Source organism: Chitinophagales bacterium (genome assembly GCA_013816805.1).
Lineage (GTDB): Bacteria > Bacteroidota > Bacteroidia > Chitinophagales > UBA10324 > MGR-bin340.
In genome coordinates, this window is sequence record JACDDS010000021.1 from 1 (window position 1) to 49594 (window position 49594).

The 49594-nt window shown below is 38.3% G+C and carries 36 protein-coding genes and 1 tRNA gene; 19 read left to right on the plus strand and 18 right to left on the minus strand.

Annotated elements, in window-relative coordinates; genetic code table 11:
* Positions 1 to 89 precede the first annotated feature (89 nt).
* The 7 genes from H0W62_14525 to H0W62_14555 form a co-directional block, all read right to left on the minus strand.
* A complete protein-coding gene (locus tag H0W62_14525; protein MBA3649734.1) occupies positions 90 to 407 on the minus strand; it encodes a hypothetical protein in 318 nt (105 codons plus the stop codon).
* A gap of 103 nt (positions 408 to 510) precedes the next feature.
* Complete coding sequence (locus H0W62_14530) at positions 511 to 2001, minus strand: T9SS type A sorting domain-containing protein (GenBank protein MBA3649735.1); 1491 nt, start codon at positions 1999 to 2001, stop codon at positions 511 to 513.
* A 2-nt stretch (positions 2002 to 2003) separates the two neighbouring features.
* Positions 2004 to 7637, minus strand: coding sequence for a hypothetical protein (locus H0W62_14535; protein MBA3649736.1), 5634 nt, complete (start codon positions 7635 to 7637; stop codon positions 2004 to 2006).
* The gene (locus tag H0W62_14540) at positions 7610 to 8527 is read right to left on the minus strand and encodes a hypothetical protein (GenBank protein ID MBA3649737.1); all 918 of its coding nucleotides are present in this window, start codon (positions 8525 to 8527) and stop codon (positions 7610 to 7612) included. The genes H0W62_14535 and H0W62_14540 overlap by 28 nt, the downstream gene beginning before the upstream one ends.
* A gap of 107 nt (positions 8528 to 8634) precedes the next feature.
* The gene (locus H0W62_14545; protein MBA3649738.1) at positions 8635 to 8979 is read right to left on the minus strand and encodes a hypothetical protein; all 345 of its coding nucleotides are present in this window, start codon (positions 8977 to 8979) and stop codon (positions 8635 to 8637) included.
* Between the two features lie 190 nt (positions 8980 to 9169).
* Positions 9170 to 9242: transfer RNA gene (locus tag H0W62_14550), tRNA-Phe, on the minus strand.
* A 48-nt stretch (positions 9243 to 9290) separates the two neighbouring features.
* Complete coding sequence (locus H0W62_14555; GenBank protein MBA3649739.1) at positions 9291 to 9797, minus strand: hypothetical protein; 507 nt, start codon at positions 9795 to 9797, stop codon at positions 9291 to 9293.
* A gap of 123 nt (positions 9798 to 9920) precedes the next feature.
* Between H0W62_14555 and H0W62_14560 the strand changes: the two genes are divergently transcribed.
* A complete protein-coding gene (locus tag H0W62_14560; protein MBA3649740.1) occupies positions 9921 to 11111 on the plus strand; it encodes an aspartate aminotransferase family protein in 1191 nt (396 codons plus the stop codon).
* A gap of 17 nt (positions 11112 to 11128) precedes the next feature.
* Here H0W62_14560 and H0W62_14565 read toward each other — a convergent pair whose 3' ends face one another.
* The 3 genes from H0W62_14565 to H0W62_14575 form a co-directional block, all read right to left on the minus strand.
* On the minus strand, positions 11129 to 14353 hold the full coding sequence (locus tag H0W62_14565) for a glycosyl hydrolase (GenBank protein MBA3649741.1): 3225 nt from the start codon (positions 14351 to 14353) through the stop codon (positions 11129 to 11131).
* A gap of 27 nt (positions 14354 to 14380) precedes the next feature.
* Positions 14381 to 15430, minus strand: coding sequence for a hypothetical protein (locus tag H0W62_14570; protein MBA3649742.1), 1050 nt, complete (start codon positions 15428 to 15430; stop codon positions 14381 to 14383).
* Positions 15431 to 15542: 112 nt separating this feature from the next.
* Positions 15543 to 16091 carry a DUF308 domain-containing protein gene (locus H0W62_14575; protein ID MBA3649743.1) on the minus strand — a complete coding sequence of 183 codons (549 nt, stop codon included), beginning with the start codon at positions 16089 to 16091 and terminating at the stop codon, positions 15543 to 15545.
* A 171-nt stretch (positions 16092 to 16262) separates the two neighbouring features.
* On the opposite strand from H0W62_14575, the gene H0W62_14580 reads away from it, so the two are divergent.
* The 15 genes from H0W62_14580 (at position 16263) to H0W62_14650 (ending at position 36560) form a co-directional block, all read left to right on the plus strand.
* Entirely contained in the window at positions 16263 to 16988 is a 726-nt protein-coding gene (locus H0W62_14580; GenBank protein MBA3649744.1) for a glycosyltransferase family 2 protein, read from the plus strand.
* A 64-nt stretch (positions 16989 to 17052) separates the two neighbouring features.
* Entirely contained in the window at positions 17053 to 18684 is a 1632-nt protein-coding gene (locus tag H0W62_14585; GenBank protein ID MBA3649745.1) for a glycosyltransferase family 39 protein, read from the plus strand.
* A 97-nt stretch (positions 18685 to 18781) separates the two neighbouring features.
* Positions 18782 to 20254 (plus strand): hypothetical protein, encoded by a 1473-nt coding sequence (locus tag H0W62_14590; protein MBA3649746.1) that lies wholly within the window; start codon positions 18782 to 18784, stop codon positions 20252 to 20254.
* Positions 20255 to 20266: 12 nt separating this feature from the next.
* Positions 20267 to 21268 (plus strand): hypothetical protein, encoded by a 1002-nt coding sequence (locus tag H0W62_14595; protein MBA3649747.1) that lies wholly within the window; start codon positions 20267 to 20269, stop codon positions 21266 to 21268.
* A gap of 66 nt (positions 21269 to 21334) precedes the next feature.
* The gene (gene purQ / locus H0W62_14600; protein MBA3649748.1) at positions 21335 to 22066 is read left to right on the plus strand and encodes a phosphoribosylformylglycinamidine synthase subunit PurQ; all 732 of its coding nucleotides are present in this window, start codon (positions 21335 to 21337) and stop codon (positions 22064 to 22066) included.
* A gap of 57 nt (positions 22067 to 22123) precedes the next feature.
* On the plus strand, positions 22124 to 24223 hold the full coding sequence (locus tag H0W62_14605) for a thioredoxin family protein (GenBank protein MBA3649749.1): 2100 nt from the start codon (positions 22124 to 22126) through the stop codon (positions 24221 to 24223).
* A 140-nt stretch (positions 24224 to 24363) separates the two neighbouring features.
* Entirely contained in the window at positions 24364 to 27732 is a 3369-nt protein-coding gene (locus tag H0W62_14610) for a SusC/RagA family TonB-linked outer membrane protein (protein MBA3649750.1), read from the plus strand.
* A 24-nt stretch (positions 27733 to 27756) separates the two neighbouring features.
* Positions 27757 to 29115 carry a SusD/RagB family nutrient-binding outer membrane lipoprotein gene (locus H0W62_14615; GenBank protein ID MBA3649751.1) on the plus strand — a complete coding sequence of 453 codons (1359 nt, stop codon included), beginning with the start codon at positions 27757 to 27759 and terminating at the stop codon, positions 29113 to 29115.
* A gap of 73 nt (positions 29116 to 29188) precedes the next feature.
* Positions 29189 to 29914, plus strand: coding sequence for a type III pantothenate kinase (locus H0W62_14620; protein MBA3649752.1), 726 nt, complete (start codon positions 29189 to 29191; stop codon positions 29912 to 29914).
* Entirely contained in the window at positions 29901 to 31169 is a 1269-nt protein-coding gene (locus tag H0W62_14625; GenBank protein ID MBA3649753.1) for a hypothetical protein, read from the plus strand. Before H0W62_14620 ends, H0W62_14625 begins: the two co-directional genes overlap by 14 nt.
* Positions 31170 to 31272: 103 nt before the next feature.
* The gene (gene lptC / locus H0W62_14630) at positions 31273 to 31803 is read left to right on the plus strand and encodes an LPS export ABC transporter periplasmic protein LptC (GenBank protein MBA3649754.1); all 531 of its coding nucleotides are present in this window, start codon (positions 31273 to 31275) and stop codon (positions 31801 to 31803) included.
* 174 nt (positions 31804 to 31977) lie between these two features.
* The gene (locus tag H0W62_14635; protein MBA3649755.1) at positions 31978 to 34107 is read left to right on the plus strand and encodes a SurA N-terminal domain-containing protein; all 2130 of its coding nucleotides are present in this window, start codon (positions 31978 to 31980) and stop codon (positions 34105 to 34107) included.
* Between the two features lie 124 nt (positions 34108 to 34231).
* Entirely contained in the window at positions 34232 to 34750 is a 519-nt protein-coding gene (locus tag H0W62_14640; protein ID MBA3649756.1) for a DUF2480 family protein, read from the plus strand.
* 16 nt (positions 34751 to 34766) lie between these two features.
* Entirely contained in the window at positions 34767 to 35705 is a 939-nt protein-coding gene (locus H0W62_14645; GenBank protein MBA3649757.1) for a lytic transglycosylase domain-containing protein, read from the plus strand.
* Between the two features lie 216 nt (positions 35706 to 35921).
* Positions 35922 to 36560: a ribonuclease HII gene (locus H0W62_14650; protein MBA3649758.1), complete on the plus strand. Its 639-nt coding sequence runs from the start codon at positions 35922 to 35924 to the stop codon at positions 36558 to 36560.
* 9 nt (positions 36561 to 36569) lie between these two features.
* On the opposite strand, the gene H0W62_14655 is transcribed toward H0W62_14650, so the two are convergent.
* Positions 36570 to 36761 carry a response regulator transcription factor gene (locus H0W62_14655; protein MBA3649759.1) on the minus strand — a complete coding sequence of 64 codons (192 nt, stop codon included), beginning with the start codon at positions 36759 to 36761 and terminating at the stop codon, positions 36570 to 36572.
* Positions 36736 to 37212 (minus strand): response regulator transcription factor, encoded by a 477-nt coding sequence (locus H0W62_14660; protein MBA3649760.1) that lies wholly within the window; start codon positions 37210 to 37212, stop codon positions 36736 to 36738. The genes H0W62_14655 and H0W62_14660 overlap by 26 nt, the downstream gene beginning before the upstream one ends.
* A 313-nt stretch (positions 37213 to 37525) precedes the next feature.
* Here H0W62_14660 and H0W62_14665 point away from each other — a divergent pair, with 313 nt between their 5' ends.
* Positions 37526 to 39277 (plus strand): sulfatase-like hydrolase/transferase, encoded by a 1752-nt coding sequence (locus H0W62_14665; GenBank protein ID MBA3649761.1) that lies wholly within the window; start codon positions 37526 to 37528, stop codon positions 39275 to 39277.
* 9 nt (positions 39278 to 39286) lie between these two features.
* Here H0W62_14665 and H0W62_14670 read toward each other — a convergent pair whose 3' ends face one another.
* The 6 genes from H0W62_14670 to H0W62_14695 all read right to left on the minus strand — a co-directional run bounded on the left by H0W62_14670 (position 39287) and on the right by H0W62_14695 (position 45831).
* Positions 39287 to 40240 carry a nitronate monooxygenase gene (locus tag H0W62_14670; GenBank protein ID MBA3649762.1) on the minus strand — a complete coding sequence of 318 codons (954 nt, stop codon included), beginning with the start codon at positions 40238 to 40240 and terminating at the stop codon, positions 39287 to 39289.
* Positions 40241 to 40341: 101 nt separating this feature from the next.
* Positions 40342 to 41340 (minus strand): NTP transferase domain-containing protein, encoded by a 999-nt coding sequence (locus H0W62_14675; protein MBA3649763.1) that lies wholly within the window; start codon positions 41338 to 41340, stop codon positions 40342 to 40344.
* Between the two features lie 136 nt (positions 41341 to 41476).
* Complete coding sequence (locus H0W62_14680; protein MBA3649764.1) at positions 41477 to 42586, minus strand: endonuclease/exonuclease/phosphatase family protein; 1110 nt, start codon at positions 42584 to 42586, stop codon at positions 41477 to 41479.
* A 92-nt stretch (positions 42587 to 42678) separates the two neighbouring features.
* A complete protein-coding gene (locus tag H0W62_14685) occupies positions 42679 to 43590 on the minus strand; it encodes a rhomboid family intramembrane serine protease (protein ID MBA3649765.1) in 912 nt (303 codons plus the stop codon).
* Entirely contained in the window at positions 43590 to 44414 is an 825-nt protein-coding gene (locus tag H0W62_14690) for a rhomboid family intramembrane serine protease (protein MBA3649766.1), read from the minus strand. Before H0W62_14690 ends, H0W62_14685 begins: the two co-directional genes overlap by 1 nt.
* Positions 44415 to 44556: 142 nt before the next feature.
* On the minus strand, positions 44557 to 45831 hold the full coding sequence (locus tag H0W62_14695) for a sodium:proton antiporter (protein MBA3649767.1): 1275 nt from the start codon (positions 45829 to 45831) through the stop codon (positions 44557 to 44559).
* 266 nt (positions 45832 to 46097) lie between these two features.
* Here H0W62_14695 and H0W62_14700 point away from each other — a divergent pair, with 266 nt between their 5' ends.
* Complete coding sequence (locus H0W62_14700; GenBank protein MBA3649768.1) at positions 46098 to 48044, plus strand: KUP/HAK/KT family potassium transporter; 1947 nt, start codon at positions 46098 to 46100, stop codon at positions 48042 to 48044.
* 138 nt (positions 48045 to 48182) lie between these two features.
* Positions 48183 to 49594, plus strand: a 1412-nt coding sequence (locus H0W62_14705; GenBank protein ID MBA3649769.1) for a KUP/HAK/KT family potassium transporter, incomplete at its 3' end; no start/stop codon positions are given.

Consider the following 49594-nt stretch of genomic DNA (forward strand, 5'->3'; position numbering starts at 1 on the left):
AACAAAATGAGCGTACTCAATGCAGTCAAAAACAAATTACTGGCGCGCGTTCTTGCTGTGGTTAAACGCGGAGAACCTTATGAAAAAAATTACTCATTAAAATGTTTGGCCGTGTCATAGAAATCAATGGCTGAAAAGGAGAAATCCCCTAAATTGAGATTCTTCCCATTTTTCATTAGCTGGAAATCCCGGTTATAGATATCCAGGCCGTTCGTATAAAACATCAATTTCCCATCTTTGTCACAGATGCTGGCATTGCATCTCCAGATTGGCATATCACTTGGAAATGCAACTGCAATGGTGCTGTCACCATTAAAATCAAGGCCGCTGCCTTCAAATGATATCCATTGATTCGCTTCTTTCTGGGCAAACCCCTTTTGTGTGAGCAGAATAAAAATAATTATCAAAAATCGGTTTATCAATGGATAATAAGCAGTTTTTTCGAATCGATGAACTGTGAGATATTGGTGCAATTATCTAGTGTTAAGTGGTTGTCTTTATAAACTTAAATCATTCATTTAAAATCTTTTCCGTTACCTCTCTACGGTCTGTTTTCGCTTTAAGTAAGTAAACTCCTGGCGGCTGATCATATAGATTGATAAAAGCATGCACAAAACCATTTATTGGTTGCAGCGTAGCGTTGTAGATTAAATTTCCTATAGTGTTATAGATGCTGATAAGCACTTCATGATTAACTCCTGTTATGCTCAGTTGTGTTTTCTGATAGCAGGGATTGGGATAGACGCCATGTGTAAAAACAACATCTTTAACTATAGGCAATGAAGTAAAGACAGTATCACATAGGCTGCCTTCTAAAGCGCCCAAATTGTAATTTGGAATGTTGGGTGCACAACCGAACCACGTAGTGCTATCAATTAAAGGGAAACCCCATTCCACAAAATGACATGCGGTATCTGGTAAATCGGGATTATTAATTACATGTAAGGCATAATCGGCATCGTATGGGGTTATATATATTTTTCCATCTGGACCTAATTGATGTAAATAATAATTAGCAGGAAAGGGATCTTCGATTCCGTTATCTCTGCCAACTATCTGTCTAGTGTTAAAAATATCAGCTTTGGTAATATCAAATTGAAGAATTTCATTAAAATTTGAACTTACATATACAAATTGATTATTAGGTGAAATGCTTACACCTCTTGCCGGCACCCATACACTATCAATTTGAAATGAACGATAATTATACAAATTGCCTGTGCACCTATCGAAATTCATCAGCTCCACGATATTTGAATCACGCGATTGATGTACAAATAAGCTTCCATCGGCAGAGAACTTCATCGGGCTGCTTATTTGTGCATTTACCAGCTTATAAACTATCCCAATATCCTGGATATAAGGCCCTTCAATTCCAGAAGAATCAATCAGGAATTTGTAGTACCTGTTACTTCCATATTCGTGACAAACAAGCCACCAATCTCTTCCATTACCGTGCTTAACAGCTTGTATTCCAGAATCAGTAAGTGTATCTGTCAACACTACAATTTGTTTTTCTCCATTCAATATTGTTCCTAAACCATAGTTTTTACCAAATGAGATTTTTGCATAATAAAGATGGGTTGGATAAAGAATATTGCCAAGTTCTGTATTAATGTAATTCAAGTCATTATAAAACAGATAATAGTTAGAATCATTTGAAGGAAGAGGTAGTATTACTGCACCATCCGGAGTGGCATTGAATCCGTATCCATAAGAAATATAATCGCCTAATGCAAGACTGTCACCATTCTGCATTATTTCACCTAACTGATTAAATACTCGAAAACCATTCGTGTAAAAGAGTAGTTTGCCCTCACTGTCGCAGATACTAGCACTTGTACGCCAAAATAGTTGGCTGTCTGCCCTTGATGAACTCTCAGCAGTATTCAAAAAAGTTATTTCCCCTTTGAAACCACCAACCCATATATTTCCCTGCTTTTGCGACGTAGCATTCATACTTAAGAAAAATAACACGCAGAGGGTAAGATAACACTTCATACTCATCTGATTTTAGCAATCTTCGCCCAAAAAATTTTTCCATCCTGAGTTACCAGCTTAAAGAAGTATAATGCAGATGGTAAATAAGTCAATGAAATATTATACTCATCTACACCTGCTGAAATGATATGAGAATCAATAAGGGTTCCCCAACTGTCGAATAATTGTCCTTTAGATGTATTATCTAAACCCTGTTTAAAAAGGATGGTACAATCTGTTTTTGTAGGATTGGGTATAACACTCATTAAATTTAATGGTGAAGGTTGCAGCGAATCAATTTCATTTTCTTTAGAGGGTGGTGTGCATATTGGGTTATTAACGGGACTAACATTACCCATGGGGTCAAATCCGCTCGCAGCCCCATTTTCGCTATTTAAATAACCTGAACTCGTAGTTGTGAAAAAAATTGTAAAAGCCCCATTAGCACTTTGATTATATGTATGCCATCTACCGTGAGAAGTACCATCATACCATCCAGAAGTAGGTGTCCAATAATTATTTGAAGCCTTATTGCTTGCTCCAATATTTCCTGCATTCGCATCATCTATTAAATAAAACCCTCTTTTGTTATGATTGAACGTATTGCAGTAAATAGAACTTTGATTCAGGGATAATGAAGAAAGTGTCATTCCTTTTTCTACGCCATCCATCTCATTCTGCTCCACATCAAATTGTGTTGCGTTCTCTATATAAAGTCCTGTGGTACCTGAGGTATAGTTGGTTACAGAGCTTCCAAAACCAATTGTGTTGTTATTAACTTTTGATCCATCACCTCCAGTAATTTTGATTCCATAAGTGCTCGCAGGGTTGCTACTGCTCATGTTAATGGTGGTGCCGTAGCTTTGCACATTGCTGTTGATCGCTTCTATACCAATGGTGGATGAACTTATAGTATTGGCCAAACCCAAGTCAGACGCATCCCCAAATATGAATGTAGAAATGCCATTAACATATATGGCGCTTCCGGCAGTGCTGCTTCCGGAAAAAGTGTTATCAGTCACCGTTGCATCGAAGCCGAAGCGATAATCTTCAAGATGGAGATGCTGGTTGTTATTTTGAAAAATGGCGGATTTAATCGACATTCGGGAATCCCTCGAAGCAAAGATGGCTGTGGTGGCATCCTTAATGACGGGGCTCGTTCCAGTTGTATTTATAATAAGCCCGTCATTATTCACCAGGTTGCCTTCGATATCTATACCATCCCACGTGCCGCTACAGCCTTTTAATTGTGTACCGTTAGAAATAGTTAGCTGGCAATTAGGCTCAATTATAATTTTTGCCTTCGGTCCGAAATTAATATTTGTACAATTATTCAGTGTTAGGTTCAGGTTAATTAAGAAAAGCCCGTTGATAGTAATATTGCTGCTGTAATTTTTAATTTCTGCTGCATCATCCAGTGATATACCATTTGGAGTAAAGTAAGTATATGTTCCATTTAAAAATTCAACAAGGTCAAAAGCCGTCAAGTAATTACTTCCACTCTGACCTGATTGTAAATATTCATCTGAGAACGGGTAATAGGTCCCGCTGCCGGTGCAGCAATTCAATACATGGACGGTTGTTTGGTCAGTAGTAGCAGGGCAGGAGGGAGGTGTTGCCGTAAAAGTATAGGTATAGTCCCCTGCATTGTTGGTGTTGCTTGGAGGTGTAAACACGGGATTAGCGGCAGTGGTTGGACTTAAATATGATATATGGCCTCCAGACCACGCCAGGGTTTGGTTAGGATAGCTTACAGTTCCGCCTAGTTCAGGATGGTTATCATCTTTTCCGCTGGTGCATACATACACATCCGGCCCTGCATCGGCCTTAGGGTAAACGTTAGCGGTGACCGTTTGCTCATTGCAATAGCACTTGCCATCAGTTGCAGTTACTGTATAGGTAGTTGTTACATCGGGAGATACTACGACTGAAGTTCCTTCATTGTTCTGTTCAGAGGGATACCAATCGAAAAGTGCACCGGAGGCACCGGATTTTGATAATGTTAGCTCATCCCCAGGACAGATATTTGAGGAACTTGTGCTTACAGAATAGTTGAGGAAGCTTCCGACATTGATTTGAACGGTAACAGAACCACTGATTGCATTGGGAGCAATTGCCTGAATAGTATAAGTCGTTGTTACGCTAGGATTTACTATCGCGGTTGCAGTCGGTCTACTGTAATTGATGGAAGTTGCAGAAGGAGAAATTAAATATTCAGTTCCTCCGCTAAGATACAATGTAACACTGCCACCAGGGCATACGGAGGAATTCGAAACCTGCACATTGGGAAGTAGGGTATACTGTGGCATGTTAACTAAGGAATTTTTTATTACCGTTATACTAAAGGCCGGTAAAATAATATATGAATACAACGTACCCAGAGTTCCGGATATTTCCTTTATTTCTCCAGAATGACCGGTAATGTATCCAAGCGGATTGATAGAAGAAGTATAATTTGGATCTTGCGTTGCCTGAATATATGTTCCGCCATAAGGGAATAATTCATTTGTATACATAAATGTGGTGGAAGAATTAAGATTTAAGACCACTGCTATATTGCTATCACTAGAAGAGTATGGCTGATATTGATCTGCAGCACTGCTAAACATCCAACCATAGACACCTGGATTTTCAGAGTTATCTGCACCCTTATTTTGAAGCGCCTGAGGTAAAGTTATTTCCCTTGCTGTGCGTGCATTTTTGGCAGCTAAGGCTATGTATCTTATCCCTGCACCACTAGCAGCCAATGCATATTTTATGGTAGCGGGACCGCCGCTGCCGAATCCATTTTCATCTTCGAATAAGCCGCCCTTTTCTGCATCAGCAATCATTGTGTGAAAGGTAATATGGGTGATTTTACTATCTTTTAAAAAATTAAGTGCCATCGCACCAACAAACAAGCTGTGTGCCCACCTGCCACCGAGATCGTAGGTATCATCATCTAAATTAAACTCAGTGATCCATCCGTCTTTATCATAAGTACCCAGCAATGAAAGCTGTGGCTGCGGATCATTATCTGTTTCTAAACTATTGTAAGTTACAAAGGGCTGGCTGAACACGATTGGAAGCACCTTAGTCCACAGAGTGGTCAGGTCATAGTTATCGAGGTCTGGATCACTAAAACCATCAGTAGACTTCAGTCCAGAGGATGGATAGACATGAAAGGTCAGTGCATCAATATTATTCATATAGTTGCTTTCAAACAGATGAGTATTCCATTCATTTCTTCTATCGGGGGAACCATTTTTTGTAGTAGCGGCGACAGCGGAAGTTTTAATATCCGGAAAATATTTTTTTATTTCTGCATCCCAATCATGAGCTGCTTGTGCATAATCTCCAGCAGTTTCAAATAATGCATTTGTTTCATCACCGTCTAAATAAAATTCATTACCGAGTTCAGCATACTTAATAGGCAGATTAAGGCAATGGGCTTTAAATAATTCTCCAATCTGTGTGCCCATGTCCGAAGTAATTAAATTGAGTGCGAATATTGGCATGGCAGCAGTTCCGTCTGTTAAATACTTTAAGTCCTGAAGGGTATTCGGTAGGGGTGATGCAGCTCTGTTATCCCATGGAAGATCATCTTTAGCGTAGTCAGGCAGTGGATAGGGATCGAAAAAATTTCTAGCGTCTGCACTTGATGAATTAGCAGTAAAAGTATAGGGATCGTAATTAGTATTATAAAGTGGGTTATCATATCCTCGAAACCATCCTGATTGCCAATTCCACCAGTTTGAAATACTGCCACCCGGATAGCGGATCAAATCAGGATGCATTGCAGGCGCCTTAGTTGGAGGGCCGGGATCTACGCGTTGGCCTGTGCCTATTCCTATACCATTTTTGACTATGTTTTCACCGTTATTACCTATATAGTCCTCACATTTTCGCGCAGTGAGAGATAAATTGGGCTGTAAAATCACCGTGAAATGAGCGCCGCACCCCGTAATGGCAATGTATCCTATTGTTGCCAAAGTGAATTGACCATTTAATGAGGCAAGATTGGCATTGCTTCCTGATAAAAATATGCCATTTAATTCTGCCGTCCCTAATGTTTTAAGACTATCACGAACTCTAAAAAATACCTGATTAAAATTTACTCCCTTCAATTTAATAGTTCCCGAATTTACCGTCAGAGACCCATTTATATCGAAGGCAAAGTAGGAATCTGAATTGCCATTCAGGGTTAAGGTGTCAGTTAGAGTAACATTTCCGGTTATTCTATAAATACCAGGAGACTGAGTTACATTATTTAAATTGGATGATATTGCTGTAGCAGTCAGTTGAGAAATTTTAGTTTTTGCAGTGTCAGCATGCCGCAATGCTAAATTAACTGAAGATGTATTCACAAGTACTGAGTCACTTGCAAAAATGCTATCAATTGAAAAGCCGGATCCAACAGCACCTTCAACGGTTATAGTACAATTTAAACTCCAAATGCTACCCTGAGCGAGTAGTGGAAATCTTTTGACTGATTTAATATCAAAGCCATTCACCGTTACATTCACCGAATCGAAGCCAATTGAGCCATCTGCATCTGATACGCGCAAATAATATTTATTCGTCGTAAAGGGTGTTGCATATGGATTAGCTGAGGTTGCATTGTCCAAAGCGTAAGAGGTAATCCACTGATAAGAATAGGGTGAAACCCCACCTGTTGCAGATGGCGAGCCTCCAAGTGTAGCAGTAGAACCTAGGGAAATACTTGTATTACTGCCGGCATGAGAATAAACCTGACTTGATCGTTTACCAATGGTAAAATAGCTCAAGGCATTTACTGTGCTATTTGATTGCATGCTTCCACTGCTTACCGTACCACTTATGGTAACAGGACCAACGTTGTTCCATTTTCCACCATCCCATCTTGCAATTTTTAATGATTGAGTTGTTACAATATCACAGGTACTATTATCCCAATAGAGAGTAACCTTTACCAGGCTTGTACCTAGAGTCCTCTTTAAGATCCAGTACTCGCATTTGCTGATATATGTCAGGGAATCCCGATTTATGCTAACACTTTGACCAGTATTAAAATATTCTGCGCGAAACGCATCAGTTGCTACCGAAGGCGCTGTGATAGCAATAGGTTTATACGTTGTTCCCTTTCCTACTGGAAAGGTAAAGGCACTGTTTCCAACCTTAATTATTGGTCCTTTCACGAAGCTGCTGCCAGAAGCACTCGTGGCGGTTGCACCGCTTCTTAAGGTTAGCACATTCACCGTATCGGTAATTAGATAACCATTTACCAAGTCTATATTGTTCGATACAGAAAGGTTCTTCTGCAACGTCACTTGTCCACCGTTTTTATCAATTACCACCTTATACAACTGCGGCGAAACCGCACCATAGATGGTTTGAGCATTGGTCCCGGTAAATTTAAAGGTTGTGGTACCTATGGAATTGAACGAAGTGTTATTCCACTTTATGTTTTTCAGTATTTTTAATATGCCACCATTGATAATGCAATCTGCAGTTTGAGAAGTAAGGAATGTATCAGCTACCTGGACTGTACCGGAGACCGTGTGAACACCACCCATGCCAAACATCTCAAGATCATAAAACTTCATGGTGCCACTGGAGCTATTCTTCAGCGTGTTATTGTAGTAACAGATCACCCGTGAACTTCCTTCATTTACTGTTCCGGCGATATATTCCCACATGGTGCTTCCACCATACCTATTCTTCCCATTAAGGTTACCGTTCCTCCTGTTTTATTAAATTGAATATTTGGCATCTTACCAGAGATACTACTGCCCTGGTTATCATTAATGGTTTGCGTACCGGTGCCGTTAACGATGATGGTAACCGTTCCACCTCCAACGGATGCTGTATTGGAACTTAGAATATTACCAGGTACTTCAATGGTAGAGCTGGTAGTGGTATTCAGGAAGAGTTGATTACTACCTGACAACGTCAGCTTATGATCTACCTCAAGTGTTATGTTTTTAATAGTGAACTGAGTTGTTTGAGATGGAGCAGTAAATTCAGCATCGTAGAAGATATAGCGGCTGGTATTACCTGATGAATTAACAATGGTAGTGGTACTAGAGGCTCTTTTGAAAACAACTTTACCACTGTTATGTGTGAAGCTTCCTGTCTTTAGGGTTACATCACCTGCTAAGGTCATGGTGCCTGAAGTGCTGGTGAAAGCAGTTCCATCAATGGTAAAGGAGCTATTGCAGTTGATGGTAGCACTGCCGCCACTAAAGATGCCGCCTTTGAAGCTACCGATATCAAAGGTGAGTGTCTTGCCGGTATTAAGCGAAACGGTGCCGGTATATAGTGAAGTCATGGTCACCTTAGCAACGGTAAGGTTTGAATCCAAGGTCGCACTGGTTACCGAACAGTTATTGAAGATGATGGTATCAACTAAGGTCGGTGGTGTAGTTGCTATTCCACCACTGCAGCTTCCAACCTGATAGTTCCCTTTAACCTTCATACTGGTGGAAGCACCTTGCGGCTTCCAGTAGAGGTTCCGCTGTGAGTAAATATTTGATGAAATCGAAAAGAATAGGGAAAAGAGTAGTGAGGTGAGTAATAGTTTTTTCATGGAGGTGAATCAGGTTGAGAATAGTGGTAGGAGAAATGATTAAGTGCATTGAGGTGTGGACGTATCTATGCCACACTACATTAAGATGATGGTGCGATATGGTTTGCTTAGAAGTACGATGCTTTGTACTCCATCTCTTCCACGGTAGTTGCTTCAGTGGTTAGAAGAAGGTCGAGGTAGTAGTCACCATGAGAAAAGCTTCCAAGTGGCAGAACAAGCATGTTATCTGCTTCGGTCAAGTTGGTTCCTAAAGTGAACGTTTGATTCGATAGGTCACTGCTGTCAGGAGCTGAGCCGATGAGTACCTGTACCGATTGCACTGGAAGGCTGTCAGAGAGGAATACGGTGAGGTTACCGGAAAACCAGTCGATTGAAGAATCGAGGATCTTCGTTTGGGCTTTTGAAAAAAGCACGCTTAAAAAAAGCACACCAAGTGTGGAGAAAAGTTTCATAGAGAGAATAGGGTTTATTGTAAAAAGGGTGAGAAGTGAAGTTTCAAATTAACCTAGAGACATATAAAACTATCAAGGTTTAATTTGAGATTATACAAACTCATCAACTTTTGTTACTAAAAGAATATTGGAACGCAAAGGAGGTTTGTCGCACCAAGGAAAAAGCCGAATGAATATTCGGCTTTGAGAGTGGTGAGGGCCAGAATTGAACTGGCGACGCAAGGATTTTCAGTCCTTCGCTCTACCAACTGAGCTACCCCACCCTGGTAAAGGAATGCAAAAGTAAAAGATTTGAATAAAAGTGGAAAGGATTAATCCAGTTGCAATGGAATTTTTAAAAAGGAGCTCATTTCTCTACCGGTTAATAATAAGTGTTCCTTGTTTTTTGAATAGGCAACTGTAACATTTTTTCCGTTATCGCTTAATAAGCCCAAAAGGAATTTTTGATTCCCTTTCGCAGTCAGTAAAACCTTATCAAAAGAAGTGAGCGGATAAGTATAAATCTTTTGAAAATATCCTAAGTGTTTGTATATAAAATAACATTTAGATTCATTATTATCTAATACTATTTTTCCATTTGCAGAAAGTATCCAAACACCGGAAAACAAAATGAGTGTAGAAAGTGCTAAAGGAAATACAGCAAGCTCACTGTTAAAAAAGCCGCGGAAAAGCATGGATAAAACAAACGTGATTACCCCTGCAGTAAAGACCGGATTCCAGACCTTATTAGGAATGCTTTCAAGGACGAGGAATTGATCTTGTTTTTCTGCCAGCAAAGGAATATTTACATAATTTACCAGGTATAAAATTTTTTTCAATCCGTAAAAGTTATCTAAACGAAAAAGTAGATTTATCCGGCAATATTTTTATTTAGTTTAATCAGCGTATTTATTGTGCAGAATTAAAAATCCGGTTAAAATCACAGCAGAAATACCATTAAGATGGGAGATAACAGACAGCTTTTTTTAAATCGTATTGCGCAAACTTCAGGCATTCCCTTACTGCTTGAAATCGAAAAGGCTGAAGGCATTTTTCTATATGATTTTTCGGGAGAAAAATACTTGGATCTGATTTCCGGTATCAGTGTAAGCAATATTGGCCATCGGAATCTTAATGTGATCAAAGCAATTAATTACCAGTTGGAAAAGTACCTGCATGTAATGGTGTATGGTGAATTTGTTTTATCGCCTCAAGTGCAATTTGCTCAAATGCTCACTGATCACCTTCCCATCGACTTGAATTGCGTTTACTTTACAAATTCCGGCACGGAAGCTACCGAAGGAGCATTAAAGCTTGCCAAGCGGCTGACTAATAGGGCAGAAGTAGTTTCCTTTCGCAATTCCTATCATGGCAGCTCACAGGGTGCCTTAAGCGTAATGGGTGATGAATATTGGCGCAATGCCTTTCGTCCGCTGATTCCCGGGAACCGGATACTACATTTCAACAATGAGGACGACCTTCTTTACATAAGTAATGAAACAGCAGCTGTAATTCTTGAGCCGGTACAGGCCGAGGCAGGAGTGATAGTTCCTGAAAATGATTTTCTGAAAAAGGTAAGAAACCGATGTAATGAAACCGGTTCAATAATGATTCTGGACGAATGTCAAACCGCATTTGGCCGAACAGGATCATTATTCTGCTTCGAACAATATGAATTTATTCCTGATATAATATTATTAGCAAAAGCACTTGGCGGCGGAATGCCTTTAGGAGCTTTTATCTCTTCGAAAGAAAAGATGATTGCCTTAACTGACAATCCTGTTTTAGGCCACATCACCACCTTTGGAGGGCATCCTGTTTGCTGTGCCGCGGGAAAAGCCGCTATGGAAGTATTAATAGAAGAAAAATTGATAGATAGTGTTCAGGAAAAAAAAATTCTTTTCCAAAACAATCTGCAGCATCCTGCTATTAAGAGCTTCAGAAGTGCAGGACTTCTGATTAGTTTAGAATTTGAAAATGAAATGATAAACCAGAAGATTGTTCAGGCATGTATTAAAAAAGGGGTATTGACGGATTGGTTTTTATTTGCTCCACAATGCATGCGTATTGCTCCTCCATTGATTATTTCTTTAGAGCAAATAACAGAGATATGTAAAATTATTTTAAGCTCTATTGATGAAGTGCTGAAATAATAATAACAACAATAATCTCATTCTTTTATAACCCGTTCCGGATCTGCAACCTTAAGTTGCAGTTGTTGTGCCGCATTATTAAATGCAGGTACTTGTAAACTATAAATATTCTGGAGACGAGTCATTATTGGAGCTATCCTGCTGTTAAGTTCTGTGAGTACTGCAAATTGCTGTTGCGTAGGTCGGGTATCTGAATTCCGAATAAAATCCTGTAAAGCGTTATAGCGCTCTATAAGCTGCATAGGATAGCGAAGATCATCTTCTCCGGCTTTAATCTTTGAGTTTATCAGCGTGTCCTGTATTTTCTGCAACGAATCAATTAAAGGATCAGCAATTTTTTTGAGCGTTAATATTTTAGTGGTGTCACTGAAGCTATTGACAAAATTATTAACCTGATCCTGCACACCGCGAATCTGTAAAATGGTTTTAATGATTTCATTTTGTTTCTTATTGATCTGCATCATTAAATCCTGCTGCGAATTGAGGTCTTCAACAGAAGATTTTACTTTTGGATTTAACATAACGGAAAAGCTTCTTTGCATCAGCAACGTATCACCTTTCATGAGTTTCACAATGTAATTTCCGGGAATTACTTTCGGGCCTTTAAGTGATTCATTTCCCCAATACTCGTCCTCAATATGCCGGGAATCCGGATACCTCAGATCCCATGCAAAACGATTCATGCCACTGTCAGCCGGAAGAATATCCTTTTTATGTTTTGGGTCTTCATAGAAATCCGGTTTGTTTTTCAATGGTTCTCCGTACTTATCAATTTTATTGGAAAAAGCAATAATACTATCGCCACCTGAAGTATAGAAAGCCAGTTTAATTTCTCCTTTTGGTTTTCGTTTTAAATAATAGTCAATTATTACTCCGTTTGGTGCATTTGTTCCTTCCTGCCGCTGAACGACTTCATCACTTTCCGCCTCAAGTTGCTTTCCGTCCATGCGAATGGCAGGATTGGGCTGGTAAAGCCAATAGGCAGAATGGGATATAGAATCGTTAATCTGGTAGAGCGGGCTTAAATCATCGAGCACCCAGAATGCTCTTCCGTGTGTAGCTATAACCAGGTCTTTTAAATCTTTCTTTACCTGGATATCATGAACAGGAGTTACAGGAAGATTGAGCTGAAGCGACTGCCAGTGATCACCATTATCGAATGAAGTATATACACCCGTTTCAGTTCCTGCATAAAGCAACTTTTTTCTATTGGGGTCTTCCCGCACACATCGCGTATATACATCAGCAGGTAATCCCCTGGTGATCATTTCCCAGGATTTTCCATAGTTGGTAGTTCGATAAATATAAGGATGGGTATCATCAAGGCGATAACGATGCGCTGCAAAGAAACAGGTGCCTGCATCATAATGGGAGGGTTCAATGATGCTTACTGTTGACCATGCAGGTAAAACTTTTGGAGTAACATCTGTCCAGTTCTTGCCATCATCGGTGCTTAAATGTATAAGGCCGTCATCACTTCCAGCCCAAAGTTCACCCTGTTTGGCCGGAGATTCTGCAAAAGCATATACAGTGCAATAAATTTCAGCGCCTGTATTATCGGGTGTAATAGGTCCTCCACTTTGCAATTGCTTTGAGGGATCATTACGGGTAAGATCTGGTGATATAGTTTCCCAGCTCATGCCGCCGTTTACAGACCGATGGATATATTGTGAAGTGCAAAACAGCTCTTTAGGATTCCATGGTGAAAAAGCAATTGGATAAGTCCATGCAAAGCGGTTTTTTAAAAAATCTGCTCCCCAGCCGTCATTAATAAGCGGATAGACTGAAACTACCTGAAATTGCTCGTTATTTTTATCGTGACGGGTCATTATGCCATCGTATTCACCTCCATAAGATACAATGGGGTCAGTCGGGTCAGGCACTATATAGCCTGCTTCGCCACCTGCGGGCACATACCAGTCGCTTGCACCAATAGTTGAACCATATGATCTGGTTGCAATTCGGACAGGCCCCCAATCCTGCTGTCCTCCGTATGCATGGTAAGGGAAATCGTTATCGAGGTTTACGTGGTAAAACTGGCAGGTCGGCAAGTCTTCGCGGGTCCAGGTTTTGCCACCGTTAAATGTCACTGTAGCACTTCCGTCATCAGCAATAATAAAATTATCAGAGTTATCCGGGTTGATCCACACATCGTGGTTATCTCCATGTTCCTGTGTTATTTTTGAAAATGACATTCCTCCATCTATAGATTTCCAGAACTCTACATTACTTATATAAAGCAGGTTTTCATTATTAGGATCACAATATATTTCGGAAAAGTACCATGGTCTTTGAGTAAGGTCATTTTTTGCAGATGCAGTGTCCCATGTTTTTCCGCCATTATCACTTCTATATAACCGGGCATTTTTATTTTCTACCATTGCATATACCCTTTGCGGGTTTGAAGCCGCAACTGCAATGCAAATCTTTCCCAGCAATCCTTTGGGCATGCCCGGGTTCTGTGAAAGAGATGTCCAGGTATCGCCTCCATCAATGCTCTTATACAATCCACCTCCTGTTCCTCCGCTGGTAAGTTTCCAGGGCTTTCGGTTTACCTGCCATAGGGATGCATATATAATGTTAGGATTTGTGGGATCATAATCAATATCAATAGCTCCCGTGCTGTCATTTTTTACAAGCACCTGCTGCCAGGATTTACCTCCATCTTTTGTTCTGTATACTCCGCGCTCTTTATTTACCCCAAACATTTTCCCCATCACCGCCGCAAAAGCGACATCCGGATTATTTGGATGGATGATAATTCTTCCTGTTGCTGACGCATCAAGAGTGAGCACATGTTTCCATGTTTTACCTGCATCGATGGATTTATAAATTCCGTCACCCATTATAGCAGTATTACGAATGGCTGCTTCACCCATTCCAGCATATATTACATTGGGATCACTGGCGGAAACAGCCAATGCTCCTACTGATGCTGAATGAAAATTTGAATCGGAAATAGAGACCCAGGTGTTCCCTGCATCAGTGGTTTTCCATACACCGCCTCCTGTTGCACCAAGATAATAGATAAGCGGATTTCCAACTACTCCGCTGGCAGTCAGCGATCGTCCACCCTGGTAGGGTCCAATATTTCGCCACTTCATTCCGGAATATAGCTGCCTGCTGAATACTTCCGTGGAAGCGGCATTGCTCACTTTTTTGGAGGAAGATTTCTGTGCAAAACCGTATGAAGCGAATAAGAAAGAATGGATCGATACAATAAAGACTAACTGAACTCTCATGAGTATATTTTTGGTGTAAGTATAGAATTATCGGGCAGCAACCTTTTTAACGGCAGGTCTTTTTCCAGTAAAAATATTATTGAACTCTTTACCGATATTGATAAACGTAAGATGGTTGAGAGGAAACTCCAGCAGCACATGGGAAAAGCTGAGAAAAAACAGCCATTTTAATCCCAATTTGTAATCATAAGCATAAATACCAATTGAGGCAAGCCATATTATTATAATTCCTGCAAGACGTGACTTCGAAATATTATGCCACTGGATTACAGATGTTTTGGAAAACCAGTTCAGATAATGATACATGTAGGCAAACCCTATAAATGCCATTACTGCAAAAGCAGAACGACTCTGATAGAGTGCATTGTTAACGAACTGAAAGTATTCCTGGATATTGGCCGGCTGATTAAAATCATGTTTGGTAAAGGGTGTCATTAAATAATAATTCAACATCTGGAAATCATGGTAATTATTTTTGACATTAGAAGAAACGATATAGCCGGTTCTTTCAGGAAATAAATAAAAGAAACTCATCGTGCATAAAATAAATACTGCAAGAGAACTGATTCCGGAAATGCTTCTTCCCCGAAGGGCACCCACAAGTATAAAGAGACCGGTGAATATAAAAACATGAATTATGGTGGGAAGAAAAACACTGAATACAGAGCTTAATGCATCACTTTTAACAACCAATCCTGAAAGAGGAAATAATAAAAAGATAAGCAAGAGCCGGGTATAAATATTCTTAACCAGAACAAAGATGAGCGCTGTGCTGAAGGCGAAAAAAGTAATAGCGGTTGCCATTCCCGGTGTTATGCGGGGAATCAACTGAAGGGAAGCTAACGTAATAAGTACCCCGGCAGCAAGCAGTAATATAAAGTCGTATTTACCTTTTGTAAAATAGTGACGGTCATGAAGCCATGAAATTTCCGTTAGATAATGCAATGGGCCAAGCACTGCATATACCACAAGAAAAGTTTCAAAGGGAAATATAAAGGCCGTTATTGCCGAAATGATCATCAGGCCAATATTCAGGTAATTCACCTGGTCCGCCGATAGCTTTAAGTTAAACATCATGTAATAGCAGGTGACGAAATTAATTCATTCCGAAGGAAGAATTTACGATTATTTAAGAGGTGTATCTTAACAAGGAAATAGAGATGGATTCATTTCCAATTTTGAAGTTAAGTTAAATATGCTCCACATCTTTTACAGCACTGCTGATTTTAATTAGTGCACTTCCGAAAAACATTAAATCAACACCAATACCAAACCCAATAACATATAAGCCAGAGAAAGGCCATTTTATAAAAACAAGGATTCCCAGCGATAAGGACAAGATACCACTAAACAGGATCCATGATTTTCCTGCAAACTCATTTGTTGTTGCCACAATGATGCGGTAAATACCGCCTAATATTAGAAACGCTGCAAGAACTATTGTCATGGAAAAAGCCGTAGCCGTGAAATTGGTTGCGATTAAACCACCGGCAATAATGGAAAGAATGCCGAAGATCAATTCAAAGTTTAATCCGCTTTTAGTTTCCGCCGGACGGAAGCCATATATACCCTGCACAATACCGGCTATTATCAAAATCATTCCAAAGAAAAGCACGCTTACCAATGTGGCAACCATGGCGAAAGAGAGTGCAATAATGCCTAATATAATCAGGAAAATTCCCAGTAGCATTATCCATCTTCGGTTTTCTTCTAATTCATCAATAAAATAAGCTTTCATGAGAGGTGTTTGGTATCAAAGTTAAAAGAAGGAAAAGTATGTACAAGGTGTTTAATCTTTATTTTTAACGTAATCATTGCTTTAGTTAAGGTCAAGTACCGTTTATTTAGTTCATTTTTTTTATCCATTCAGTATTTTTATCGACTATAAAAATTTTGTTTTCGTTATAATATGGAAAAAAAGGAAACATTAAGCATTATAATACCCGCTTATAACGAAGGCAAAACCATCCATCTTATTCTAAATAAAATAAAAACAGTAGCGTTAAAAGCAAATATTAACAAAGAGGTAATTATAGTTAACGATTGCTCTCTGGATAACACCGAGGAAGTAATTCTTACTTACATTAATACCAATCCCCAGCTAAAAATTCAATATTATAAACATAATAAAAATGCAGGTAAAGGTGCTGCATTACATACAGGTATTAATAAAGCCTCCGGTGAATATATTATTATACAGGATGCTGATCTCGAATATGACCCGAATGAATACAATATTTTGCTGGAACCCATATTGAATGGATTTGCTGACGTAGTATTTGGTTCGCGGTTTATGGGAGGTAAGCCCCACCGGCTATTATTTTTCTGGCATTCTATTGGGAATAAAATGCTTACCTCATTGTGCAATATGTTTTCAAACCTCAACATGACGGATATGGAAACCTGTTATAAACTATTTAAAACAGAGATTCTTCATTCCATTGTTCTTAAAGAGAAACGTTTTGGATTCGAGCCTGAGGTAACATTAAAGATTTCGCGTGTACCTGATGTGCGTATTTATGAAGTCGGAATTTCTTACTATGGACGTACCTATTCAGAGGGAAAAAAAATAGGATGGAAGGATGGACTTTGGGCTATCTTTTGCATTTTTAAATATGGCTTAATGTCTTCATAAGCAAATTGGTTGTATCATTTTTGTTTTTTAAAATTTCAATATTCTCATCCAGCAGTCAGGTATCTTGAATTTTCCCAGCAATTCTTTCGGCCTTCTTTTTATTGTTACTACAATAGTTTATGTAATTGGATTATTTGTTGAAGTAATGGATGTAGATGCAGCTCAATATGCATCGATAAGCCGTGAAATGTTTAACAATCACCAATATTTACAAGTACTTTATAATGGTGAAAATTATCTTGACAAGCCCCCATTGCTTTTTTGGCTTTCTGCTATATCCTTTAAGATCTTCGGGATAAATACTGTTGCTTATAAACTACCTTCCTTTTTATTTACACTTCTGGGAGTTTATTCTACTTATCGGCTGGCAAGCCGGTTGTATGATATTAAAACAGGAACCCTGGCTGCGTTAATACTCTATACCTGTCAGGCTTTTTTTCTGTTTAATAATGATGTTCGGACGGATACCATTCTTACAGGCGCATCGGTATTTGCTGCCTGGCAGCTTCTCGTTTTTTACGATACCGACAGGTTTCGAAATTTAATACTTGGCTTTACAGGAATTGCTTTTGCTATGATGGCGAAAGGCCCTATCGGGGCAATTGTTCCGGCCTCAGCTATTGGGGTTCATCTTTTTTACCGGCGGGATTGGAAAAAGCTTTTTAATTGGAAATGGCTGGCAGGAATAACCTGGGGCCTGTTATTAATGGCTCCCATGTTATGGGGCCTGTATGAACAATACGGGGGATATGGGCCTAAGTTTTTTTTCTGGATTCAAAGCTTCGGTCGCATTACCGGTGTGAATACATGGGAAAATAATACGGGATATTTTTTTTTCGTCCACACTTTTTTGTGGGCATTTCTGCCATGGTCACCCCTGACTGTGGTAGCTTTATTTTCGAAAATTACTGAACTGTTTAAGACACATTTTGTAAAGAATACTTCTTTAGAGTTATTTTCATTTGGTGGATTTTTATTACCCTTTTTTGCTTTGTCTTTTTCCCATTATAAATTGCCTCATTACATCTTTATTCTTTTTCCCTATGCTGCAATTATGTGCGGCAATTTTTTATATGGAGCTTCCCTAAATCAGGTAAGAACATTCCGCATTCTTTTTCCCTTCCAATATATTATTATGCTGTTATTATGGATTTCAGTAATCATTTTATGCATCTATATTTTCCCGATTGAAAATGCTTTTAAATGGGCCATTTTAGCTTTTATTTTAGCATATATAATATACTGTTGGCGAGGTACAGAAAATAACCGGCATAAATTTATTGTTGTTTCTGCATTAACGATGGTAGCAATAAATTTTATTCTTAATGCGCACATCTATCCTGCACTACTTAAGTACCAGTCAGGAAGTATGCTTGCGAAAATTGCAGTCGCAAAAAAAATTCCGGATAATAGTTTGGTTTTTTATAAAGATGAAATTAATTCCTTCGAATTTTACTATGGGTCAATTATTCCTGTTATAACTGCGGAAGAATTAAAAAATAAAATTGAAAGGAAGCAAAGTTGCTGGATATTGGGAAATGATGATTTAATAGAGAGTTTGAAGGAAAATAATACTATTCCATCGACTAAAATAGAAGTAAATGATTTTCCTATTACAAAGTTGAATTTTTATTTTCTTAATCCGTCAAAGCGACAAACTCAACTTAGAAAAAAATATCTGGTTGCTATCATGTAATTTATCAGTTAATGCAGCAACCATCATATTGCTAAAAGATTGATCAGGCTTTTCAGTAGAATATTTTTTTAAAATACCTTTGAATGCAGATTTAATTATGAATTCATTCTATTGCCGCTCCTTTTGTTGTTTGCTCTATTTTCTTGGTACCTCTTATAGTGTCTGGTGTCAGCAACTGGCTTTCTCCGCTCCCCAGAAAATTACTGCAGGTAATGCCCAGGTTGAAATACTGGGTCGGAATTCGCAGGGTACACTCATCCGTGAAAAAACAAAATCAGATGATGTTATTGCGGCATATTTTGACGACCTGCAATTTCGATGGAAAAAAAACCTGCCCCGAAAGGAACGAAATGCAGACATCCAAAAAATTCTCATCGATAATGATTCACTTATCTTCTTTTATACGGTACCAATCAAAAATGATTTAATTCTTAAAGCATTTAAGACAAATGCAAGGCTGGAATCATACGGAGCTTCCGTTATTTGTGATACAGTTACTTCATCCTTTGTAAATGGTATTCCTAGATTGCAATTTACGGTTACACCTGACAGGCAGAAAATATTAATTTACTATGATACACCTGTTTTTCGTGATAATAAGCTGCTTTACGGTTTATGCTTAAGCAACAGCTTAAAGAAACTCTGGAAAATAAAAATAAAGGTAAAGGCAGTCGAAGCCCCTGATCTGATAGATGCTATTGTAGATTCTGCAGGGAATGGATTTTATGTAGTAGGTGACATGAACATCAAAAGCTTTAACAATGATTTCCCATATTCTACTTTAAACCTGATTTGTGTTCGTGGCAATGCGGATAGGGTAGATCAGTATGTATTGAATCAAAAAGATCAATTCCTGGGTGAGTGTAAGGCAAAACTTGATGCAGAAAGAAAAAATGTGGTACTTACAGGATTATATTCAAATAACGAAGGCAATGAATCAAACGGAGTTTACTACTTTATATTCAACCTTAAGAATGACAGTTTAATAGCTAAAAGCCTCGAACCATATAATGAAGATTTTCTCATTCAGCTTACCGGGAATAATCCACCCCATAAAAATGATGGATTTTTTAATTTTAAACCCGTAGACCTAATAGTTAAAAGGGATGGAGGCGCCATCTTTATTTCGGAATCACAGTCCGTTTCTTCGGAAACCTATAATAACACCGCATATAACGGATTCGGATTTTCTACAGGTTTCACAGTTAATTATTATCATTATGACGACCTGGCGGTTTATTCATTTTCTTCAGGCGGAGTTTTAGAATGGAAACAGATTTTACATAAAACACAAACGTCAGAAGGCGACGGAGGCTTTTATTCATCGTTTATAACTCTGATTGGGCCAGATAAACTATATTTTGTTTATAATGATATTGAGAATGGCCAAACGAGTGTATCTTCCTATAGCCTCACCATAAAAGGAGATCAAGCCAGATCTGACATTTTTAGTGCAGACAGAAAGGGCGTAATGATTATACCACAGTCATCCAGGCAAGTTTCTCCCTTCGACATTATTTTGCCTAGTATAAAAAGAAACTATTTGCAATTTGTAAAAATCAGTTTTTAAACGCAGGACAACTTGATAAGCATTTTTAGATCCTATCATCCTGCTGTTATCTTCCTGCTGCTGGTTTATACTATATTTTTTCGGTTAATCCTTTTTAAGGAAACTGTTCACTTACAGCCGGAGCAGGAATCTGAAATGATGACAGGGTTTTTATATGAAACATTGAATCAACTGCTTGTCAACCGAGCATGGTTATTCCATATTACTGCAATAATGGTTACTTTCCTTCAGGCTCTTTATTTTAATTATATAGTTAACTATTATCGTATTTTATCGAAGCCGTCTTACTTGCCTGCCCTTTCTTACATTCTCATATCCTCTCTTTTTTCGGAATTCCTTTACCTGACGCCCGCATTATTGGCCAACCTGTTTTTACTGCTGGCTTTTTCTAAGATGTTTTCTTCCTATAAAAAAGAGAACGCGCTCAGTATCATCTTTGATGCAGCGTTTTATATTTCAATTGCTTCCCTGATTTTTTTTCCATATCTGGTTTTTATCTTTTTTATTATTATTCCAATACTTATATACCGTCCATTTAATTTAAGAGAGTTGATTATCCCTTTTGTGGGGCTGCTCATTCCATATTATTTTTTGGGAGTATATTTTTTTTGGGAAAATAGATTGAATGAGTTTCTTCATTCATTAATGATATCTGAATTGCGTTTCAGTCCGGATGTATTGGAAAAAAGTATTCGAATTTTAACGGAAAGCATACCTGTATTGTTCGTAATGGTCTGGTCGGCCCTCTTTATTCAGGCGAACTTGTTTAAAATGGTAGTTCAGGTAAGGATTTATCTTATGCTGTTCATAATCTTTTTTTTAATAGGCATCTTTAGTCTGGCTATTCATTTTAATGGGGAAATAGACCACTTCATCTGGATTATAATTCCTGCAGGCATTGCTTTCGCGTTATTTTTTACAGAATATAAGAAGCGGATTGTACCTGAAATCCTTCATTTATTTTTAATTTTAGCGATCCTGTTTTTTCAATATTATAAGGGAATTGTATTGTAGAAAGTTAACAATGTTCAGTTTCCGGGTTCGTTATACATTTCTAAAGTAGATTTAAAATAATGTGACATGAAATTTGGAGTAGTCACTTTTCCTGGATCCAATTGTGATCGTGATTTAATTTACGTGCTTGAGGAAGTGCTGAAACAACAGGTTACAGTATTATGGCATAAGGATAAAGACTTAGATAATTTCGATCTTCACGATTGTATTATGTTACCGGGAGGATTTTCCTACGGAGATTATTTAAGAAGTGGAGCCATTGCCCGCTTTTCACCAATTATGAGACCGCTTAAGGAATTTGCAAGCCAGGGAGGATTTGTCTGGGGCATTTGTAATGGATTTCAAATTTTATGCGAGGCTGGACTACTGCCCGGGGCGTTGATGAGAAATATTTACCAGAAATTTATTTGTGATAATAGTTATATAACGCCAACAACTACCGATTCTGCTGTTACTCATTTATTAGAATCAGAAAAACCTTATAAAATCCCGATTGCTCACGCAGAGGGAAGATATTTTGCTGATAACGTAACAATAGAACGCCTGAAAAAAAACGGGCAAATCATTTTTCAATATTGTAATAAAAAAGGTTTCATTAATCCTGAATCTAATATCAATGGCTCAATAATGAATATTGCAGGTATTTGTAATGAATCAAGAAATGTTTTTGGCATGATGCCACATCCCGAACGTGCTTCAGAAGAAGTGCTCGGTAATATTGATGGCAGGCTCATTTTTGAATCATTTCTTCAATTTATATCCGAAGAAGTTAATGTAATTGATAATTCATTTCAATAAAATGAAAATAATTGAAAAGCTTCTTGATAGTCCGGTATACTATAAAATCAGGCTGAAATGAAAAAAGCCACGGAGGTTATTTTGTTTTTTCTGCTGTTTTTACATGTAACGAACAGTTTTAGCCAGATACTTACACCGGTTAAAATAAATTCTTCGGTAAAGGATCTGGGCAATGGCGAGTATCAACTGATTTTTGAAGCAAAAATAGAAGATGGCTGGCATTTATATTCTCATTTTGTCCCTGAAGGGGGCCCTATTCCTGCCTCAGTCAATTTTGAAAATAGAAAAGGATTTCAGATTGGTAAATTCTCTGAAGAAGGGGAAAAGATTCAGAAAAATGAGCCACTGTTTGGTATGGATCTGGTATGGTATGAAGGTAAAGCAGTATTTAAACAAAAAATTAAGGTCAATTCAGCCACTGCTAATGTCAAAGGATATTTTGAATATGGCATCTGTAATGACCGTTCATGCCTTCCTCCTTCTGACGTAGAGTTTGATTATAAGCTAAAAGGTGTCGTTCTATCTAAAAGTGATTCAGGAAAAACTGCAATAGCCGTTCCCGAAACCTCTAAAATAAAAGAGGTTAATGTAGACATTAAAGGAACTACTGCGGCTTCAGTGGCGGATACTTCACAAAAAATTTCTTCTGTTATTTCAACTACCGGAAAGCAGGTCAATATAAATCCTATTGGATGGTGGAAGATTTTCATAGGGGGATTTGGTGGTGGCCTGCTTGCATTGCTTACCCCCTGTGTATTTCCTATGATCCCGCTTACGGTAAGTTTTTTTACTAAGAAAAATCATAATCGTAAAAAAGCAATTATAGGGGCATTAACTTATGCGTTTTCTATAATTATTATTTATGTCGCCCTAGGCTTTATTGTTACCAAGCTTTTAGGTTCTGATGCATTAAATCAACTGGCAAGTAACGGCATTTTTAATGTTACCTTCTTTATAATCTTTGTCATTTTCGCAATTTCCTTTTTTGGTGCCTTTGAAATAACCCTGCCCAGTGCTTGGGTAAACCGATCAGAAACAATGTCGGATCGCGAAGGAATGATCGGAATATTTTTTATGGCATTTACTTTGGCCCTGGTGTCTTTCTCGTGCACAGGCCCTATTATCGGCACCTTGCTGGTACAGGCTGCGGTAGGAGGAAACAGTGCGGGGCCTCTTTTAGGGATGGCTGGCTTCGCCATCGCGCTGGCTTTGCCATTCGGGCTGTTTGCAATGTTTCCCGGTTGGTTGAAGTCTTTGCCCCGGTCTGGTGGATGGTTAAACACGGTTAAAGTAACTCTCGGCTTTCTCGAATTGGCTTTAGCCTTAAAATTCCTATCAAATGTTGATTTAGCCTATCACTGGGGTATTCTAGACCGTGAAGTATTTTTAGTCTTATGGATTACTATTTTCTCCATGCTGGGTTTTTACCTTTTAGGCTACATTCGCTTTGCTCACGATACGGAGATGAGCCATGTTTCTATTTCCCGACTATTTGCTTCTCTTTTGTGCTTTGCTTTCTCAATCTATATGTTGCCAGGTTTGTGGGGTCATCCATTACTTGCAATAAGTGCTTTTGCGCCACCCCAATCTACACTTGATTTCGATTTATCTAAGCTAGTTGAAGCGCAGGACAATTCACAAGTATCGCTGCAAAGCGATGAGAAAAAGCAGTATTCTTCGATTTTTCATTGTCCCCATGGCATAGATTGTTATTTTGATTATGATGAAGGGCTTTCGGCCGCAAGAGCTATGAATAAACCTGTAATGCTTGATTTTACAGGATGGAGCTGCGTCAATTGCCGTAAAATGGAGACTTCTGTCTGGAGTAATCCTGAAGTTCTTCAGCGATTGAAAAATGATTATGTGCTCATCTCTATGTACGTTGACGATAAAACAGCATTACCTGATTCAAGCCAATATATTTCTCCTTTCAGCGGAAAAAAAATAAAAACCCTTGGTAATAAATATAGTGATGTTCAGGCAACACAGTTCGGAACCAACTCTCAACCTTATTATGTTTTGGTTGATCCTTTTATAATACAGAAAGCACCACCAATGTTATTAAATCAACCGAGAGCATTTGATCTGGATGTTAAAAGTTACATTAACTTTCTGGATAAAGGGCTTCATGATTTTAAATTAAGACGTAATTCCTGATTCAGAACAGACTTTCCTAACCAAAACAGGATACCATACAACCATTTTTATGTTTTAGACGTCTCCAATCAAAGGCTACATTACTTTTCGTGCACAATTTATAAAGCTTCAAACATTTTTTCACCAAACAAAAAAGGCGTATGAGTAAAACTCTTCGATTTTTAATGCTGATACTTGCCGTAATAACCTGGCACGTATCCTATGCACAAACCCGTACCATTACAGGCACCGTTAAAGACAATAAAGGAGAACCGGTTATCGGCGCTTCCGTAATTGTAAAAGGCACAAGCCAAGGTACCTATACTGATGTAGACGGGAACTACAACATTACTGTTCCAGCCAATTCCAATATTCTTGTATTTAAATATCTTGGATACAAAAACAATGAAATGGTAATTGGCAGCACAAATGCCGTTAATTCTACTTTGCAGGAAGACGTATTGGGATTAGATGAAGTAGTAGTAACGGCGCTTGGAATAAGCCGGCAAAAGAAAGCATTAGCCTATGCTACCCAGGAAATAGGTAGTGATCAATTGGGAAATACCGGTTCTGGAAATGTACTGCATGATCTGAATGGAAAAGCAGCCGGTTTAACGGTTATTAATAGCAATGGCGATCCAGGAAGCGGTACTTACATACGCTTGCGTGGTGTTACTTCTTTAACAGGTAATAATCAGCCACTTATTATTGTAGATGGTATACCTATTGATAACTCCATTAACAATTACGATCCAACAGGTGCGGGATTTCAAGCTTCCGGAGCGGCTGGAAATACCACGGGTGGTACTTCCCCCTCTAACCGCGCAACCGATATTAATCCGGACGATATAGCTTCTGTAACTGTATTAAAGGGCCCTGCAGCAACCGCTTTATATGGTATTCAAGCTGCGAGTGGTGCTCTTGTAATTACTACCAAAAGAGGAGGGCAGGGTGCTCATAAAGGTGCTAATATTAGCTTTACTTCCAGCTTTGGCATTAATAAGGTTAACCGGTTGCCACCGTTGCAAAATCAATATACGCAAGGGTCGAAGGGCATTTATGCGGGTCCTGATAAGACTGGCTTAGGAGGTATAATCCTTTCCAGCTCAGTAGCAGCTGGAAGAAGGACTACCTGGGGTCCAAAGATAGATACCCTTTCCTGGGATGGAATGCCTTACCTGTATGACGTAAATGGAAGAGTAGTTAGCTCCTCAGACCCTACTGCAGCCTATAAGGTAACTCCTTATGATAATGAACATAACTTTTTTGTGGATGGAACTTCACTAGATAATAATTTAGCAGTTTCAGGAGGAAATGATAAATCAGGATATAGAGTTTCCATAGGAAATAATCATCAAACAGGAGTAGTTCCCAAAACATTTGCTGACAAAACAACCCTTAGCTTAAATGGCCAGGCTTCGGTAATTAACAAATTAAATGTTTCCGGAGGAGTTACTTATATTAGATCCCGTGATAATAAAGCGCAGCAAGGATCAAATGTTTCAGGTATTATGCTTGGGCTGTTACGTACTCCCCCAACATTTGATAATGCAATGGGTAGTTTGGATCCGGCTAATGATCCTAGATCCTACTTATTACCAAATGCTAACGGAGATATAGCTTTCCCTAATGGCCAGCAACGTGACTACAGGGGCGGACCGGGCTATGATAATCCTTACTGGACCGTAAACCGTAATATTTTCAATGAAGATCTAAATCGTGTATATGGATTCGGACAGGTGGATTATAATGCTTTTTCATGGGCTAGTTTAACTTATAGGATAGGAGGAGATGCTTATTCCCAGAGCAATAGAAATGGATATGATATACAATCAAATTCGTTTCCTGAAGGCTCTCTTTTCCAGGATGATTATTTTAATCAGCAATACAATTCGGATTTGATATTGAATCTCCATAAAGACTTCAGCGATAAGTTTAATGCATCATTGATTTTAGGGCATAACTACTTTGTTACTATTTCTTCTGAGCATTGGGCACAAGGAGATGGATTTGTTTTCCAGAATTTCTTCGATATGTCAAATGCTTCTACCTATTTAGCTCACCGTGCTGATACCAGGAAAAAAACCATGGCATTTTATGGCGATCTTAATTTAGGTATTGCAGATCAGCTCTTTATAGAACTTACCGGCAGAAATGAGGTTTCATCAACACTTCCAGGAAAGAACAATAATTTCTTCTTTCCTTCTGCAAATATAGGTTGGGTGTTTACAGATGCTTTAGGTTTATCAACGAGCGAAACTTTTGGTTATGGTAAACTGAGAGCGTCTGCCGCCAGGGTAGGTAAAGATCCTTTACCTTTTTCATTGCAGACCTACTATACATCCGCAACAATATTTGATGGGTTTACTTCCGGAATAACTTTTCCCTTTAACAGTATTCCAGGATATCAGCTTGCAAATGGAACTAATGTTATTGGTAATCCTAATTTAAAACCTGAGTTTACCAATTCTTATGAAGGCGGATTAGACCTGTCATTTTTTAAAAACAGGTTGTCTTTTAATGGAACCTATTATTATTCCAAAACAACGGGTCAGATATTTACCGTTCCAATCGCACCTTCTACCGGCTTTGCAGCAGCTTTGCTGAATGCAGGCGAAATAAGAAACCAGGGAGTTGAGCTAACCTTAGGTATAACACCTGTTAAAACGAAAGGTGGTTTTCAATGGGATTTAACTTTTAACTGGAGCACGAACAAAAGTAAGGTTGTTAGTTTAGCCACTGGAGTGGATAACTTATTCTTAGGAGGATTTCAAAATGGAGCTGTATATGCTGTAGTTGGAAAGCCTTATGGACAAATATTTGGACCTGCATTCGTTAAAAGTACAGATGGTCAGTTAATTATTGATGATAATCCCGAAAATGCCGGATTTGGATACGGTGATCCGATTCCTGGATCCCAAAATACAGTATTGGGAGATGTGAATCCGGATTGGATTGGTTCCGGTATTAGTTCTTTCTCGTTTAAAGGTTTTGCGTTGTCTTTTCAGGTTGATATAAGACAAGGTGGTGACGTGTGGAATGGAACACGGGGTGCTTTAGATTATTTTGGGACGGGAGCTGAAACCGCAAATCGGGGCACCACAACTGTTTTTCAGGGTCTTTTAGGCCACCTCGATGCTACAGGAAATGTTGTGCATTTTGCAGCGGATGGCTCTGAGGTAGCTGGCCCTGGAGGTGCAAATACAACCACCACTACATTAGATCAGTTTTACTGGCAGAATATCGGAAGCAGCTTTATCGGTCCTGCAGAACCTAGTGTTGAAGATGGATCTTATGTAAAGCTTCGTGAAGTGAGTATCGGTTACGCACTTCCAAGTAAAATGACCTCTACCATAGGTTTGAGCAGCCTTTCCTTTGCATTGTTTGGAAGTAATTTCATACTGCATACTGATTACCAGGGTGTTGATCCTGAAACCAGTTTGGTAGGACCTGCAAATGGTCAGGGCCTGGATTATTTTAATAATCCTGGCGTAAAAACATTTGGAGTAAGGTTGAATTTAGGTCTATAATCAATTCAAACAAAAAAGAACACAATGAAAAAATACAATATAATTTTACTGAGCTCGCTGGTAGTTGTAGTGTTGTTCAGTGTATCCTGTAAAAAGTCTTTTTTTACGGATGCAAATATTAACCCTAATGCTCCACCAACCGTTACGGAAACATATATTCTGGGTCCCGTTGAAACATCGATTGCTTATGCAATAGGGGGTGATATGTCAAGATTTACTTCAATAATAACACAGCAAACGTTTGGTTTTTCAAGGCAGTCTGCTGCTTATCAGACTTATATCTTTACGGAGCAGGATTTTGATAATTTATGGGCACTTCTTTATGAAAATTGCATGTATAATACGGATACTCTTATCAGCCAGGCTGACAAAAATGGTAACAATGCATATGCCGGCATAGGCAGAATGCTGCTTGCTTACACCTTGCAAATGACAGTTGATATGTGGGGTGATATTCCTTATTCCCAGGCATTTCAAGGCTTGCAGAATTTAACGCCAACCTTTGATAAAGGCCAGGATGTTTATAATAATATACTTCTGTTGGTTGATGCTGGTATAGCAAATCTAAATAATGCCGAACCAGGCGTTTTGCTTCCCGGAGCGGAGGATAATATTTATGGAGGGGATCCTGCAAAATGGATTTTATTTGGACATGCTATTAAGGCACGGATATATATACATCAAAGCAAGAACAACCCTGCGATGGCACAAGCGGCATTAGATGAGGCAAATCAATCTTTTACCAGTAATGCCGATAACGCCACGTTTGCTTTCGGTATTACTGAAACGAATGCAAATCCTATTTATCAGTTTAATGAGCAAAGAGCCGATATTGCTTTTGATATTAGTACGCTTGCTGATACTCTTTTAGCGGATAACGATCCCCGGTATAGTGTTTATGTCAATCCTGATTTTACTGATATAAATGGAGTAGGATTGGGTGATTTCTTTGGAAGCATCAATTCAGGCGTTGATTTAATAACTTATGATGAAATGGAGTTTGTAAAAGCCGAAGCATCACTTAGGTCAACCAGTGATTTTACAAATGCAGATAGCGCATATCGAAACGCCATTCGTGCGAATTTTCAGAAATATGCAATTGATGATTCTTCTACATCGGCTTATGTTTCCGCAAATCCTATATCTACTACATCCGCTGACGCTAGTTTAGCTACTATTGGGGTTCAGGAATGGATAGCTCTTTATCTTAATCCGGAGGAATTCACTACATGGAGAAGACTTAATTCTCCAAATTTAGAATCACAGGGAAATTCAGCAATTCCAAGACGGTTTTTATATCCTCAAGCAGAGCGTTCTTATAATGGTGCTAATGCTCCGCAAGCAACTTTGCTTACTCCCCTTATTTTTTGGGATACGCCTTAACGTTTGCTTAAGTTAAATAAGAAGCTGTCTGATATCAGGCAGCTTCTTTTTTTCATACCAATACCAGGCGATAATGAATCTTGCCTTAGATTTTGGAAATTCTTTCACTAAGCTGGGTATTTTCGAAAGAAATAATCTTATTTTTTTTCAGTCATATAAGAACTTATCAGTAAGAAATCTTCATGAGGTATTAAAAAGGTTTCCGATAAAGACAGCTATTATCTCGTCAGTAGTAGAGGATAGTGCCAAAATTGAAAAATACTTGCGGCGCTTGTATCATGTTGTAGAAATGAAATCTGACATTCCCCTTCCACTTGAAAATCTATATGAAACACCTGGTACTCTGGGCGCTGACCGGATTGCAGGTATCGTTGGTGGTTATGCTCTTTTCCCGAAAAACAATATTTTAGTAATCAATGCGGGAACCTGCATTACCTATGATATTGCAATTGCAAATAAGGGTTACCTGGGGGGAAATATAACACCGGGCATAGACATGCAATTAAAAGCGCTTCATACTTTCACACAGCGTCTGCCGTTAGTCAAAAAGCAATTTTCTGAAGACTTGCTGGGAAAAAGCACTTCTTCTTCAATTTTAACAGGCGTTATGAAAGGTACAGTTTTAGAAATGGAAGGATTTATAAAGGCTTACAAAAAGGATTATATCGCTTTAAAAGTTTTGCTTTCAGGTGGTGATGCTTTAATGTTTGAAACCCAGCTTAAAACGAAGATATTTGCAGTACCAAATTTAGTGCTTTTCGGCATTAATAAAATCCTGACAATGAATGAACCTGACTAAATGTGCCCTCTTTATAATTGCTTTGTTAGGTTGTGGCCTGAACCTTAAAGCGCAGCAAAATTTACCTTATTCGCGCTATGGTATTGGTACTTTAAGTGAGCCTGACCCGGCTAGTTTAAAAGGTTGGGGAGATCTTACTGCTCCTTCCCATAATCCTTCAGCTATAAATTTAGGAAATCCTGCATCTTATAGTGCGCTTAAAATAACCACCTTTGAAGCAGGAATTTTTGGCAGTTTAATTACTATCGGCGATAAGGATTCCAGTCAAACCTTTGGAGATGGTTCAGTATCCAACTTTGCACTTGGATTTCCGGTTATAAGAAATAAATTAGGAATTTGTCTTGGTATTACCCCATTCAGCCGGGTTAACTATAACATCATTCAAAAAAATGACAGTGTACCCGGATTAGGTCAAACGGGAAATAGCTTTCAGGGAAGTGGGGGACTTTATCGTTTTTTTTTAGGTAGTGGTATTAAATACAAAAACCTGGCAGCAGGTTTAAATATTGCATGGGTTTTTGGAACAGATAATTATACTGATATTTTAGTTTTTGAGGATACTGTAAATGCTTTGAGCACAAAAAAGGTTGAACAGCGCGTTTTGGGAGGTTTCCTTCTTGATGCTGGTTTACAGTATAGAGTTCCTCTGCAGAACGGCTTTTCTTTTGATTTGGGCTTGCAGGGAAATTTTAAAACTAATATTTCATCCAGGAGAAATTTAGTTTACCAGCGGCTGCATTATTCTTTACTTAGCGGAGAACAAATAATTGATACTGTGTTTAATAGTCCAGATTCAAGCGGAAAAACAACATTACCTGCATCTTTTTCAGGCGGAGTTATTTTCAGGAATGAGAATCATTTTTCTGTTGGGGTAAATTATCGGTTTACAGCCTGGGATCAATACAGGTTTTTTGAACAGAAAGATATTACCATTAATAATTGGAATTTAAGTATCGGTACTGAATGGATACCCAATTATAAGGCGTATAATAATTACTTAAATATAATAAGCTATCGTACAGGCTTACGATATGGTAAAGATTATATTCAGTTTAATCAAAAGGATCTGCCGCAATATGGTGTTAGTGTTGGTCTGGGGCTTCCATTAAAGCGGACTATTTCCCAGATCTCGCTCTCCGGGCAGTGGTTACATACAGGACATACTTCAGATAATCCTGTATCAATTAATACCTATCGTCTTACCCTTGGGCTCACCCTTAATGATGTATGGTTTTTAAAGCGAAGATTTGATTAAGCAGCAGTTGGATCAATTTTATCTAAAATTCGGTTTTGGTCGATCCAGGGATAATAAATTTTATGTTTTAATAATCATTTGTTTTTCATTTATTTTATTAGGCTTGCTTTCCTCCTGCGAGAATGACATGGCCGTTGTTAAAAAAATTGCTTCGCAAAAAGAAGCCTCAGCGGAAACAGGAAAAGATGTAGAAGTATTATACAGTGACCAGGGGAAAATAAAAGCAAAACTCCGGGCTCCCACTTTAAGCAGGTTTCATGTAAAGGATTCTTACACAGAAATGCCTGACGGCCTCAAGCTGTTATTTTTTGATGCTGATGGTAAAGTAAACAGTCAGTTAACTGCAGGATATGGCATATCGTATGATAAATCAAGCCAGATGATAGCCCGGAATAATGTCGAGGCAATAAATATTTACGGTGATAAATTAAATACTGAAGAGCTGATCTGGAATCAGCAAACACAAAAAATATCTTCTGATAAATTTGTAAAAATTACCACAAAGGACGAAATCATATTCGGAGATGGTTTTGAATCCAATCAGGATTTAACAAACTATACTATCAGGAAAATCAGGGGAACTATAAGACTGAATCAGGATCTATCCGTACCTGCTGATAGCAGTCATCAATAATATCAAATTGAAGTTAAACTTAAATTGGTTGAAAGTGCTGTATCCCGTAAGGGAATTGGAGCAACGGTACGTTAGTACCTGATTCTATGACATTTAAATGCAGTCTTCATTTGGATATTCCCTTTCAAAAACCTTATTTTGCACTTCCTTTTTATTTTAAAATTAATAGATTAAATGGCAATTATATCTAAGATTAGAAACCGGCTGGGTCCTATTATTGTCATTGTAATTGGTTTGGCATTAGGAGTATTTGTTCTCGAAACTGCCCTCAATTCCAATTCTTCCTTATTAAAAGGAAATAAAGACATAGTGGGTGTAGTGGATGGAAACGAAATTCATTACCGGGATTTTCAAAATAAGGTGGATACCGCGCTTAATAGCTATAAGCAGCAAACAAACCAGAATTCACTGGATGATAATACTACCTATATGCTGCGCGATCAAACCTGGAATCAGATGGTGAATGATATGATAAATGGAGAAGAATTTCACAAGCTTGGTTTAACCATTTCCGTAAATGAATTAACTGATATGTTTATGGGAAAAGATCCTATTTCCGAAATCCGTAAACCATTTACAAATCCGCAAACAGGTACTTTTGATCCGCAGGCAGTAAAAAATTACATTAATAATCTTGATAAGCCACAGCAGGGAGATCAAACCCCTCCGGGCCAGCGCCGGGCTCAATGGGTAGCCTTTGAAAAAGCTGCCAAGCAGCAACGCATGGTTGAGAAGTACGCCAACCTTGTTAAAGGAGGTTTGTACATACCTAAGTGGCAGGCTCAGATGGATTATGATGAGAAAAACACCCATGCGGAGGTTAAATATGTAATGGTCCCTTACACTTCAATTTCAGACTCAGCTGTAAAAGTTACGGATGCCGATATACAGACTTATATAGATGCACATAAAGAGCAATTTAAGCAGGACGAAAATCGCAAATTGGAATATGTGATCTTTTCTGTGAAGCCTTCCTTACAGGATAGCGAAGAGGTAGTGAAACAAATTAATAATATTTATACAAAGCTTTCTTTGGCGCCTGACGATACGAACGATTTAAAGTTAAATGCCGACAATGGAATCGACAGGTTCTATTATTCAAAGGAAAATATTGCTTCAGCAAAGGTCAGGGATACACTTTTAAAGCTGAATATCGGATCTCTTATAGGTCCTTACTTTGAAGATGGTGCGTATAAAATTGTGAAATTATTGGATCGGCGTATGGTTCCTGACTCGGTAAGGGCTCGCCATATTTTAATACGTGTCGCGCAAGGGGTAGATTCTGCAGTTGCTCTTAAAAAGACGGATAGCTTATACCAGGCTTTAAAGAATGGAGCTTCCTTTGATTCACTGGCGATCAGGTTCTCTGATGATAAAGGTTCAGGGCAAAAAGGCGGGGATTTGGGTTATATGCAGCAGGGAAAAACCGTGAAGAATTTTAATAATTTTCTTTTCTTTCAGGGTAGGCAGGGAGAAGTAAATGTTATAAGGACCGAATTTGGGTATCATATTGTAGAAATATTAGATGCCAAAGATTTTCACCCGGCAGTTCAAATTGTGTTTATTACCCGTCCTTTGGAAGCAAGCTCAGAAACGGATAAATTGGCTTACGAACAGGCCACACAATTTGCCAGCAAGTACAATACGCGGCAATCTTTTGAAAAGGAAGTATCCTCAAAGCCATATACAAAGCAATTAGCCCCTAACGTACAGAAAAATGCTTACCAGTTACCCGGGCTTACTTCGGCCAGGGAAATTGTAAAATGGGGTTATTCAGCAAAAGTAGGGGAAGTATCACAGGTATTTTCATCAGATAATAATTATGTGGTAGCCCTTCTTACAGAAGTAAAGCCGGAAGGTACTATGAGCGTTCAGGATGCAAGGCAGCAAGTGCAACTAGCAGTGCTTAAAGAGAAAAAGGGTGCTCAAATCGCTGCTCAGCTTGCCGCATCAGGTACACTGAATGCAACTTTAGAATCTATTGCTACCAAGTTCAATCAACCGGTTAAAAGCATTTCGAATCTTGCTTTTGCAAATGCTTATGCCCAGGATTTAGGATTTGAGCCCAAAGTAGTAGGTGAAACTTTCGCATTAAAATCCAATACGGTTTCAAAACCAATACTTGGGGAATCAGGAGTTTTTGTTATTTCTGTTTCATCTCTAAATAAACCTACTCCTATAGCTGATTATAATTCTTACAAACAGCAAATCCTATCTTCCCTGCAGCCAAGGTTACAGTATGGATACGCTGAAGCTTTAAAAAAATCTATTAAAATACAAGATGACCGTTACCTGTTTTTCTAAGTTTAAAGTGTTTCTTTTATAGATACAATTCCAGTGTAATAATTCAATAAAATACTCAGAAATGAAAAGTGGGGTGGATATGAACTATCCACCTCTTCTTTTTTGTTAAATGTAAAAGCCATTAATGGAATCTTCAGATAAAATAATTAATAAAATTGCAGAAAGCGGACTGATTACTTTGGATCTGGAAGAAATGTATCCTTCAGAAGAGAAAGCAGCTTTTGATATTAAAGATTATCTGTTTATGGGATTAATCCTGAAAGAAAAAGATTTTAGAGAATCTCTAAAGAATTTGGATTGGCAAAAGTTTGAGAAAAAAAGCGTGGCTGTATTTTGTTCTGCAGATGCTGTAGTTCCCGTTTGGGCATATATGCTAGTTGGAATATATCTTCAGCCGGTGGCAAAGCGATTTTATTTTTGCAGTCAGGAAGATCTCGATGCAATGATATATTATGAGGAAATTGATAACATAGATGTCTCTTTATATCGTGATCAAAGGGTTATAATAAAAGGATGCAGCGATAAACCTGTTCCTCCGGCTGCTTATGTTGCCATTGCAAGAAAATTGCGCCCCGCTGTGAAAAGCTTAATGTATGGGGAGGCTTGTTCCAATGTACCTTTATATAAACAAAAAGTTCTGTAGGTATAAATCTGCTTTAATGAAAGAAGGTGTTTTAAGAAGGTTAAGGTGGATGCTTTTGATTGGAGCAGCTGGATTTGGAATTTTATTCTTTATTCAAAAGACTCAAAGCGCTCCGGATCCTGTTAAATATTCAAAAGAAAATGTTCTTTCCCCATTCGATAATAAAATTTATGCGATACAAATTCCTGATAGAATGGATTTTGCCGGAGAACCTGTGCCGCTGAGTAATACGGATGTAAAACAGCATTTAGACCGTGAATTGTTAATTAACGCTTACTGGCATTCACAAACTATATATATCTTAAAACAATACCCGCAGATGATATCTTACATTGAACCGATTTTAAAAAAGAATGGAATACCTCATGATTTTATTTATTTGTGCGTGGCGGAAAGCGGCTTACAATACAATGCAATGTCGCCGGATGGTGCATTAGGATTATGGCAATTTATGAAAACAACAGGGCAGAGATACGGATTAGAAATTTCAGCGGAAGTAGATGAGCGGTTGAGCTTTGAAAAATCTACGGAAGCAGCTTGCAGATATTTGTTGGATTCCAAACAGCGCCTGGGAAGCTGGACACTGGCTGCTGCAGCCTTTAATATGGGATTGGATGGTCTTTCTGAGGTTATTAGAAAGCAAAAGGTTAACAATTATTATGATCTGTATCTTAACCGTGAAACGTCCCGATACATATATCGGATTCTCGCATTGAAAGAAGTAATGAATAATCCTTCGCAATATGGCTTTAACCTTGAAGTTAATGACCTTTATAATCCTTATAAATATAAATCCGTAAAAGTTGATACAACTATAACAGACCTTGCAGCTTTTGCTCAAATGGAGAAAACAAATTATAAAATGTTACGCGTCCTTAATCCCTGGATTATCGGATATACTTTAACTAATACGGAGGGCAAATTGTATAATATTAAAATTCCAATTGCGGATTAACATTTAATTCGTCTGCTATTGCTTTGATACGTTATCTAAATCAATTATCGTCAGTTTTCTGAATAGGGATAACTGTCTTCTTTAATGAATCGGTAGCAATGGCAATAATGAAAGTTCATTTTAAATAGTGAATGTGGATAAAAAAATCTAAGCCAGCTTTCTGTATTCATCCTGAAAGCATTTACTTTGATCAACAGATATTCAAAGTGAGACTAAATGCTCAAAGCATTCTTTAAAAAAGATGAAACTGAAGCGGGTTGTGATGAAGCGGGTCGGGGATGCCTTGCCGGGCCTGTATTCGCCGCAGCAGTAATCCTTCCATCCTATTTTTCTCATCCATTGCTTAATGATTCAAAACAATTAAAAGAAAGCGATCGCTATTTTCTTCGTGATGTTGTAAAAGAAAATGCCATTGCTTATGCAGTCTCTTCAGTAAACCATAAGACAATTGATAAGATCAATATTCTGAATGCTTCCATACTCGCAATGCATAAGGCGTTAAAAGCATTGCAAAAAAAACCTTCCTCTATTATAGTGGATGGAAATCGCTTTAAGAAATATAAGAGAGTACCCCATACTTGCATTATCCAGGGAGATGCTCAGTTTGCATCCATTGCTGCTGCCAGTATTCTTGCAAAAACGTATCGTGATGATTATATGAGGCAGCTCCATGAAAAATTTCCTCATTACAACTGGAAACAAAATAAAGGATATCCTACGGATGAGCATCGGGATAAAATTACGGAGCATGGTGTTTCCGTTCATCATCGGCTTTCCTTTAATATTTTTGGATATCCAAAAGAAGACGAATTAGCCTGCTTAGAAGCTCAGTCCGATGAACAACCCTACTCCTAACATATGCCATTACAGAGTGCAAAGGAAAACCAGGCCTGCCGTATTTTTAGAGCTGGTTTTGTGAAGCAGGTGATTCCGATGACCCTCTACCGTACGGGGTGATAAGGATAACTGTTCAGCTATCTCACGATTTGACAACTCTTTACAGATGTATGTCAGCACTTCCTTTTCCCGGTCAGTCAACGGATAGGGTGCCGTCACTTTTTTGGGACAATAAGCTTTTATCAACCAGCCTTTTAAATAGTGCTTCCGACACCTCTCGGGAATAATAATGATGATCGTTTAATACAGTAGTAAGTGCTTCCTCAATTTCTTCACGGTCCGTATTCTTTAATAAATATGCGGATGCTCCATTGGCAAACATCTCGATCACAAACTCCTGGTCATCATAAAAAGTTAGCGCGATAATTTTTATGTGAGGATATAACTTTTTTACTGTTTTAGTTGCTTCTATGCCATTCATGCCCGGCATTTTTACATCCATAAAAATCAGATCCAATGATTCTTTCATGATCAGATCCAGAACTTCGAGCCCATTCTGGGCTTCTTTAATGGAGGAGATCTGGTTGATTGAATTCAGGATCGTGATTAATCCAGCTCTGAAAATTTTGTGATCATCTGCAATTAAAACCTTCAATGTATTTTGTTTCATATAATTCATATTATAAAAATTATTTATAAATATATAACTCGCTGAAATAGAATAAAAAATTTAATTATATTACATTATGTAATATAATCAGTTTCCGTTGGAATCAATTAGAAATTGATTTTTTTTATCTGCAACAAATATCTTCTGCAGTAAAAAATTAAACTTTACAAGCTATTTCCTGTCTGTTAAAATGAATAAAAAATCAGGAACATTTAATTTATTTATACATGGCTATAATTTGACTACAATTGCTTTAATTGAATAGTTTAAATTTGCTCCCTTCTTTAGATCAAAACCATTTTAACTCATTTGTATGAAGAATTTTCTCCTGTTTTGCCTTTTTACCTTATATACTTGTATATCATTTGCACAACAGCAGCCTGCAACATTGAATGATGTAATTAAGAAATACGGGGAACCAGGAACTACATCTCCCCACGTTTCCACAAGGGATAGTCGTCCGAATATTTTATTTATCATGCTTGATGATGCACGTTATGACTCATTCGGACCAGAAGATCCTATTCCTTTCTTTCCCACCCCGAACATCGACCGCATTGCTAACGAAGGAATAAATTTTAAGACTACTGTAGATGTGCTTTCTCTTTGTACGCCTGCCAGGGGCACATTTTTTACAGGATTATATCCCCATAAAAACGGCGCTACCAGTAACCCGGAAAATATAAAAAATAATCTGCCATGGATATCCTCTATTTTGAAATCTTCCGGATATTATACAGGCCTGTCAGGCAAATTGGGATTTGATGAAGACAGCGTTCGGGGTTTTGATAAATATCTTATCAGCACCCAGGAGAGTTACATTGATTCACGCTATAATTATAATGGACATCCTAATATTCATATCGCAGGCCACACCACCGACGTACTAACAAATTATGCTGAAGACATTATTGCTACCCGTCCTGTAGATCAGCCTTTCTTCCTTTATCTTGCTCATCGTGCGCCTCACGTTCCTTACATCCCCCGTCCGGAAGATGCGAACCTTTTTACAAACGATACAATGCCTTTCCCCCCTAATGATACCCCTTATGTAAAAAATTATCCTTCATATCTGTATCCTTTTAACCAGGCAGGGGATTCTATAGCCCAGGATACGGAATACCGTGGTTATTTCAGAATGCTGGCAGGTGTGGAATACAATACCGGAGTATTGCTGAATTATCTGGACAGTCTTGGATTACTGGATAATACTGTAATATTTTTCACTAGTGATAACGGAAATATTAAATCAGAACATCTTTTACAGGGAAAACAGTTACTATATGAAGAGTCAATTAAAATTCCGCTTTTCATACGCTATCCTGCCTGGTTTGCACCTGGTACAGTAATTACTAATCAGATTGCTGCAAACATTGATTTTGCGCCTACTTTAATGGATTTAGCAGGAGTTACCAATACTTATGGAATGGATGGAGTGTCTTTGCGAAAGCTTGCCAGCCAGGAGGTTATCCGGCACAATATAATGTGTGAAGTATTTCAGGAGAACGAAACTCCTTCTATGAGGGAGGCACGTACGATGGATTATACCCTTATTAAAAGCTTTTGTGACCAGGAGACGGAGGAATTTTTTGATCTGGTAAACGATCCCAGGGAAAATATTAATCTTATTAATGACCCTGCTTATCAATCCATAATTAAATATTACCGTTGCAAATTAGACAGCATGCGAGTAGCCTTAAAAGACTTTGGTATCGATACTATTATTTCCTGTAAGCTGAAATTTGAAGATACCAGTCATGTAGGCTTTTCAGACAATCCAGGTCCTATTCCTGCTTGTGTTGTTCCTGTATTTGACGCTGGCGATCCCTACAACCAAGGCGGTGGCAGCACTACCGGTATTGATAATATTCCAGTCGAAGAATCAGGAATATGGAATGTAACCGTTTTTAATTTATTAGGACAACCTGTGTTCAATGATAAACGCTTCTATAAGTTTCCACTCTCGGATCAATTAATCTATGTAGGTAATACTCCCCCTGGCATATATGTTATTTCATTTGAAAATCAGGGGCAGCATTTAGTGAGGAAGATTTTTTTGCAATAAAATCATATGTTATTTTTTGATGGAAAAAAAGGTGATTTCTCTTTGAACGGTTAGAAATTCATTCCATGTTTCCTCTATAATAGATGCAGCAGGTTTAATATCCTTTATTAATCCGCTTACCTGACCTATTTCTAATTCGCCTTCATCAAGGTCACCCTCAAACATTCCGCGCTTGGCTCGCGATCTGCCTAATAAAAGGCTCAGCTCTTCTTTGGATGAACCATTATCTTCAGCCGCTTGAATTTTATCATAAAATTTATTTTTTAATAACCGCACCGGCATCAATTTCTTCAAAGTAAGCACAGTGCTTCCTTCTTCGCTGTCAATAATTTTATTCTTAAACTTATGATGGCCACTTGCTTCAGTACTGGCGACAAAGCGGGACCCCATTTGAACACCTTCCGCCCCCAAAGCAAAGGCAGCCATCATGGCACGGCCCGTTGCAATACCACCAGCAGCTATTACAGGAATATTTACTGCTTTCTTTACCAGAGGAACTAAAACCATCGTAGTAGTTTCTTCACGACCATTGTGACCACCTGCCTCGAACCCTTCGGCAACCACTGCATCGCATCCGGCATCCTCCGCTTTCTTTGCAAACTTAGCACTCGATACCACATGCACTACCTTTATTCTATCTGTTTTTAATTGGGAAGTCCATGCTTTAGGATTGCCTGCAGAGGTAAAAACAATGGGTACATTTTCATCTCTGATAATTTTCATGTGCTGATCAATATCGGGGTACATTAAAGGAACATTCACTGCAAAAGGCTGTGAAGTCGCTGCTTTACATTTGCGGATATGGTGCTGAAGAATTTCCGGATACATTGAGCCTGATCCAATAATACCTAAGGCGCCTGCATTCGAGACGGCTGATGCAAGCTCCCAACCACTGCACCAAATCATTCCCGCCTGGTTAATAGGATATCTTATACCAAATAATTGTGTGATACGATTGTTCATTTTATGAAAATAAAAATATTGCAAATGACGTGCACATCCCTTTATATAGATTTCAGCCGGGTAATTATTAATTATTCAGACGGATAAACAATAAAGATGGCTCAGCGCATATCAATTTCTGTATCATCACCGAGATTAAGGGTCTGGCTTATACCTCTGATGGTAGTATCATTGCCTATCAATGAGTGGTGAAGCAGCACATCTTCTATAACTGAATAACTGCCTATAATCGAATCCCGGATAACGGATGAATCTATAGTTGTGTTTTCTCCAATGGTAACGCTGGGACCAACAATGCAGTTGCTAAGACGGCAATTTTCGGCAATGCTTACGGGATCTATAATAATAGAATTTTCAAAAAGCAATGAAGAAGAAAGAGAGTGCCCCATTTTTTTCAGAAGAATTGAATTTGTCTCCAGCAATGATTCTTTTCTGCCGCAATCGAACCAGTTATTGACTTTATATCCTTTAAATACAATACCTCTTTCAACCATACGCATTAGTGCATCTGTAAGCTGGATTTCCCCGCGCGTGAGTATCATATTTTTAATGTTATATTCCAATGCATCAAATAACTCTTTCGATTCGTTGATTTTATAAAGACCAACCAAAGCAAGATTTGATTTTGGGATTTGTGGCTTTTCGATCAGACGTATAATAGTGCCATTTTTTTCTACCATTTCCGCGACTCCAAAATCTCTTGGGTCATCAACTTTTTTTAAACATAAAATAGAATGGGGAGAATCCACAAGGTCTTTCATGTTTAAATCAAAAACACTGTCACCGAGAGCAATAAAGACCGGCTCATCAGGATCAACATGATTTCTTGCATGCCAGATAGCATGGCCGATTCCTTCGCGTATTACTTGCTCAACAAAAGTTGCATTGATGTGAGGATATTTTTTTTCAACGAAATCCCTGATTTTTTCTCCCAAATAGCCTATTATAAATATATAATTGGTAATTCCTGCAGCAATCATTTCATCAATGATAAATGCAAGTATTGGTTTTCCGGCTATCGGAATAAGTGCTTTTGGTTGCGTATAGGTGTGAGGCCGCAGCTTGGTTCCGGTTCCCGCAACTGGAATAATAGCTTTCATGAGAGGTGTTTCTCCGTGCTAAATGTACGAAACATCCGGATCAGGGATAGTTTACAGCTTTGCAAATGCATTTAGCTTATTTGAATTTTGTATTGAATTATATTATTATTACAAATAGCATTTGGTACCCTTGTAGCTAATCTTTATGAAACATGATTGGTTTCATAGAAATAGTTGCTACTATCGGGAAATGGTCTGAATATTCTTTACAAATGGTTTTATAATTATTTACAACAAATTGTTTATCTGTAAAGATGTAGTCGATACGATATATTTTCAGAATACCGGAGTAAGTTGGCCCAATCCCCCATCCGCCAGCTAAAAAGGCATCCTGTAAATTGCTGCTTATTATATGGTATGCAAAAGACACCGGCGTATCGTTAAAATCGCCGCACAGGATTACCGGGTAAGGGCTTTCTTTAACAGCAGTTTCGGTTTGGATTGCTTGTTTTTCGCGGAGAATAAATGCCTTCCTTAATTTCGCAACAATGGCTTCAGTTGGTCTAACCTGCAAATTCTGATTTGCGGATATATCTTCGAGATATTTATAGTCTTTATCTGATAGGTAAATTGATTGCAGGTGAATATTGAATACGCGAATAGTTGTATCATCTAATTTAATATCGGCATAACAGCATGAATTTTGGGTGGGCTTTTCAAACTCAATACTTCCTGTGCCTGCGATTGGATAATGGCTGAAAATTGCAATTCCCCATGCATCCACCATACGATGTTCATACGTTTTTTCAAAAAAATAATATTTAAAGCCAGCCTGATCCATCAGCATTTTAATAGTTTGAAAATTGCCTTTTGAAGAGGTATAAAATTCCTGAAAGCAAATTATATCGGGATTTTGCTCTTTTATCAGTTTTAAAATTTCGTTTAATGTTCCATTTTTTTTAGACCAGTGATAGAGGTCGAAATTGCGCACGTTATAACTCATCACTTTTAAGGGTGACGCTTTTGATCTTCCGGCTATAGAAGGAAAAGGAAGTGAAAAATATGTTTTCAACACAGGGAAAGTCAAAGAAATAGCAATAATGGAAATGAAACTATATTTAAACCGGACAATAATCCAAAAAAAAATAAAGAAAATATTGATAAAAATAAAGATTGGATAAGCCAGGCCAAAAAATGAAAATACCCACAGCCTGGAAGGATTGGCATATATACTTATTCCACCTGCTAACAAACCAGACGCAGCAATAAAATTTAAGAGTAAGATTATTTTTCTTAGGAAGGTCAACGTAATGACTTTAATTAGAAAAGAGTATAAGGCGATTTTCACGTCTCATATATTCTGAAAACTTATCAATTCCAGCGTAAGCTCCGGAAGGATTATTTATCTTCCTTGCTCACGTTAAATAAAAAATCTTTTTCTGATTTCGTCAGAGTATCATATCCTGACTGGGCAATTTTATCGAGTATAGTATCGAGCTGTTCTTGTTTTGATACAGAAACATTCTTCTTTTGCGGAGCGGAAGAATAAGTTTTCTTTTTAGAAGAGTGAACTATTTTTACAGGGGGTTTTTTATTAAAAAAATGTGTGAAGTAATCTATCAGCCAGTTTACGCCCTGTCCTAAATCCCTTCCCGATTGCAGTTGGCGTATGTAAACAAATCCAAAAAAAGCACCACCTAAATGTGCAATATGACCCCCGGGATTGGAGGTGGGTATGCTGATGATATCCAGCAGAATAAGCACCACAGCAATCCACTTTATTTTAACGGAGCCAAATAGTAAGAGGAACATGGTATAATCGGGCACCAATGTAGCTGCAGCAATCATAATTGCCATAACGCTTGCGGATGCTCCCCAGGCACGTGACTCTGCAATGGCATCGCTGAATACCGGGAATACCTGATAAGTAATGATAAAAAGAAGAGCCCCAAATAACCCGCCCATTATATAAAGCGGCAAAATTTTTCGGTTACCCAAAAATTCAGAAAGAATTTTGCCAAACCAATACAGCATAAGCATATTGAACAGTATGTGGGTAAATTCAAAATGAGTAAATGCATACGTAATTAGTGTCCACGGTTGATGCAGCAGCTGATTAAAATCAGCAGGAATTCCCAGGTAAAATCTTAAGGATTCAGGATTGAAACTTTTGCCTGCAAGGAAATATGGAATACTAATTATATTGACAGTAAGAAATACGACCACGTTTAGGGCGATCAATTGATATACCATGCGATCGCTTCGCTTAAAAGTTTGTTTTATCTCTGTCCAGATCGTATTGCTTCTCATCAGTAAAAATCAATTCTTCTGTTTCGGTTCCAGTATTTCACCAGTAAAAATCCTATTACTGCTCCGCCTATATGTGCAAAATGCGCCACATTATCCTGTGCCCCGCTAAAGCCCGCATATAATTCAAAAGCTGCATAGATAAATACAAAATATTTTGCCTTAACAGGTACAAAAAAATAAACATAAAGATAAGTATTCGGAAACAGCATTCCGAAAGCTACCAGCACTCCGAAAACAGCACCGGAAGCGCCGACAATAGGAATATCAGCATATATTTTTAAGATGCTGTAAGCAAGATCAACAGATTGCCGGGCAATAGAAGTATCTTTCGGAATCTGTTTCCATTGGTCAATAAAACTTTGAACAGCTCCGGAATTAAGTAAATAATCGTAGCGCGCAGTGAGCGTGGCGAAAGAAGCAATATCGGGGTGGAGGGCATATGTATCAATTGCGCTTTGCATATGGGAATATACAAACCAGGTAACTCCCAGATGCATTACAGCACCTCCTAATCCACATACAAAGTAGAAGATGAGGAAACGCTTTGGACCCCATACATTTTCCAATGCACTGCCAAACATCCAGAGTGCAAACATGTTGGAAAAAATATGCAGGAAGCTTCCGTGCATAAACATGTGACTAATTAGCTGGAATGGCTTAAATAGGCTTGATGAAAAAAAATGCAGCCCCAGTAAATTGACGAGATCAACACCATACTTTTGCTGTATTACCAGAGTTGTAAAAAACATAAGGACATTTATTATCAGTAAGTTTTTTACAATTACGGGCAGGATTTGAAACCGGGTGGGCCGAAAGTCAGACATGTCGCGAAGTTATAGGTTATCGTGAATAGGTTAATGTAAGCACGAATAGAATATTGGAAAACTCTTTTGGTAGCAACCATAATATTTTACGGCAATTTTTAACGTGGTAAATCATTAAAGCGCTGCGCGTTAGTAAATACTGCTATAAAAAAATCAGCCATATAAGAGCCAGAATGGGTAGCAGGATTGGAAAAGCATAGCTCCATATATATCGAAAAAAGGAGGGCATTTCCACACGCATGTCTTCAGCTATTGATTTTACTATAAAATTTGGTCCATTTCCTATATACGTTATAGCGCCGAAAAATACGGCGGCCATCGAAATAGCTTTGAGATAAATAATATACTCCGGATTTTGAGAGAAAAGATAAACCGAAGAATTGTCAGTAGCAGCGAGGTTAAAGTAGGACATTACTACGGTTAAAAAAGTGAGATATGCCGGTGCATTATCGAGAAAACTGGAGGCAATACCAGTGCTCCAGAAAATAATACCAGGATTAAAATATTCCGTACTCCTGTATTGATTTGTAAAATCAGAAAGAAATGTTAAGGCTGGAATCATTGTAAAAAATATCCCAAAAAATAAAAATCCTACCTCCAGAATGGGTTCCCAGTGAAACTTATTACGTACCAATATTTTTTTATCACAAAAGATATAACAGGCGAATAGAAGGACACCTTGTAAAATCTCACGCACAAAAGAATGACCATGAAATGAGGGCAGCCAGTGTATTTTTGCCGGATCCAGAAATACGGTTAGCATAATGAGAATTAGCCAAATAAGATTTTTTAAACCTTCAATTCTTAAGGTTCCGGTTCGCTTCTGAAAAGGCAAAACACTTTTTTTATTATTTCGAGAATCAAAAAAAATAAAAATGGTCAACAATAATCCCACAACAAATAACCATTGATAAAATATATTATGGATCATCCATTCAAATGGAATACCCCGAAGGTAACCGAGAAATAATGGTGGCCCCATAGGCGTGAGGCCGCCTCCGACATTGCTGACTAAAAAAATAAAAAATACAATCAGGTAAGGCTTAATACGGTGTTCGTTTAATTGTATAAATGGCCGGATCAGCAATATAGAGGCGCCGGTAGTACCTATAAAGTTTGCAAGAACAGCTCCTGTAAATAAGATTAAGGTGTTAACAAAAGGACTAGGCTTGAAATCCAGCTTAATGAATATACTCCCGGAAACGACAAATAAGGCACTCAGTAAGGATATAAAAGAAAAATAATCAAAGCCAGCGGTTTCTATATCATGAATATTTTTTTTAATAAAAATATAGTAACCTATTACCAGCGCACTTAAAAAAATGGATATGGATTTATAATTTCTCTTCCAGTATTTTGGAAAAGCAACCGGTCCTAAAGCAATTAATAATAGTAAAATGACGAAAGGTGAAACCATACTTTAGGTGGAATGCCTCAGATGAAAACAAGATCAAACATCAGAAAACCTAGTGCTACTTACCTATTTTCATAGGGTATAAAGAAAAGTCTTTCGACCTAAAGCCATTTTTAAATGATATCTAACCGGCATAGCTATATCATTCCATCCCTATAATAACATATTATAAGCAAGCCCCGATTAATTATATCGGCTTAACTTTGCGCGCCTAAATTTTTACAGTGGATAACAGGAGTACTGTCAACCGTCTTTCCGTTGGTCTTTTAATGATAACCATTGGAATCGTTTTCGGGGATATTGGCACTTCTCCGCTCTATGTCATGTCCGCTATTATAGGCGATAAAACCTTGAGCAAAGAGCTTATTTATGGAGGTGTTTCCTGCGTGTTCTGGACGCTTACATTAATTACCTCGATAAAATATGTACTGCTGGTGCTTCGGGCCGATAATAAGGGAGAGGGTGGAATTTTTGCTTTGTATGCTTTAGTGCGAAAGCGGGCTAAGTGGCTGGTAATCCCTGCTATTATCGGTGGTGCTACACTATTAGCTGATGGTATTATTACCCCGGCTATTTCTGTATCTTCTGCAGTGGAAGGATTGCGCGATATAAATGATAGCATTGAAACGGTGCCCATTGTATTGGTTTTAATTGCTATCCTGTTTATTTTTCAGCGTGCTGGTACTCGTATTGTTGGTGCTGCTTTCGGCCCTGTCATGTTTATATGGTTTCTCATTCTGGGATTATTTGGTTTTGAAAAAATTCTGGGTCACCTTCAGATTTTAGGTGCGATTAATCCGGTATATGCCATAGACCTTGTGGCGGAATACCCTAATGGATACTGGTTACTGGGTTCGGTATTTCTTTGTACTACGGGGGCTGAAGCTCTTTATTCAGATCTTGGTCATTGTGGAAAAATAAATATTCGCGTAAGCTGGGTCTTTGTTAAAATTTGTCTTCTGCTCAATTATTTCGGTCAGGCTGCCTGGCTGATGCAGTATCAGGGAATGCAACGTTCTGACCTTCCCGCTTCCAATCCATTTTATGGTATTATGCCTGATGGATTTCTTATTTATGGAATCATCTTAGCCACATTTGCTACCATCATTGCCAGCCAGGCAATGATAACCGGGGCTTATACATTGATTAATGAAGCGATGCGGCTCAACTTTTGGCCTAAAGTACGGGTCCGGCATCCTACGGACCAGCGTGGTCAATTGTACGTGCCTTCTATCAACTGGATATTGTTGGTCGGATGTATTGCAGTCGTTTTATTTTTCCGGGAATCGAAGAATATGGAAGCTGCTTATGGCCTTGCAATAAATATTACCCTTTTGGTTACCACTATTCTTATATGTGCATATGTCTATATCCGGAGAGGCTCGCTAACCATAGCTATAGCTATAGGTGTTGCTTATTTATTTATAGAAATTATATTCCTTATAGCTAATCTTATCAAATTTCCACACGGAGGATATATTGCAATCATTGCATCATTATCATTCTTTGTAGTCATGTTTGTGTGGTATAAAGGCAGAAGGATCAAGAATCGTTTTTTGGAATTTGGATCCATGAAAGACTTGCTGCCGAAATTGGTAGAGCTCAGTGAAGACCAGAGTGTTCCCAAGTATGCATCTCATGTCATTTTTTTAACGAGCGCCAACTATCCTTCCCAGATAGAATCGAAAGTATTGTTTTCTATTTTCAACAAGCAGCCGAAGCGTGCCGATACGTACTGGTTTGTTCATGTTGATGTGATAGATGAGCCTTATACAATGGAATATGAGATGGAAGTGCTGGAACCGAATTTGGTGTTCCGCATAGATTTCAGGTTAGGATTCCGAATGGAGCCACGGATCAATTTGTTTCTGCGCAAGGTTATTGAAGACATGGTAGAAAAGGGTGAGGTAGATATAACGAGCCGGTATGAATCGCTGAATAAATACCACCTGCCGGGTGATTTCCGGTTTGTAGTAATGGAGAAATTTCTCTCCTATGAGAATGAGCTGCCCTTCTTTGAAAAGATCATAATGGATATTTATTTCTTTTTAAAAAGGATTTCACTGTCTGAAGGAACAGAATTTGGCCTGGATACCAGTGCAGTAACCATAGAAAAGATTCCACTTATACTCACCCGGCCCCGGGAACTAAAATTAACAAGGGTAGAGGAAAATGGAGATATGTTAGAGAAAGCAGAAACCACAGTGGAACTATAATGATATTGTTCATAGCCAGAATCTTCAGCATGTAAAAATAAGTGTCGATAAAATTATAGTAAAGCTTAAATTGCCTTGTTAAAAAACCAACAATATCGATATCGCAATCTCTTATCTTCGTGAACGTAAATTTTTATTGTGGATAGCAGGAGTACTGTCAATCGCCTTTCGGCGGGTTTATTATTAATTACAATTGGTATTGTCTACGGCGATATAGGGACGTCTCCCCTATATGTGATGTCTGCCATTGTAGGCAACAGGGTGATAAGCAAAGAGCTTATTTATGGAGGGGTTTCCTGCGTATTCTGGACACTTACACTTATTATTTCTATTAAATATGTATTTCTGGTTCTTCGAGCCGATAATAAAGGGGAAGGAGGAGTCTTTGCCTTGTATGCTTTAGTGCGAAAACGTGCCAGGTGGCTGGTTATACCTGCTATGATCGGTGGATCTACACTGCTTGCTGATGGAATGATTACTCCTGCTATTTCTGTTTCCTCTGCTGTAGAGGGACTAAGAAATATTAATGAGGAAATTCAAACGGTTCCAATTGTTATTATTATAATAACCTCCTTATTTCTCTTCCAGCGGGCAGGAACCCGAATTGTGGGAAGCTTATTTGGGCCGTTTATGGTTATCTGGTTCCTGATGCTTGCTGTAATGGGTGTGAGCAAAATTGTTCATCATATTGAAATTTTTAAGGCTATTAACCCGATGTATGCCATTCAGTTACTCACTAATTATAAGGAGGGGTACTGGTTGCTCGGTGCCGTATTTTTATGTTCTACCGGTGCCGATGCTCTATATTCTGATTTGGGGCATTGCGGAAAAGTTAATATTCGTGTAAGCTGGATTTTTGTAAAAGTTTGCCTCCTGCTAAACTATTTCGGGCAGGCAGCCTGGCTGATGCAATACGAAGAGCTGAAAAGAACAGATATTCCGGTAGCCAACCCTTTCTATGGCATTGTACCGGATTGGTTCCTGCTACCTTCCATTGTTATTGCAACGTTTGCCGCCATTATTGCAAGCCAGGCCATGATTACAGGAGCTTTTACATTAATAAATGAAGCTATGCGACTTAATCTTTGGCCAAAGGTGCGAGTACGGTATCCCACAATTCAACGGGGCCAATTATATGTTCCCTCCATTAACTGGATACTATTAACAGGCTGCATTGGGGTTGTGCTGTATTTTCAGGAATCTAAATATATGGAAGCTGCTTATGGTTTAGCAATTAATGTTACCATGATTGTTACTACGATATTAATTAGCACGTATGCTTATGTCAGACGCGGATCATTCACGATTATGCTCACCATTGGTTTCACATTTTTATTTATTGAGTTTTGTTTTCTGGTTGCTAACCTGATCAAGTTTCCTCTTGGAGGGTATATTGCTTTTCTCGCAGCATTTACCTTTTTATCTATAATGTACGCATGGTATAAAGGCAGAAGGATCAAGAATCGTTTTTTGGAATTTGGATCCATGAAAGACTTGCTGCCGAAATTGGTAGAGCTCAGTGAAGACCAGAGTGTTCCCAAGTATGCATC

Coding starts and splice junctions, on each gene's coding strand:
- H0W62_14670 (MBA3649762.1), bottom strand. CDS start 40,240: ATGAACAATCGTATCACACAATTATTTGGTATAAGATATCCTATTAAC.
- H0W62_14665 (MBA3649761.1), top strand. CDS start 37,526: ATGAAGAATTTTCTCCTGTTTTGCCTTTTTACCTTATATACTTGTATA.
- H0W62_14640 (MBA3649756.1), top strand. CDS start 34,232: ATGGAATCTTCAGATAAAATAATTAATAAAATTGCAGAAAGCGGACTG.
- H0W62_14580 (MBA3649744.1), top strand. CDS start 16,263: ATGGAAAAAAAGGAAACATTAAGCATTATAATACCCGCTTATAACGAA.
- H0W62_14625 (MBA3649753.1), top strand. CDS start 29,901: ATGAACCTGACTAAATGTGCCCTCTTTATAATTGCTTTGTTAGGTTGT.
- H0W62_14545 (MBA3649738.1), bottom strand. CDS start 8,979: ATGAAACTTTTCTCCACACTTGGTGTGCTTTTTTTAAGCGTGCTTTTT.
- H0W62_14660 (MBA3649760.1), bottom strand. CDS start 37,212: ATGAAACAAAATACATTGAAGGTTTTAATTGCAGATGATCACAAAATT.
- H0W62_14565 (MBA3649741.1), bottom strand. CDS start 14,353: ATGAGAGTTCAGTTAGTCTTTATTGTATCGATCCATTCTTTCTTATTC.
- H0W62_14620 (MBA3649752.1), top strand. CDS start 29,189: ATGAATCTTGCCTTAGATTTTGGAAATTCTTTCACTAAGCTGGGTATT.
- H0W62_14700 (MBA3649768.1), top strand. CDS start 46,098: ATGATAACCATTGGAATCGTTTTCGGGGATATTGGCACTTCTCCGCTC.
- H0W62_14690 (MBA3649766.1), bottom strand. CDS start 44,414: ATGTCTGACTTTCGGCCCACCCGGTTTCAAATCCTGCCCGTAATTGTA.
- H0W62_14615 (MBA3649751.1), top strand. CDS start 27,757: ATGAAAAAATACAATATAATTTTACTGAGCTCGCTGGTAGTTGTAGTG.
- H0W62_14610 (MBA3649750.1), top strand. CDS start 24,364: ATGAGTAAAACTCTTCGATTTTTAATGCTGATACTTGCCGTAATAACC.
- H0W62_14570 (MBA3649742.1), bottom strand. CDS start 15,430: ATGATGTTTAACTTAAAGCTATCGGCGGACCAGGTGAATTACCTGAAT.
- H0W62_14695 (MBA3649767.1), bottom strand. CDS start 45,831: ATGGTTTCACCTTTCGTCATTTTACTATTATTAATTGCTTTAGGACCG.
- purQ (MBA3649748.1), top strand. CDS start 21,335: ATGAAATTTGGAGTAGTCACTTTTCCTGGATCCAATTGTGATCGTGAT.
- H0W62_14540 (MBA3649737.1), bottom strand. CDS start 8,527: ATGAAAAAACTATTACTCACCTCACTACTCTTTTCCCTATTCTTTTCG.
- H0W62_14560 (MBA3649740.1), top strand. CDS start 9,921: ATGGGAGATAACAGACAGCTTTTTTTAAATCGTATTGCGCAAACTTCA.
- H0W62_14535 (MBA3649736.1), bottom strand. CDS start 7,637: ATGTGGGAATATATCGCCGGAACAGTAAATGAAGGAAGTTCACGGGTG.
- H0W62_14605 (MBA3649749.1), top strand. CDS start 22,124: ATGAAAAAAGCCACGGAGGTTATTTTGTTTTTTCTGCTGTTTTTACAT.
- H0W62_14675 (MBA3649763.1), bottom strand. CDS start 41,340: ATGAAAGCTATTATTCCAGTTGCGGGAACCGGAACCAAGCTGCGGCCT.
- H0W62_14635 (MBA3649755.1), top strand. CDS start 31,978: ATGGCAATTATATCTAAGATTAGAAACCGGCTGGGTCCTATTATTGTC.
- H0W62_14645 (MBA3649757.1), top strand. CDS start 34,767: ATGAAAGAAGGTGTTTTAAGAAGGTTAAGGTGGATGCTTTTGATTGGA.
- H0W62_14575 (MBA3649743.1), bottom strand. CDS start 16,091: ATGAAAGCTTATTTTATTGATGAATTAGAAGAAAACCGAAGATGGATA.
- H0W62_14685 (MBA3649765.1), bottom strand. CDS start 43,590: ATGAGAAGCAATACGATCTGGACAGAGATAAAACAAACTTTTAAGCGA.
- H0W62_14650 (MBA3649758.1), top strand. CDS start 35,922: ATGCTCAAAGCATTCTTTAAAAAAGATGAAACTGAAGCGGGTTGTGAT.
- H0W62_14530 (MBA3649735.1), bottom strand. CDS start 2,001: ATGAAGTGTTATCTTACCCTCTGCGTGTTATTTTTCTTAAGTATGAAT.
- H0W62_14590 (MBA3649746.1), top strand. CDS start 18,782: ATGAATTCATTCTATTGCCGCTCCTTTTGTTGTTTGCTCTATTTTCTT.